The organism is Sphingobacterium tabacisoli (genome assembly GCF_017908035.1).
Taxonomy (GTDB): domain Bacteria; phylum Bacteroidota; class Bacteroidia; order Sphingobacteriales; family Sphingobacteriaceae; genus Sphingobacterium; species Sphingobacterium tabacisoli.
Map to the genome: position 1 here is coordinate 115,343 of NZ_JAEQMU010000002.1, position 57,671 is coordinate 173,013.

Consider the following 57,671-nt stretch of genomic DNA (forward strand, 5'->3'; position numbering starts at 1 on the left):
CCGTATGGCAGGCATTGTCAACGTCTGATGCTGCATTACAGAATCATACTGCGAAGTATTATTTTCAGGACCTTGATGGCCGTGGTGGTGTATCTGCGAGCTCACCTAATTATCCGATTACTGGATATATTATTAAAAAATGGGTTCACTCGTATGATGCAAAAACTGGTACAGGAGCTCGCACACTTCCGAAATTCTACCCTATTATCCGGTATGCGGAGATCTTATTGTCTTACGCTGAGGCATTGAACAATCTGAACGGTAGTCATACGGTCAAGATGGGAGAGAGAGATTATACGATGTCAAGAGATGTGGAAGAGATTAAGAAAGCATTCAATCAGGTGCGCTACCGTGCAGGTCTACCAGGATTGTCTCCAAATCAATTAACTTCGGCGGCGACTGTTCAAAAAGAGCTTGTACGTGAACGTATGGTGGAGTTTCTGTGGGAAAATAGACGTTTTTACGATGTACGTCGTTGGGGAATGTATGAGGAAACCGAGCGTGAACCTATTATGGGAATGAATCCAGATGGTGCGACTAAGGAAGCGTATTATAGACGTGTGATCCCTGGGACGTCATCTTTCTTGACAAGAGAAGTGAACAAGAGATTGAATTGGGTACCTATCCCGCGTGCCGAAATGAGAAGATTGCCTTCTGCGGATCAAAACCCAGGATATAATTAAAAAAGTAGTACCTGAAAACTAAAGAAATAACAGATGAAACGAAGATATATAACAGTTCTTGCACTCCTGTTGGGATTGGCTTCATGCAAGGATAATGAAGTGTTTGAGAAAGAAATGTATAAAAATGAGGTTTCCCTGATTAGTAGCGAAAATCACAATGTCTTTCAAGAGGTGGTGCATATGACAGGTGAAGAAATCATTGGCTTTGTAGCTGCTTCTGCTGGTGGTACATTGGCTCCAGCAAAAGATCTGATCGTGGGATTGGAAGAGGATGCCGAACCGCTAAAGGAATATAACTGGGCTAATTTTGATGCTGCTGAGGAGCTCTATGCTAGGCTGTTGCCTGAGGATAAGTACGAGATTATGGACGATAAAGTGGTGATCAAAGCTGGTGAGCGTACGGGAAGGACGATGATTAAATTGAGACCAGAAGGGCTGTCTCCAGATTCGACATACTTTATCGGATTGAAGGTTGTTGATAAGTCGGGTGTCGAGATCAATCCGAAGAAAAGTACGATGTTATATCAGGTGTCTTTTCAGAATGATTACGCCTCGCAAGTGAATAGTTCGATGTATATGATGACGGGGGTTAAGGATGACGTCATACCGGTTGCGGCCAATAAAAAGCTTTTTCCATTGACTCATAATAGTGTAAGGTTGACTGCAGGTAATGAATTGTTCGAACCAAAGCTTGCGAACATTGATAAAAACTCAATGATATTGGAAATTGATGAATCTAATCGGGTGACCATCAGGCCGTATAAGACTATACATGTTGTGCAATTGGATAACGATCCTAAATATCCGAATATATTTCAGGTCGAAGAGTCTTTTGGTAAGAAAACGAATGTATTCTTGCTCTCTTATCAGTATTCGGTTGATGGGGGGAAAACTTACAGTAAGATGAAAGAACGCGTGGAGATGCAGGTTAAATAATAAATGAAGGAATCCATGAAAACGACTAATTATCATAAAGTTAAGGTGATGGCAAGAGTAGTTTTTTCTTTTGTCCTATCCCTGACAATGTTATTGACGTCCTGTAAAGATGAAAATGAGGTGAAGGGCCGGTTTATGTTAAAGGACAATCCATCGAAGATGGAGGTGACTTCGCGGGGCTCTTCGGAGACCTATACCGTGCAATCTAGTGGTCACTGGAAGGTGGAACCACAGCGTAAAGAGAAGTGGCTAAAGATCGATCCAATGGAAGGTAATGGTGACGGTACATTTACAGTGACGGTGAATAAGAATATGGCTCAGGAAGCCCGTAATGTAACGCTCTTTTTTACAGTAGATGGTCAGCTTCATAATAGCGTGCTTAAGATAGAACAGGCAGCTGGGACAGGAGAAGGAGAAAATGAGGAGCCTTATATTTACCTTGATGGAAAGCCGACTAAACTGGAATCAGAGGAAGCTGGTGCTGTGACAAATTATGTCTTGCGTGCTAATGGAAAATGGCGCTTGGAGTTGGAAGATCAACCAGACTGGGTTAAAGTGGAGCCAATGGAAGGTCAAGGGGATACGCCAGTAAAAGTGACCATTGATAAAAATACTGACTTAGAACGTACAGCAAACATGTTGTTCTTTTTGGATGGTGTACAGCAGGAAAATGTGTTGAGTATCCATCAAAAAGGTCAGAAGCTACAGGTTTCAGGAGATTTGGTCTTGAAAGAGGACTTCAGTTGGTTGAACTATGGGAGCGAAATATTTAACGCGACTACAGGCGAGACAAGAATTGGCTCTTGGAAAGCAGAAGAGCTGGCTAAAGGCTGGACGAGTACAATAAATACGACTAAAGATGGTGGTGATTATGCTTCTATCTACGCACGTCCAGGGTTTGTAAAATTAGGACGTACCAATTATGGTGGAGATCTAATATCACCTAAGTTGGAAAATGTACAGCGTACCAAGGATCTAGTGGTGACTTTTAAAGCGGTACGATACGCTACAGGGGATCATTACCTGCTTACAGTGGGAGTTAATGGACCAGGAGCAGTCAGTGTAAAAGAGTTTGACGTTATGAATGTGGCTAGTCCGAATTCGAACCTAGAAGCATGCCGAGCAGCATGGCAAGCTCCAGAAGCGACATATTCTTTTGTCGTGACAGGTGCGACATCAGAGACTCAGATTTGGTTTTTGGGCGGAGCTTTTGACCAACGTGCCGGCAATTGGCCTAAAACGACAAATCGTATTTTTATAGATGATGTAGTCGTCACTGTTAAATAATTTATCACCTATAATTAACCCAGATCAAAGTCCGTGTAGAGTATTCCGCACGGGCTTTTTAATAACATTCAACGATGAGAAAGAAATTTCACTATAGCAGACGTTCGTTTATTCAAGCTTCTTTAGTGACGGGGTTAGGTTTGTCTTTAAATCTATACGGCTGTACAAAATCTGTAGCCGAACCAACAAAAGAACCTACTACCCCAGATTCTGGAGGAGGGGATGATGGTAAGTTCAGCATTACGGGGGTGCTTATTGCTGCATATATAGATGCGACCAAAGGTTCAGAATATAGTATTAGTGGAAAAGGATTTGCAGTCGGTGATCAGCTCTACTTTGAATCGCGGACTAATATGACAGCAACAGGAAAATACACCATAACGAGTAAAACTGTCACAGCAGATCAGATTAGTTTTGTATTCCCAATGGATATTCCTTCGGATAGCTATAGGATATCTGTAAAACGGGGATCACAGTCGTTGCTGTTGGGGACGACTATCCTTAATCTATATTTTAACGCTAATATACCGGATAGGGCGGGGATGACTATAAAAGGTGTGGTGTACGCTGCAGGTGCAGGATTGGCCAATGTGGTTGTATCAGATGGATTTGAAGTGACAACTACAGATGAAAATGGAATATACTACCTGCCATCTACCAAAAAGGGGAGGTATGTGTTTGTCTCTATTCCCGGAAACTACGAAGTGGCAACAACAATGAATGCGCCACAGTTTTTTCAACGCCTTAATCAACCTGTAGATGTTGTCGAAACCAAAGATTTCGAACTTAAACCGGTAAACAACGAGAAACATACGGTCATGATATTGGGCGATATGCACCTGGCCCGACGTACGGATGATCTCAATCAGTTTCAAAAAGGTTTTTTACCCGATGTTAATAAATCTATTCAGTCCTATAAGAACGCTGGTAATAAGGTGTACGCGCTGACACTCGGTGATATGACATGGGAAAGTTACTGGTATTCGAATAATTACGCTCTGCCACAATATTTAGCAGAGATGAATAAGATTGAGGCTATGGTATTCAATACGATGGGTAATCATGATAATGACCCTAAGGCAGTTGGCGATTGGGAATCCGAAAATACTTATAGATCGATTATTGGACCGACTTATTATTCCTTCAATCTGGGTAAGATCCATTATATTGTATTGGACAATATCGAGTACCTGAATGTAAATGATGCGAGAAATTACAATACGAAAATCGTAGAAAACCAGATCGAATGGTTGAAAAAGGATCTGGCAACGATTACTGATAAGAATACACCAATTGTAATAGCGATGCATGCACATTTGCATAGTAATCCTTCGTTGAGCGGTACGAATGAAACTACGGGATATAGAATTACCAATGCGGATGATTTTGTCAATGTGTTAAAAGCTTTCACGACGGTGCATGTGATTACTGGACATACACATATCAATTATAATGTGGAGCTAGCTACTGCACCGAATATTATGGAGCATAATACTGGAGCGGTGTGTGCGACCTGGTGGTGGACTGGCAATGTGGGCTATGCTGGAAATCATATCTGTAAAGATGGAGCTCCAGGCGGATACGGTATATGGGAGATGCAGGGAAGGGACTTGAAATGGAAGTACAAAGCTATCGGCGAGCAGGAAGACTATCAGTTTAGGGCCTATGACCTCAATCAGGTACATCTGACTAAAGATAAGTATGCTCCTGCGTATACAGGATCAGAATGGAATAAGTATGCGGCAGAGTACGCTAATCCGAATAAGAATAACGAAGTCCTGATTAATGTGTGGAATTTTGATAAGGGATGGAAAGTAGAGGTTACTGAAAACGGTACGTCCCTTAATGTGAATAGGGTACGGATGCGAGACCCGCTACATATTATTTCGTATTCGGCACAGCGACTGAACCGTAATGCCGTACCTACGGAAGATTTTGTGACCACTCTGACAGCACATATGTTTAAGGTCAAAGCTTCTTCGCCTACGAGTACATTGGAAATACGCGTGACTGATCGTTTTGGAAAAGTATATCGACAGACGATGGTTCGTCCAAAGGGATTAGATTATCAGATGAAATAATTAAGAAAAACGGCTATTCCAAAAGAACAGCTGTTTTTTTATTCTTAATATTTTGAATATTTTGAGGTTTTTCTTTATCTTAAAGGATTATAAATGAAATTATGAAATTTAGAAGTATTTTATGCTGTGCGCTATATCTCAGTATATCTTCATGGGTGCTGGGACAGGAAAGTGCACTCAGAATGAACTCGAAACGTAATGATGATAAATCTGTGGATTTGAGTTTTGAGAAAGATGATCCAGGAACGATGACGGTCAATTTAAAATTTAAATCGCTCGGTAATTCAAGTGTTCCAACGAACATCTATAGAGCAGAGGGGTACTCGGGGACGTTACTGACTTTAAGACCTATGAATAAAGATAATGGAATTGACTTTTCGTATAGTTACCGTTATATCAGAGGGCGTTTGATGCCTAAGATAGATCCAACATTTGTATATGGACTGCCTTTTAAGGCTGGGACGGAGCTGCATGCAGGTGAGGCAGGTTTTTTGAATGCAAGATATTTCGGTAATACAACACCCGATGATTGGAAAGTTTATCATTTTTATACCACCGATCAGCAGGAGGTTGTCGCTTCGCGCAAAGGAATTGTGGTAGAAATAAACGACCGACATGACGATGCAGTGCTAGAGGATAAGGAATATAGTTCGAGTACGAACAGTATCATGATAGAGCATAAAGATGGTTCATTGTTAAAATACGACGGGTTGAGCAATGGAAGTGTTCAGGTGGAGTTAGGGGCGACTGTATTTCCTGGGCAGGTAATTGGAAAGAACGTAAAGCGCGGTAAATACGGGTATTTCGTAAGTTTTATGTTGATGTATCTGAAGTCTGCGGATCTGGATGCAAATGAAGGAAAGAATATTACAAATTCGACTAGTTTCTATGGTTTTATCACACCGCTATTTGATGTGGGGACGGAAGCTGTTGTCTTGACGAAAGATGCGAAATATACAGCATCACTCAGTCCGAATCTTATCACCAAAGAAATGAGTAAGAAGGAGATAAAGAAGTATAACGGGAAATAATAATAAAAATAAAGAAGGAGCTTTTAAAGCTCCTTCTTTGTTTTTATTGATAACCTAAAAGTTTCATGACTTGTTTGGAGTTTTGCTCCTCACCGAATACTTCGTAGTTGAATGTCTCGTCTCTATTACGGCGGATGATCACATGCTTAGGTGATGGCAGTAAACAGTGGTGTATACCTCCATAACCGCTCAATACATCCTGATAAGCTCCTGTGTGGAAGAATCCTAGATACTGTACCTTGCGTGTCTTAGGCATGAATACGGAGTTCATATGTGCCTCTTGGTTGTAATAATCCTGTCCATCGCAAGTGATACCGCCCAGGTTGACGCGTTCGTACTCCGAATCCCAGTTGTTGATCGGTAATAGGATGTACTTTTGGTTCAGCGCCCACACATCCGGAAGGTTGGTGATGAATGAACCATCGATCATAAACCATTTTTCACGGTCATTCTGTAGCTTACGGCCCAATACTTTGTAAAGTATACCTGAAGCTTCAGCAACAGTATATTTTCCGAATTCGGTAATAATATCCGGTTCCATTACTTCGTGGTGTGCACAGATCTGTTTGATACGGTTCACGATCTCATTGACCATGTATTCGTAGTCGAAGTCATGTACCAACGAGTCTTTGAATGGCATACCGCCACCGATATCTAATGTGTCTAGATCTGGGTTTACTTTTTTGAACTTACAGTATAGCGTTACGTACTTCTCTAGTTCGTTCCAGTAGTACGGGGTATCCGAAATACCTGAGTTGATAAAGAAATGCAATAACTTAACCTTAAAGTTAGGGTTATCAGCGATCTTGTTGTTGTAGAAATCAATGACGTCTTCAATACGTATACCTAGACGGGAAGTATAAAACTGTGAGTCTGGCTGTTCCTCAGAAGCAATACGTATCCCTAGGGCACAAGGCTGATCTAGTTCTATCTCATCGTCATAGAGATTGAACTCTTCCTTGTTGTCCAATACCGGGATAATGTTGGTATAGCCATCATGGATCATGTCGATGATATATTGCTTGTATTGATAGGTCTTAAAACCATTACAGATTACGGTAATGTCTTTGGTGACCGTACCGGCACGTTCTAAAGAGTCGATCATAGGCATATCGAAAGCCGATGATGTCTCCAAGTGGATGTCATTTTTTAAAGCTTCCTCTACGATATGTTTAAAGTGGGAAGACTTGGTACAATAACAGTACTTGTACGACCCTCTATAATCGTGTTTAAGGATAGCGGTTTGAAAAAGAATCTTCGCCTGTTGAATTTTTTTGCTGATAATAGGTAAATAAGTAAAACGTAACGGCGTGCCATACGTCTCTATCATTTCCATCAAATTCAAATCGTGGAAGTACAATTCGTCGTCGATTATTTCGAATCCGTCTTGCGGAAAACCAACACTTAAGTCAAGAAATTCCTGATAGCTCTGCATTTTTTATTATTTTTGGCAAAGATATGCTTTCGGAATGAATACCTAAACACTTCTGGTGTTATTTTTATGGCTCATTATCAGAAGGATACAAATATTACACAATATTTACATGGCTAACTCTATACAACTTACGCTCGTCCAAGAGACTGTAGCGGCGGTAAAGTCACTTTATGACGCCGATATTCCAGAATCTCAGATCACTTTGCAGGAAACACGCAAAGAGTTTGAGGGACAAATAACGATTGTCACATTTCCAGTTACACGACTTTCGAAGAAGTCGCCGGAGCAGACAGGAATGGAAATCGGTGCCTACCTGCAGCAGCATATCGATGTCATATCGGGATATAATGTCATTAAAGGATTTCTGAATATTAGCTTGTCTGACGCCTACTGGATAGCGACGCTCAACGAGACGATATTGGAGGAAGGGTTTGGTCAGTTTGCGAAGAATGGAAAGAAACTGATGGTGGAGTACTCGTCACCAAATACGAATAAGCCATTGCATCTAGGCCATATCCGTAACAACCTGTTAGGCTACTCGGTCGCAGAAATATTGAAGGCTTATGGCTATGAGGTGGTAAAGGCGAATCTGGTAAATGATAGAGGGATCCACATCTGTAAGTCTATGCTGGCATGGCAACTGTTTGGCAATGGCGAGACGCCAGAGTCTACAGCGATGAAGGGTGACCATCTGGTGGGTAAATATTATGTGGTATTTGATAAAGCCTATAAACAAGAGATAGAAGCCTTAAAGGTAGAAGGACAGTCGGAAGATGAAGCGAAGAAGAATGCTCCATTGATGAAAGCGGCCCAGACTATGTTGCAACAGTGGGAAGCAGGAGACGAGGAGGTCATCTCGCTTTGGAAAACGATGAACGGTTGGGTGTATGATGGCTTTGCAACGACCTACAAACAGTTGGGCGTTGATTTTGATAAATACTATTACGAATCGGACACTTACCTGTTGGGTAAGGATATTATCCAAGAAGGTCTGGAAAAAGGAGTGTTCTTCAAGAAGGAAGATAATTCGGTCTGGATAGATCTGACGGACGAAGGTCTGGATCAGAAATTGGTGCTCCGCGGTGATGGTACTTCGGTATACATGACGCAGGACCTGGGTACAGCACAGCTCAAATATGATGAGTTCCACATGGATGAATCGATGTATGTGGTGGGGAATGAGCAGGACTACCACTTTAAGGTGCTGTTCACAATCCTGAAAAAACTAGGTAAGACTTGGGCTGATGGTTTGTTCCATCTTTCATATGGGATGGTAGATTTGCCATCGGGTAAGATGAAGTCCCGAGAAGGTACGGTTGTGGATGCGGATGAACTGATGGCCGAAATGGTGGATACAGCTAAAGAGCGTACGGAAGAACTGGGCAAGACGGAGAGTTTTGATGAAGAAGAGAAAGCGTCGCTCTATAATAGTATCGGAATGGGTGCGCTGAAGTATTTCTTGCTTAAAGTGGATCCTAAGAAGAGACTGTTGTTTGATCCAAAGGAGTCTGTGGATTTTCAGGGACATACGGGGCCGTTTATTCAATATACGTATGCGCGGATCAAATCGGTGCTACGTAAAGCAGACTTTGATAGCGCTACTCCTAAGATTGTACCGGCATCATTCTCTCCATACGAACGGGATATGATCCAGGCATTGGCCAACTATCCGACGATAATCGAGATGGCAGCAAAAGAGTTCAGCCCTGCGCAACTGGCAAACTATGCCTACGAATTGGCTAAACTGTACAATAAATTCTATCACGAAGAGAGTATCCTTAAAGCAGAACAGGAAGATGTGAAGACATTCCGTCTCCATTTATCAGTTGCATCGGCCCGTATTATTGCCGAAAGTATGCGCATGCTGGGAATTGAAGTTCCGGAGAGGATGTAGTTTAGAAAGTTATCGAGTTAACAAGTGATGAAGTTAACAAGTTATCGAGTTAACATGATAACTGGATAACATGATCACTGAATAAGAAGATAATCCCGATTGGATCGGGACAGGCAGGATAACTGGATAACATGATAACTGGATAACAACATTAAAGAGTTAGAGAAATGAAAAAGTTTAAAGTTGGGTTAATAGGATTTTCGATAGGAGGACATGTGTTTCATGCACCTTTTATCGCGAGTAATCCAAATCTGGAATTATACAAAGTAACTGCTCGAAAAGAAGAGCAACAGAAAATGTTAGCTGAACGTTATCCGGATGCAATAGGGGTATTGTCTGCGGAAGATATTATCCAGGATCCTGAGGTGGATATGGTGGTGGTAGCGACTTCCAATGACGTGCACTATAGTCTTACCAAAGCTGCTCTAGAAGCGGGCAAACATGTAGTGGTCGAGAAACCATTTACCAACACGACAGCTGAGGCGGATGAATTGATCGCCTTAGCGAAAGAGAAGGGTTTACTGTTGTCGGTACATCATAACGCTCGTTTTCATTCGGATTTCAAAACGGTGCAAAAGGTGTTGGCGTCGGGTAGATTGGGACGAGTGGTACACTATGAAGCTCGTTTTGACCGTTTCCGTAATTTCCTACGGGAAGGAGCTTGGCGTGAAGCTGCGCTTCCTGGTTCGGGCATACATTATGATCTCGGTGCACACCTGATCGACCAATCTCTACAGCTTTTTGGATTTCCTGATGCGGTGTTTGCAGATCTACGGGCGCAGCGTGATGGTGCGAGCGCAGTAGATGATTTTGAAATTATATTGTCTTACCCAAGTCTCAAAGTCTCGCTCAAGGGACAAATGTTAGCAAAAGAGCCTACACCAAGGTTTGCTATCTACGGGATGAACGGCTGTTTTGTAAAGCGCGGAGTAGATCCTCAGGAAAACCTGCTACGTGCCGGTGCACGCCCGGAGGCGGATCCGAGTTGGGGAGTAGAGCCTGCTGATATACAGGGTAAACTCTCGCTACTGGAAAACGGTCAGGATGTAGAGGAATATGTACTCAGCGAAATCGGAACAGGACAGGATTTCTATAAAAATATCGTAGCAACATTATTAGGCGACGAGGAGCTTCTTGTCAAGCCGGAGCAAGCACGTGATGTAATCCGTATCTTGGAACTGGCCGAGCAGTCTTGGGCAGAACAAAGAACAATGAAGACCGAAGGGGAGTTGATATCATAGGGTGAATAGGTTATCGAGTTATCGAGTGAACAAGTTATCGAGTTATGAAGTTAACAAGATAACATGATAACAAGTTAACAGGATAACAAACTCCAAACAAATAAAAAAATTGAACAACTACGACGCTATTATAATAGGTGGAGGGGCCTGTGGACTGATGTGTGCGGTACAGGCAGGCTTACTGGGCAAGAAGACTTTGATCCTGGAACGTAATGATAAACCGGGAGCTAAAATTCTGATTTCGGGAGGAGGACGCTGCAACTACACGAATTTATATACGTCTACAGATAATTTTGTATCGGAAAATCCGAAATTCCTGAATGCGGTATTTGCGCAATGGACGGTAGAAGATACGGTGTCTTTTTTTGAAAACTTTGGTAAGATCAAAGGGCAGGAAAAAACACTGGGGCAGCTTTTCCCAATTTCAAATAAGGCAAAGGATATTGTAGCGACATTTACTCAATTGATGTACGATACAGGGCAGGATATCTGGTTGAATACGTTGGTGAAGGAATTGAAGCAGGAGGCTGTAGGGTATACGCTGACGATCGAAAGAAACGGTAGAATCGAACATATCACGACTCCAAAAGTGGTATTCGCATCGGGAGGGCTTCCTGTGGTAAAGTTGGGGGCTTCCGACTTTGCGCTACGTACCGCCCGCGGATTGGGATTGGAAGTGATCCCTACAGCGCCGGGACTGGTACCGCTTACTATAACGGGTAAAGAGGCGGATTGGTACGCTTCGCTTTCCGGCAATTCGGTATATGCGAGGGTATACAATGATAAAATCTCTTTTGAGGAAAATATTCTATTTACACATTGGGGGCTGAGTGGCCCCGCAATCTTACAGATCTCCTCTTACTGGCGCGCCGGAGAATCTTTTACCATCGATCTATTGCCCAAGTTTAAACTTCGTGAGCTGATTGCTACAGAGCGGAATGCAGGCGGAAAACGTACAGTGGGACAATTATTACAGGGGTACTTTACAAAGAAGATGGTGGAGGCATTGGCCCGCTTCTTGCCGATAGAGGTGAAAATAGCCTCGCTGAGCAAGGCGGATGCCAATCTGGTAGTCGATACTATCCATCAGTTTAAAGTCAAGCCTGCGGGCGATAAAGGCTACGATAAAGCGGAAGTGATGCGGGGTGGAGTATCTACAGCAGAGCTGAACCCAAAGACGCTGGAAGCTAAAAAATATCCGGGGCTGTACTTTGGCGGGGAAGCTGTCGATATCACAGGATGGCTCGGAGGGTATAACTTCCAATGGGCATGGGCCGCTGGCTATGCGATAGCGCAGGATATATAATTTGTTGCTTGAGCCGCTGGGCTCTTCATTTTTTCCTTGATGAAAAAACGAAGCAAAAAAATCAAGACTTGGACATTGTTACGCTAAAAGTATTTCAAATTCCTAAATTGATTTGAGACGTTCCGCTTTGCTTCACTTTGTAAATCAATTTTTTACGGAATTTAAATCACTTTCTTAACGCTACAAAGTCCTAAGTCGAATGAAAGTAGCTGTACATTAAATATTGCATATACTGTTCATATACGACAATTGTCGCCTGAGAAGCTTTTGGAAATTGTAGAAGGAGGCATAGTCTATGTCCAAAAGGTTCAAGCGACACGCTTTTGTATACTTTTGGCAAGACAAAAGTATAGGCATGTCACGGCCTGAGTGACAATAACAATTAGCTATATTAATAAAAGAGCGCTAGAATCAATATCTAGCGCTCCTTTAATTTAAGCGTTTCTCCTCTTATAAATACGATCTACAATTACGGCTATAGCCCCATCTCCGGTTACATTACAGGCTGTTCCGAAGCTATCCATCGCAATATATAAGGAAATCATTAATGCTTGGTTCTGTAGGTCAAAGCCCAACATAGAGGCGATAACCCCAATCGCAGCCATAATGGCTCCGCCAGGTACGCCCGGAGCAGCGATCATGGTAACTCCCAGCATACATATAAAACCGGACATCTGTAGGGTGTCAATAGGCATTCCCTGCATCAACATGAGTGCTACAACGCAGGCTACAATCTTGAGCATGCTCCCGGCAAGATGTATGGTGGCACACAAAGGAACGGTGAAGTTGGCGATATCTTCGCTGACGCCCGCTTTTTTGGCCTGTGCCAATGTCACGGGGATAGTTGCCGCAGAAGATTGCGTACCCAAAGCTGTAAAATAGGCAGGCATCATGGTGACTAATAAACGAAAAGGATTCTTTTTTCCAATAAAACCGGCTATCGCAAACTGTATTACCAAAAGAAGTATATGCATAGCGAAGATAACGCCGATAATCTTGATGAAGACATCCAATATCATTCCTACCTTGCCGGAATAGGTCATATCTAGGAAGATGCCAAAGATAAATACTGGTAGAATAGGGATAATAAGTTTTTCGATCAGGAAAGAGATTATTTTTTCGAAATCAATGGCTACTTTCTCCAGCGTGGAATTTTCCAAACGGGCCAATCCAATACCAATAAGAAAGGCAAATACCAGTGCACTCATGACATCAAAGATGGGTGGGAAGCTGAGCGTAAAGTATGGCGCCAATGCTTTGCTGGATTCTTCAATCGTGGCTGTGGCCTGCCCCTCGATAAGGGAGGGAAATAGCGCCATACTGCCAAAGTAGGAAGAAAAACCTGCAAATAGGGTAGAACCGTAGGCTATTCCGACGGTGATGAGCAATAGGCTACCTGCGGTCTTACCGAGTTTGGCAATCGCAGGAATAATCAGGCCTACGATAATCAGTGGTATCAAAAACTTGAGCAGCTGATCAAATAAGGAATTGAAGGTCGCAAAAATACGACCTATAGATTCCGGAATAATATAGCCTATACCAATACCGAGTGCAATTCCTACGATGACTCGGAAGAGAAGGTTGTTGGTGATTTGTTTCATCCTTATCGTTTGTTATTTCAATAAACCGGCGCGTTTTAATAGGGGCTCGACCTGAGGTTCCTGCCCTCTAAAACGAAGGTATAGCGCCATCGGATGTTCGGTGCCTCCTTTGGAAAGTACGGATTCCTTGAATTTTGTAGCGATCTCTCTGTTGAAGATGCCGTTTTCCTGGAAGTAGGCGAATGCATCGGCGTCCAGTACTTCGGCCCACTTGTAGCTGTAGTATCCTGACGAATAACCGCCATTGAAGATATGCGAAAAGCTCGGACTCATGGCGTTCTCTGCGACATCAGGATAGAGCTTGGTAGAAGCAAATTGTCGGTTTTCAAAATCTTTGACCGAATGTATGCTGCGAGGATCTGTCCCATGCCAGCCCATATCCAGCAGACCAAAGCTGATCTGTCTTAAGGTAGCCATTCCTTCTAGGAAGGATGCAGATTCTTTGATCTTCTCGACGAGTTCCATAGGGATATTTTCGCCCGTCTGGTAATGTTTGGCAAAGAGAGCGAGAGCCTCCTCTTCGTAGCACCAGTTTTCCATAATCTGACTCGGTAGCTCGACAAAATCCCAGTATACCGACGTGCCCGAAAGCCCCGGGTAGGTGGTGTCTGCCAGCATGCCGTGTAGGGCATGGCCAAATTCATGGAATAAGGTGGTGACCTCCTGAAACGTCAATAGGGAAGGTTTGGAGGCTGTAGGAGGTGTGAAATTACATACGATAGAAACGTGAGGCCGTTCTTCCACTCCTTGGTAACGGTACTGTGGCTTGAAGGAAGTCATCCAGGCGCCGTTGCGCTTGCCCTTACGAGGGAAGAAGTCAGTATAAAAGATTGCAACTAATTCGCCGGCATCATTGCTCACCTCAAAAGTCTGTACCTCGGAGTGGTATTTGTCGATGTTGTGGACTTCTTTGAAGTGCAAGCCATAAAGTAGTCTAGCTGTCTCATAGGCTCCAGCCAGTACTTTTTCGAGCTGAAAGTAAGGTTTTAGTTTCTCATCATCGAGATTGAAGCGTTCTTGTTTTAGTTTCTCTGTGTAGTATGCGCCATCCCACTTCTCGAGCTGGGTGATCCCATCCAACTTTTTTGCAAACTCGGAAAGCTCGTGGAACTCCCGTTCGGCAGCAGGTTTGGCCTTCTCTAATAGGTCATCCAAAAATGCTTTTACTTTTTCGGGCGACTGTGCCATGCGTTCGGCCAATACAAAGTGGGCGTGGGTATCATAACCTAATAATTGTGCTCTTTGGAAACGAAGCTGTGCAATTTTCAGAACATGCTGTTCATTGTTATAGGCATTGTCCTGAAACGCCTTGCGGCCAGCGGCCAGGGCCAGCTCACGGCGTAGCTCTCTGTTGTCTGCATAGGTCACGAATGGAATATAGCTCGGGTAATCCAGGGTGAATAACCAGCCTTTTTTATCCTGACTTTCGGCCAGTGCGGCAGCGGCTTCTACGAGGCCATCAGGTAGTCCTGCTAGGTCAGCCTCATCTTCTATCAACAATTGATAAGCATTGGTCTCGGCCAGTACGTTCTCGCCAAATTTTAGTTTTAACACCGCAAGTTCGGTGTCGATTTTACGAAGTTCTTCTTTGGCTTCGCTCTGTAGCAGCGCTCCATTGCGGGCAAAATCCTTGTAAGATTTTTCTAATAGTGTCCGCTGTTCGGTACTGAGGTCAAGGTCTGCACGCTGCTCATATACTTGCTGTATGCGTTTGAATAAGTCAAAATTGAGGGTGATGTCATTGCTCAGCTCGGAAAGCTTTGGAGCCACCTCCTGTGCGATTTTCTCGAGTTCGTCGTTGGTCTCGGCCGAATGGAGATTGAAGAAAATACTAGAAAGACGGTCTAAGGTCATTCCAGAGAAAGCCATGGCTTCTACAGTATTTTCAAAAGTCGGTGGAGCAGGATTATTGACGATAGCGTCTACTTCGTCCTTTGTTTTTTGGATAGCTTCTTCGAAAGCCGGAATATAATCTTCGTTCTTTATCTGCGAAAATGGCGCTGTATTGTGTAGCGTATTGAATGTGTTCGTTAGTATTGCCATGGGTGTAAAGTTAACAAATATTTGTGCGGATTGTAGCCGCACAAATATCTGTTAGAACTATTACATCTCGCGCTCGACGTCTTTGTCTCCTCTACCGGATACATTGACGATGGCCAATTCGTTTTTACCTTTGAGTAACTTGATGGCTAAAGCTACAGCGTGGGCACTTTCGATAGCAGTGGTGATGCCCTCTAGACGGGACAATAATTTGTATGCTTCGATTGCTTCCTGATCGGTAACCGGGTAGTATTGTGCACGGTTGGTGTCTTTTAGATAGGCGTGTTGCGGTGATATCCCTGGGTAGTCCAAACCTGCAGCAATAGATTTGGAAGCTATAGGCTCGCCATTGTCATCGACAAGACAGTAAGAACGTGTGCCTTGAAATACGGTCGGTTTGCCAAATGATAAGGTCGCCGCCGTGTTTGGATAGGTACCATCGCCACCACCTTCGGCACCATGGATAGATACTTCTTTGTCTTCTAAGAAGCCGGAGAACAATCCTATCGCGTTGGAACCACCGCCTACAGAAGCAAAAATGCTATCCGGTAAGCGTCTTTCGAATGCAAGGATCTGCTGACGGGCTTCCTGACCGATTACGGACTGGAAGTAGCCGACCATCTTAGGGTAAGGATGTGGTCCTACATGCGACCCCAATAGGTAGAAGGATGTTGGATTTTCGATATAGTAACCCAAAGCAGCATCGACAGCGTCTTTAAGGGTTTTACTACCGAGTTCTGTCGCGATTACTTCTGCACCCAGTAGACGCATACGTCTTACGTTGAGGGCTTGGCGCTCGACATCGATAGCGCCCATAAATACCTTACAAGGGATGCCTAACAATGCGGATGCTGTAGCGGCAGCAACACCATGCTGACCTGCCCCGGTTTCGGCAATAATCTCTTTGGCACCCATTCTCTTGGCAAGCAAGATCTGACCGATACAATTGTTGATCTTGTGCGATCCGGTATGGTTGAGGTCTTCGCGTTTTAAGTATATTTTAGAGCCTACATACTCACTTAGATTTTTAGCGTGAAATAGAGCGGAAGGTCTTCCAACGTAGTTTTTCAGCAGTTGAATGAATTCTTCGTTGAACTCTTCTTTTTGTGTTTCGTTGTCAAAAAAATCAGCGAGCTGTTGTAATTGTTTCTCTAATACGGGTGGAATATACGCTCCCCCATACTCGCCATAGCTGCCTTGGTGAGCAAGCATGGAAGGATTCGGTTTGACTTCTATCATTGTAGTTTAATGTTATAATTATTGAGCGTTAAACTTAGATAAATTCTCGATAATAAACAAGGTGAAAGTCAGATAATAAGGGAAGGAAAATGTGCTGTATCCGTTGTAAACGATTATTTGCGGAGTAAAGGGCTTCTAAAAGACAGCTTCCTCGGTGAGCGTAGGTACAGCCTGATAGAAACCCTTCTATAGTTAGTGGTTTGGTACAAAAATATAATGGTGACCTGTTAGTTCAATTGAAGGGATGCAGGTCCGAATTCTTCAAAATGTATGGTTTCGACAGGTACTCCATTGGCAATCAGGAATTCGTAATGCTTGCTGATGAATGGAGCTGGCCCACAAATATAGTAATCGGTCTCCGGTTTTAATATTTCATTTTTTAATATTTCGAGTTCGACACGTCCTTGGTAGTGGTTTTTTGCCGGAGATTGTTCGTTCTCGTAAAAGATGTGTTGATCCAGCTGTTTGTAGCTTGTACAGATCTCTGCAATTTTGTCCTTGAAAGCATGTACCTGCTCACTACGGCATCCATGGATCCAGGTTACGGGCGGAACGCCTTGTGTATCTGGTTTGGCGACGATATCTTCCAGCATGGATAGTAGGGGAGTTTGTCCTACACCACCACTGATGAAGACCTTGCGTGATGGGGTCTGTTTGTTTAGTACGAAGGAACCCGCCGGAGCAGTCAGTTCGACGATATCTCCCGCGTAGATATGGTCATGAAGACGATTGCTGATCATACCATCGGGGTGCTTGCTGCCTGCCTCCCGTTTTACAGAAATCCGATAGTATTTTCCATTGGGAGAGCAGGAGATACTGTATTGGCGTGGCTGTAGGAGATTGAGCTCAGGAAGGAACAAACGAAGACTGATATACTGTCCGGGTAGGTAGTCGGCTACGTCACCACCATCGGAAGGATACAGGTAGAAAGAGGTAATCTCGTTGGATTCTTTGACCCGTTCGCATACGACAAATGGCCGCCATCCTGTCCATCCGCCCTTTTTTGCGGTCTGCTGGCTATAGATCTTTTGTTCGTGGCCACTCATAATGGCGGCGAGCTGTTGGTAAGCTAGCGTCCATGCCTCGAGCAATTCCGGACTAGCAGCATCTCCTAGTACCTCGGAAATCGAAGCAATCAGATGCTGTCCGACGATAGCATAATGCTCTGGACGGATATCGAGACTCGTATGCTTATGACCGATATGGTCTACAGCAGGCATCAGTACGGCAGGATTCTCAATGTGTTCGGCATAAGCAAGTACCGCCATAGCAAGAGCTGTCTGCTGTTTACTGTTCTGCTGATTGCCCATGTTGAAGACATGTTTTAGCTCGGGGTTATGCACGAACATGCGTTTGTAAAAATGGCTGGTCAGTAGTACACCGTGTTCCTTTAGTATGGGTACCGTGCTTTTTACGAGTTGTATTTGATCTGTTGTCATGATATATTAAATTATTAAAAGATATTTTTGTCTTCTATTTTGGTACGCGATATCCAAAAGTTATTTCTCGCTGATTTAATAGTGGATATTTTTATCCTTTATTAGGGTTTAAAAAAAGCTATTTGTTGAGCGTAAGGGCTCCTGTCAAAAGCTCGCTGTTAAACTCTCCGATACTGGTCTTATAAAGCATGTGGGTGAGCTGGTTTCTGACTTTCTTAAATTCATTATGGAGAGGGCAGGGATTGCTTTCTGAGCAGTAACTGAGTCCCATGCCACAACCCGTGAATATTTCGTCTCCTTCTAGGCAGGTGATGATATCTGCTAAGGGACGCTTCAATCCATTGGGCTCAATGTAAAAACCGCCATTGGGACCTTTGATGGAGGATATAATTCCTCCTTTACTGAGTTTTTGCAGTATTTTAGCCAAAAAATGTTCAGGAGAGTTGATGTTTTCGGCAATCTCTTTAATTCCGGGACGGCTCCCATCAGCGGAGTGGCTGGCAATATAAAAAACCGCCCGCATCGCATATTCACATGTTTTGGAAAAAAGCCCCATCGATTACTGTCCTTCTACCGCTTGTTGTACCCGCTCTATCTGGTCGCCTTTGTAAAGGGAAAGACGTACGATACTGTCCGCTGTAGCTCGAAGGTCGTGTACGATATTGCCCTCAAGACTGATGAGCGAGCCTTTAGGTAAAGGATAGCGTTCTGCACCGACACCAAAATCGATAAAACCTTCGACAACCTCTACGATAATAGGGTAGGGAGCCTTGTGGGCTTTCATTTCCTGTCCTTCGCGAAAGGTGATACGGATTTCCTTGCTGTAAGCATTATTGATCAGAACCTGGGCAGAAGGATGATTTTCTGCATAGCTGATATTTTCTAGAAGAGATATTATTTCCATGTTACTGTTATTGATCTCTGTGATAATTGACGAATCAAATATAGGTATTCTTCGAATAAAAGACAAAAATATCTTTTATTCAAAAACGATCCCGCAAAGATAATCGAAAACCGAGTCGTGATGTGTGCCCAAAAATCCGTATACTAGTATGTATAGAAAAAGATATGAATATGGAAAATATAGGATTTATAGGTCTGGGCAATATGGGATATCCTATGGCCAAGAATTTGGAAAAAGCGGGGTTCCCACTTACGGTATATAACAGGACAGCGGAGAAGGCTGCGGGTTTTGCCTCGCAATCGGTGGTGGCGCCTGATATGGAGAGCCTGGTGGCATCTAATACTATTATATTTACCATGTTGACCAATGATGTAGCGGTATCTGCGGTATATGAGATCATTACAAAGCAGGATATCAAAGGAAAGCTTTTTGTGGATATGAGTACTATTTCCCAAAGGCTGAGCCAGGAGCTGGCTGCAAGGATACGGGAGCAGGGAGCTTCGTTTGTGGATGCACCTGTCGCGGGCAGTACAATGCCAGCTACGGAGGGCACGCTGATCATTATGGCTGGCGGTGACAGTTCTGACATCGCACGCGCCATGCCTTATTTTGAAAAAATGGGCAAGCTGACCAAGCATGTCGGAACAAACGGACAGGGAATAGCCGCAAAGTTGGCTATCAATTACTTCTTGTCAACGCTATATCAAGGGTTGGCCGAAACGGTTCTTTTCTCTGGTAGCCTGGGGGTATCCCGGGCGGATATGTTGGAAATCATCAATGAAAGTGCAAGTGGCAGTGGTGCTACAAAGGTGAAGACACCGCTACTATTGAAAGATGATTACAGCCCGGCATTTGCACTGGACCTGATGCTGAAGGATGTATTGTTGGCACAAGAGGCAGGGGCAGATTATCCGCTGACCAAACCATTGATCGATACGTATAGTGCCGCTCAACGAGAGGGATTGGGAGGAAAGGATGTAATGGCGGTGATTGATTATTTAAAAAAATAGAAGTAATGTACGCAAGAAATTTTATGGGTTGCGCTTTATTGATATTATCACTAGGGGCATGCAACTCGGGAACGAAGGAAAGTCAGGAGAGTAATGCGACTGTTGAAACGCTGGATACGAGCTATTCGATCGTAAGTGAGGGGTTTAAGGTGAAGTATAATCCTGGGGATACGCTGTCTTTGACAGTGAAGGGGCCGGAAGGGACAAAAATCGATTCTGTTCTGTATGCTATCGATGGTGATGTGATAGGGCGGGTAGATGGCAATGAGGAGTTAAACTACGATTTTGGCAAAAGCAAATTTGGTATTAAAGTCGTGAAAGCAACAATTTATGTAAATACGGGTACGGAAGAGGCAAATGTGCGAGTCGATTATCTACCTACTACGGAACCAAAACTGCGTAATTATGAACTGGTAAATACCTATCCCCACGATATCGAAGCTTACACGCAGGGGCTTGAGTTTTATGGAGACAAACTTTTGGAAGGTACTGGTAATGGGGAAGGGCGAAGTGGCAAAAAAGGAAAATCCAGTATTCGAATTGTAGATCCGAAAACCGGAAAGGTAGAGCGCATGATAACTTTAGATGATAATATCTTTGGGGAGGGCACCACAATTTTGAATAAAGAGCTTTATCAATTGACCTATAAGAATAATGAAGCGTATGTCTATGATATATCAAGCCTGGAGAAAAAGAAAACACTCCCTTATTTTAAGCCCATGGAGGGGTGGGGGCTTACCAATAACGGGAAAGACCTGTTCATGAGCGATGGTTCTGAAAAGATATACCTGTTGAATGCAGGTGATTTTAAGCCCAAAGATATCATACAGGTGGTCACCAGTGAAGGGCCTGTGCCGACCATCAACGAGCTGGAATGGGTAAAAGATAAAATCTTTGCTAATTTTTATCAGGAGGACTTGATCGGTATTATTGATCCGGTTACAGGTGTGGTAGAAGGGTTGATAGATTTATCAAAATTAAAGACGATGGTTACACAGCATGTTGATTTGGACGTGCTGAACGGTATAGCTTATAATGAGCGAACAAATACCTTTTTTGTAACCGGAAAAAATTGGGATAAAATGTTTGAGATTAAAATAGATTAGTTATGGCAAAGATCTTTACGGCGCAACAGATGGCTTGGGTGGATGGGGAGACGGCTAAACAGCAGTGTATTTCCAGTTTTCAGCTGATGGAGCGTGCGGCAGGCGCACTCTTGTCGGCATTGGAAAGCAGGTATGTTTTGTCGAAGGAGCGTTTTGTGGTTGTTTGCGGAAAAGGGAACAATGGCGGAGATGGGCTGGTGCTGGCGCAATATCTGCGGCAGCGACAGGCAAAGGTGAGCGTGTATCTCCTGGACGCTCTATCCTATTCGCAAGATAATAAAGATGGCCAAAAGCGAAATCCTGTTTCATTGATACAAAAGTTTGCGCCTGAAGATCGTCTGGACATACCAGACGATGCCATAATTCTGGACTGTCTATTTGGTTATGGAATGCAGCGTGGACTGGATAATTCCTGGCGACATATTGTCGAACAAATAAATACCTCGGGCTGTAAGGTCATCGCGGTAGATATGCCGTCTGGACTGTTGTCCGACAGTCCTACACCGATAGGTTGCCCGGTGGTGTATGCGCATGAAGTATTGACTTTTCAGAGTCCAAAGCTGGCGCTGTTGATGCCGGATAACCAATCTTTTTTTGAGGGATTTGAAGTGTTGGATATAGGTCTGACCGAAGAGGCAATGGCTCGCGTGACATCGGATAGTATCTATGTGACGAAGGAGGATGTACAGCCATTCTATAAAAGACGTAAGAAATTTGGGCATAAAGGGGTGTTCGGGCATGTGCTGCTGATGGGGGGGAGTTATGGCAAGATCGGGGCTGTACAGCTGGCTTCGAAGGCAGCCTTACGCTCGGGCTGTGGTTTATTGTCCTTGTATGTGCCACGCTGTGGGTACAATATACTGCAGACGGCTGTGCCGGAGGCCATGTTGATTACGGATGAGCAGGAGAACCTGATTTCTTCTTTTCCCGATATTGCTCCTTACCAAGCTATGGGACTGGGGGTAGGTATGGGGACAGGGGAAAAGACAAAAGTGGCTTTTCGTGAATTTCTGTCTGCCGCCCCGTCGATTCCATTGGTACTGGATGCTGATGCGTTGAATGTATTGGCACAAGAACCTGACCTGTTGGCATTGATTCCCCCAAGGAGTATTCTGACACCGCACCCTAAGGAGCTGCAACGTATCATCGGCGCATGGGATAATGACTGGGAGAAGATCGAAAAAACGAAGCAATTGGCTACCCGATATCAGCTATGCATCTTGATCAAGGGGGCTAATACGGCAATTGTGCTGGCGGATGAACGGGTTTACTTTAATAGCACAGGGAATGTCGGAATGGCGACGGGAGGAAGTGGCGATGCATTGACGGGCGTCTTGACAGCTTTGCTTGGGCAGGGGTATTCGACGGAGGAAGCTGCGGTCATGGGGGTGTACCTACATGGAAGAGCCGCTGATATAGCAGTAGTAGGGATAGGTACCTATAGTCTTTTACCCACAGATACGATTCAATTTCTACCACAGGCATTTTTGGAATTGGAAAAAACAACCTAGATTATTCCATAAATTCTTTTGGATAGATGACCTGACCGCTGTGTCCCCTCAGTGCATCTTCCTGTAGCTCGATGATCATACAATTCTCTTCGGGGACATCAAATGGGAAGCGGATACCATAGTCTTTTGCCATTTTGTAGCCCAGTCTGGGGTAATAATCCTCATGTCCCAATACCACTACAGAACCGAATCCCAGGTCCCGGGCTCTATCGTGGGCATACTGTATCAGACGGCTACCAATTCCTCTTTGCTGATAGGAGGGGCTCACAGCGACGGGGGCCAATGCCAAGGAGGTGACCTCTCCGGATAAAGGGCTCGCAATATGAATTCGGGTTAAAAGAATATAACCGATAATCTGGTGATCCTGTTTGGCAACTAAGGAAAGCTCCGGGATAAATGCAGCTGAACGATGGAGTCTATCCACCAGCAGATGCTCCTTGTGGTCACTGTGTACTTCTTCTTTAAAGGCATCCTGTAGCAGAACCGATATCGCCTGATGGTCGTTTTTATTTGCCTGTCTGATATGCATAGTACGAAGGTAAAAGATAATCTTTGGAGATGGTCAAAAAAGTACTGTGTTTGTAATAATCAAAATTAATTGCACATAATTCTCCGAATGTAAAGCATTTTTTTTAAGTTTGGTATATCGTAATCTCAACCTAATCAAAACGATAAACCATTCATGAAGTATTATTGCTCTCTTTTTTGCTGTCTTTTCTATTCTTTGTTTGGCTATGGTCAGAATGAGCGAAAAGAGGTAGTCTCTTTTGAAGACGCTTACAAACGAACTTATAATATCACGAAGCTGTCTGGCGAACGTCCGCGTATCGATGGCAAGCTGGATGAAAGTATCTGGCAGGAGAAAGGGGAGTGGTCGGAGAAGTTTTCGCAGGTTATTCCTTTCGAAAGAGCTTATACTGCTTCTTGGACTAGGGTGAAGTTGTTTTACGATGATGTGAACATCTATATAGGGCTATACTGTAAGGACGCACATCCAGAAACGATGAACGCTTTTATCGGTAACAGAGATGACAATAGTAACGGTGATCTGGTTAGTATTGCCTTTGATACCTATCACGATTACCGTGTCGCATCGGAATTTAATATTAATCTCGGTGGCAATAAAACAGACCTAACGGTCACGGATAAGCTGTCTGTAAATCTGAGCTGGAATGCCGTATGGGAAGGGCAGACACATATCAATAAGACGGACTCCTGCTGGACTGCGGAGTTGCGTATTCCATTCAGCCAACTGCGCTATAACCAGGATAACGGGGACGGTAAATGGGGGCTGCACGTGCGTCGCATCATCCGCCGCAACAATGAAGTGCAGAATTGGAGTTTGATACCGATAAAAAATAATGGGCATGTCTTTTCGTTTGGAGAGATGCATGGGATGACAGATCTACCAAAGCCCAAAGGTATTGAGTTCTTGCCCTATGCGATGGCCAAATTCACAAAGGAGCCTAAAATACCGAATAGCCCTTTTCAAAAGGGGAGTCGATGGGGCCGTAATGTCGGAATGGACGCCAAGTTTGCACTGAATGATTTTACAATGGACCTGACGGTGAATCCGGACTATGGACAGGTCGAGTTGGACCCTTCGGTAATGAACCTTTCTGCTTATGAAATCTTCTATGACGAAAAGCGTCCTTTTTTCCTGGAGGGGAAACATATCTTGGAGTTTGATAATAACGAGGGGGGGATGATGTTTTACTCGAGACGTGTCGGTGCCATGCCTTCGTATCAGCCCAAGGGAATCGATAATGTCGATAACTATGCGAGTACAGCGAGCCCCATACCGATTCTAGGGGCGTTAAAGTTGACGGGAACGACTAAAAGTGGGGTGACTGTAGGGCTATTGGAAAGTATCACGGCACAGACCTCTTCGCGGGTGATGCGTAGTGGTATCGAAGATCGGGAGATTACAGAACCATTGACAAACTATACGGTGGCACGTGTGCAGAAAAATTGGGCAGGAAATACGCTACTGGGGGGAATGCTGACGTCGGTGAATAGAAATCTTCGAGCGGATCATCTGAAAGATGCCTTGATTGAAAATGCTTTTGCGGCAGGTGTTGATTTTACACAATACTTTGCTAACCGGCTTTATTATATCGATGCAAAGGGAATGTTCAGTACGTTGCATGGTTCTGCATCGGCTGTTTTGAATACAAAGCAGAATGCGGCTCATTATTATCAACGGGAGTCAGGAAGCTCTTACCTGGACCTGCGTCCGGAACAAACTGCCCTGCAGGGAAGTAGTGGTTATGTGAAAGCAGGTAAAAAAGGAAATGCTCAATGGAATTTTTCCCAGACTTTTAGCTGGGCTTCGCCGGGCTTTGATCTGAATGATGTGGGCTATATGAAGCAGGCGGATTACAAATCGAATGAATCGGAGGTGGTATTCCGTAAGACGGACCCCTGGGGGCCTTTTCGGTTTGCGGGAATCAACCTGACCCAAAAAAATATATGGAATTACGGAGGGAAGGCGGTCAATAATGACTTTGCTGTTCGGTGGCGCAGTCTGAGTATCAAGCGCCGTATCGAGATGGATATCAAAGAGATTTTTAACTGGAATACAGTTGATAGCCGGCGATTGCGCGGTGGGCCAGATATGCGCTATAATGCCAACTTTGAAACCAATGCAATGATCAGTACGGACCGGGCAAAACCAGTGATGTTCAAAATGGAATATAACGGCCGTCATTACCTGGATGAAAAGACTGCCTATAATGCAATCCATCCGAGCATGGTAATTCGCATGGGTAACCATCTGCGTGTGGCAGGACAGTTTAACTATGCCTGGAATAAGGATGATCTGCAGTATGTGGGGACAGTGAAGCCTACGGGAGCAACAGCTAGCCCGAATGCCTATATATTGGGTCATATGGACCAAAAGACGTATGGAGTGACCTTGAACCTACAGGTGAATGTGACACCGGATATCTCGATCCAATACTATGGATCGCCATTTACTTCGACCGCGGTCTACGATAGGTTTAAGCTAGCGAAAAATATGGATGCTAAAGCGTATAGCGATCGGTTTACGGCATTTGCGGAGGAGAAGGTGCAGGCTACGGATGGTAGTTATACCGCCCAGGAGGGGAATGCCAGTTATTCTTTCAAAAACCCAAATTTTAGCTTTAATGAATTCCGCTCCAATTTAGTAGCACGGTGGGAGTACTTGCCTGGTTCTACAATCTATGTAGTATGGGAGCATAATCAGTCGCGCAATGATATGGTGTACCAACCGGGCTGGGGTAATAATCTGGACCGTATGTTCGGACTGCCAGCGAGCAATACCTTTATGATGAAGGTCAACTACTGGTTTGCGCTGTAATAGATAGTAGAGAAGGGGATTACCCTTTCTCTACTTGATGATTGCCGATAGTTTTTCTGTAAACTGCTTTAAGACATCGATCTGTACGTGATCCATCACGACGATTTTATACCATTGGGAACTGTCGCCATGCGAGTCGGGCACAAGACCAAACTCCTGTACCAGACTACTCGGTATATCTGATGCACGGATGGTAATGATATTCATCTGTGGATTTCGGTAATACCGTATACCTAGTTGGTCTAGATCGGTACAGCATACTGTGGTTCTATAGAGCAGGGTGTTTAATTTTTCAAGCCAGCCATGTGGACCGTAGGTCTGTAGTATCATCCATACGGCGATCGCATTGGCTCCGGATCTACTGCCACTCAGGGTGATGTCCATACCATTGACATACTTGGCCTCTTTGGTGAGGACATGCTGGATCAATCCTTTGCGGGATAGAAACACGCCCGTACCGTAGGGTGCCTGAAGCATTTTATGGGCATCCAGTGTGACAGAGGACACGTGAGGATTGTCAAAGCCGATATTGTTGTCGCGCTGTACGATAGGGTAAATGAATCCACCAAAGGCGGCATCCATATGTATCTTGAACAGGAATCCATGCTTTGCTAAAACTGCAGCGTACTCATCTGGATTGTCTACACTGCCAAACATGGTGGTACCTACATTGGAGATGACGATAGCATATTTCTTTCCGTTTTGTTTGGCCTGCGCAATGAGGTTGTCCAGTTCGCTAGCGATAATCGTTCTGTTTTCCATCTGAACAGGAATGGATAGGAAGTCTATCTGCAGTAAATTGGAGGCCTTGTGTACGGAGTAATGGGTATCCTCGGAAGCAATGAGTACTATCTCGTCGAGACGGGCATTGTATTCGTGTGTAAAGAGATTGCGGTACATCCAACAGGCTTGTATATTGGCTTCGGTACCTCCTGTAGCGATATAGCCGTCGCAACTGTTGCTTTCAGCTTTTAATATATCCTCGCTTAATATTTTGATGACTTCACGCTCGATCTCCTGTGTGCCTGCAAAATAGGGTTCGGAGTCGCCGAGGGTATGGCAACCAATATGATTGGGGTTTTGGACAATGGATTGCAGAAAAGGAGCTTCTTTTAGGAAGGTCGCCTGATCATAAAATACCTGACCATCTAATTTGGAGCCGGGTACACCGAGTGTTATTATTTTCTGATAGTCAATGTTCTTGGAGAGCGCATCGGCGATCTGCTGTCTTTGCTCGTCAAAATTAATCTTTTTCCAGTATTGCATGTTGTTGTTTAGCTTTATCTTCCTACCCAATGCGATGAATTGTAAGCAGTGGGAAGTGTATGGTTAGGACGTGGCCCTATGGACAAAAATAAGTTATCTCGGCGATTTATAGGCTGCCGGCTATTGTTTCCGAATATTTTGTAGAAAAATCGGTGTTATAGCGCCATCTTCTGATATTATTTCGGTGTAACGATTCAAAGACTTGTTTTTTCTTTTCTACCATAAAGCAATTGAAAGCTGGTGCTCTACGGGGATTTTCGTACTTTTGGGCAGATTAGAGTGATTTTTGGATTATTAATTAGGAACAGCCAAGTGAAAATATTACGCGCATATACGGATTCTTTCAAAGGATTATCTCAGGAAGCATGGATGCTTTCCATTGTTATGTTGATCAACCGGACGGGGTCTATGGTCATTCCTTTTTTGGGTGTGTATATGTCGGGACATCTGAATTTCGATATTACGCACACGGGGATTGTACTAAGTTTTTACGGTATAGGTTCTGTAATAGGCTCATGGTTAGGAGGTTTTTTTACGGATCGGTTTGGAGAATATCGCGTGCAGAGTCTCAGTCTGTTTCTTAGTGCACCTCTGTTTATTATGATTCCGCTGTTTCCGACAGTGGAAGGGATGGCCTGTATTATCTTGTTACAGAGTATTATCAGTGAGACGTTCCGGCCAGCCAACTCGGTAGCGATTACAAAGTATGCTAAACCGCAAAATCTAACGCGGGCGTTTTCTTTGAATAGGATGGCAGTAAATCTTGGCTTCTCTATTGGGCCTGCCTTGGGGGGGATCTTGTCGGCCATTTCGTATGAGTTCCTGTTTGCTATCAATACCGCTGGAGCCTTGATCGCGGGGATTGTATATGTGAAATTCTTTAGAAAAAGACATAAGGTATTTCAGGCGAAGGTGCAGGAACGTCAAAAACATATCGATGAACTGCCGGTAAAAGCGGAGGATAAAAGTAAGTCGCCTTATAAAGATGTGCCTTTTATTATCTTCTGTTTCTTCTGTACGATATTCTCGATCTGTTTCTTTCAGTTCTTCAATACTATACCGATTTTCTATAAAGAGGTAGCGAAGATGGATCAGGCCACTATAGGGTATGTACTGGGCTATAGTGGATTTATAATCGTACTATTGGAGATGCTGGTGGTTAATTTTGCAGACAAATATCTGTCGATAGCAAAGACAATCCTATACGGAGCGTTATTGTGTGCTGTGGCTTACGCTATATTGGCGTTTGATCACCATTTCTCTATTTTGATACTGTCGATTACCTTGTTGAGCGTTAGTGAGATATTGGTCCTGCCGTTTATGTCTACGATTACGGCGCTGCGTTCGGGAAAGAAAAATCAAGGTGCCTACATGGGGATGAACGGAATGAGCTTTTCGTTCTCATTTATCATCACCCCTCTATTAGGGACACAGATTGTGCATAAGCTGGGCTTCGATACGTTATGGTTGGGAACAGGTGCGATACTTGCTTTCTCGGCGGTAGCCTTGTATTTTGTGATACGATGGATGTTACCTCAGGATAAACATACCCAAGCGGAAGGGTTAGGTGGACACTAGGGCTATCCTGATTCCAATGGAATCGCCCGCAGTGATGATAGTTCTCCATAAAAAAAAGGTTGCTCGTTTATATCGGGCAACCTCTCAGAATATTATAAGTAAACTATAAGCAAGATTACATCAGCTCTACTTCAGAAATCTGATTGCCTTGTTTAGTTCTTGTATATTTGTATTTGACTTTCTGATTTAAGGTCAATACCATTCCTGCTAACTTATCGTTGAAATATACAGTCTCTCGAGTTTCATTATCTCTGATAAAACCATAGTTTCCAGTTTCATTGTAGTAGGAGACTTTACCAAAGAGGAATTCGTCTTCACTTTCAACAGGGCGGTGCAAATCTTCTTCTTTGAACTTATATACCTGTGTTGGAGGTGTATCCGATATGTTTCCGAATTCATCTACATAAGCAAACATTTCTTCCAGCGACTTTCCTTTGTTGTTGTTGGACTTGTTTACTTCGCGTCTTTCTAGCTTTTCTTTTTTCTTCTGTTGTTTCTTCTTTGCTCGTTCTTTTTTGTTGAATGTAAGTTGACTTTTAGCCATTAAATAGAATTAAAGATTAAAATATAATAAATGAAAGGTGTATGTCTTAAATTAGCGGACTGGCTCAAGGATAAGATATAGGGGCCTTTTGTGATGACGCAAATGTACGAAATTTTTTTGAGAAAAACTAATATACATTTCTTCCCGAATTAGCTGGGGATAATATGGTTATAGGCTTTGAGACAGCAGTCTATCTAAGGTGAAACGGAGTTCGCCCTTGTTAAAAAGACGTGTAACCTATTAAAGTTGTTATAAATAAGCATAGTGGTGTAAAGACAGAAAATAATTAAATTTAGAAAAATATTTAAAGGGCTATAAACTTTAACTTATGAATGTTAGAATTGTTTTTTTCTTGAACTGCTGTCTGCTGTTCTTGGTAATACCCCAGCTGAATGCACAGCGGGCTCTGGACTACTGCAACGATAGAATCCGGACGGGTGCGGAGCAGACGGAACGCTATGTACCGTATCTGAAAGGGAAACGAGTAGCGATATTAGGTAATCCTTCTACAGTTATCAAGGATAAACATCTTGTGGATAGCTTATTGACTCTAGGGGTTAATATTGTTAAGGTTTTCGGACCTGAGCATGGTTTTAGGGGCAATGCAAGCAATGGGACCGAAGTGGGGGATGAGGTGGATCCACAAACCAATATCCCGATTATCTCGCTGTATGGTAGCAAGAGAAAGCCTTCAGGAAAAGATCTGGCGAATGTGGATGTCTTTATTTTTGACGTGCAGGATATGGGGGTTCGCTTTTACACGAATATCAATACACTGCGGGATATTATGGAGGCCTGTGCCGAGCATGATAAAGAGATGTTGATTCTTGACCGACCTAATCCGAATGCATACCTGATCGATGGCCCAATACTGGATGAAAAGCATAAATCAGGTATAGGGCAGTTTCCGGTACCTATAGCACACGGTATGACGACGGCTGAGTTTGCACAGATGATCAATGGGGAGGGGTGGATGGAATCTGCGAAAAAATGTAGATTGAAAATTATCCCAATAGCAAACTATGCACACCATATGCTCTATAAGTTGCCGGTAAATCCCTCACCCAATCTGAATACGGAGCAAAGTATTCTCTTATATCCAAGTACCTGTCTCTTTGAAGGGGTGAAGGTCAATCATGGTCGCGGTACGGATTACCCATTTACTGTTATCGGTAGCCCTGCCTATAAGGGGATTTATAGTTTCTCGTTTACACCGGTCAGTAAGAAGGGGATGAGTGAACGTCCTCTTTTCATGAATGAAACCTGTTACGGATTGGATTTGCGGTCGTATGATGTGCAAAAATTGGTGGATAGCAAGAAATTGAATCTCTCGTGGATTATGGAGCTGTATCAAAAATCGCCTGAGAAGAGTAAGTTTTTTGACAATAGTTTTTCGGACCAGATAGGAAGGTTCGAGAATCTATCGGGGGTTGATGACCTGCGCCAGCAGATTGAAAGAGGTGCCAGTGAAAAGGAAATCCGTGCGAGTTGGGCACCGGGGTTGGCCGCATACAAAAAGATGCGCGCAAAATATGTGATTTATAAGGATTAATGTGTTGGAACAAGGGGGGCAAAATTTTAAAATGACGAAGGAAAAACGAAGTGTGTTTTGGTTCCGTAGGGACTTGAGATTGGAAGATAACCATGGTCTATGCCGTGCGTTGGCTAAAGGAAGTAATGTACGGCCCATATTTATTTTTGATACGACTATCTTATCGAAATTGCCCTCTACGTATGATAGACGGGTGGATTATATACATCAAGCATTGCAACTGTTGCAACAAAAGCTGAACGTGTTCGGTACGGACATACGGGTATATATCGGTAGCCCACTTGATATCTTTAAGGATTTAAATCGAGAGGGAGCAATCGGTTCCATTTTTTGTAACGGAGATTACGAGCCCGATGCGATACGCAGGGACCAGCTGATTGAGAACTGGGCAGCAGGGGAGGGAATTGATTTTGTATCCTGTAAGGACCAGGTGATCTTTGAGAAATCGGAGGTTATGAAGAAGGATGGCACACCGTATACCGTATTTACGCCTTACAGCCGTGTTTGGAAATCCAAGCTATCGCCTCAGGCTTTGCACCCGTTTGAAATCGAGTATGGTGGATTCGAGAAATTGGATTTTAAAGAATTGCCAGCCTTGGATGCTATCGGTTTCCAAAAAACGGACATCCAATTTGTAGAATCTGAGGTAGAAGCTTCTGCTATCAAGGACTACGATAAGAGTAGGGATTTTCCAGGCATGGATACGACCACTAGGCTAGGGGTTGCATTACGTTTTGGAACGATCTCTATCCGTCGCTGTGTTTTGCTGGCTAGCGAGAACAATGAGACCTGGTTGAACGAACTGATCTGGCGTGAGTTTTTTATGCAGATTCTCTTTCATTTTCCGGAGTCGGCCAAGTTATGTTTTAAGCCGGCTTATGAAGCGATAGCCTGGCGTAATAATGAAGGTGAATTTGAAGCCTGGTGCAATGGAGAGACAGGCTACCCCTTGGTGGATGCAGGAATGCGTGAATTGAATGAAACGGGATTTATGCATAATAGGGTACGGATGGTGGTTGCTAGCTTTTTGACGAAACACCTATTAATCGATTGGCGTTGGGGAGAAGCTTATTTTGCTGGTAAGTTGCTGGATTATGATGCAAGTGCCAATGTGGGCAACTGGCAGTGGGCAGCAGGCTGTGGCTGTGATGCAGCACCCTATTTTAGGATATTCAATCCCGAAGAGCAACTCCGCAAGTTTGATAAGGACCTGATTTACGTGAAACGCTGGAATCCGGATTTCGAATCCAAAGCGATTCACAAAATCGTAGAGCATGCCTTTGCAAGAGATCGGGCCTTGAGTACGTATAAGATCGGATTAGGTAAGTAAAAAATGGTGTTGAAAAAGAAGGGTTTAGGTAAAAAGAAAAAGGTTTTCAAACGGGGAGAATGAAAACCTTTTATAACCAATTATAAACCTAAATTATGATACCACAAAGGTAGTGTATGATTTACACATTTGCAAATTTATTTTGAAATAACGTTTTAGCAACTATTTAATCTTGCTCTGATGAGGGGGTGAAATCGTCTTAAAAATAGCTTAAAAGGCAAACTATTTGGCCATAAGCATTGTTGTAAGCAAAGAGAAGGTATTGGAAAATTGGTTGAAAACAAAATTGGAGACAGACAAAGTAAAGGTCGCACGAATCAGTAAATAAGGAACCATAAACTGAAAAAGGGGATTTTCTATGCATAGAAAATCCCCTTTTTGGACTGTAAATATTCTGTCTTAATTGGAGTAAGTTTTATTGGAACGTAGTGCCATATACCCCACAATCCCTGCCAAAAGCGAAGTAATTAGAATGGATAGTTTTGCTTCTGATACATGGAGCGGATTGCCGAAAGAAAGAATGGCGATAAATATAGACATGGTAAAACCAATACCTGCCAAGAGTCCTACACCCAGTATATGGCGCCAGCTACTGCCCTCGGGTAGGCTGCTTATTTTTAATTTGGTACAAAGATAAGAGGTCAATAGGATACCGAAGGGTTTGCCTAATAAAAGTCCCAATGAAATGCCTAGTCCCAAAGAAGAGGTGAGCCCTGCGACCATCTCGCTTTCGAGGGTGATGTTGGTATTGGCAAAGGCAAATAGAGGGATAATCAAAAAGTTGACAGGCTTTGTCAGCGCATGCTCCAGGCGTTCTAATGGAGACTCTACGTCAGTATCATTTGTAGGAATAGTCATCGCTACTAATACCCCTGCAATCGTCGCGTGTATACCTGAATGATGCACAAAGTACCAAATAAATATGCCCGGGATAAGGTATAGGTAGGGATTGAGGATATTCATCCTGTTCATGACAATCAGTACAACCAGGCCTATACCTGCATATAGTAGGTAGGTCATTTCGATCCCCGATGAGTAGAAAAATGCAATAACAAGAATCGCTATGAGGTCGTCGACAATGGCGAGAGCCGCAAGGAAAATCTTAAGGCTACTCGGTATACGATTGCCCAATAAGCTGATGACTGCCAGGGCAAAAGCGATATCTGTCGCCATCGGTATACCCCAACCTGATGCGGTCTCCTGTCCGGCATTAAAGCTAAGATAAATAAGTGCAGGTACAATCGCACCGCCTATCGCACATAAGATGGGAAGGGATGCTTTTTGTGGTGAGGATAATTCTCCTTCTACAATCTCCCGTTTGATCTCTAAACCTACCAAAAGAAAGAAAATAGCCATTAAGCCATCGTTGATCCAAAGCAAAACGGGGTAACGTAAATGGATACTGTCGTTTTCAAACCCAAGGGGATGGTCTAGGATATGTTGCAAAGGGACCGCAAAATCGGTGTTTGCCAAGACCATGGATAAGATAACACAGATAAATAAGAGAATTCCTCCTGCATTACTTGATTGGAAAAAGTCCTTGAAAACGTTTAAATTGATAAGTTTTGTCATCGCTTACTATAAAGTTAAAATATGAATCCCTTGCGGGGCTTTTAAATTATGTGTGGCAATGGCATATTTTTATACACGTATCTAATCTACACTTTAAAATAGCCGTTGAAAAACGCTATCCATTTTTTAAGAAGGCCGATGCCGTCTCGGATACGACAAGACGATAAAGAGTCCTGCATTGGAGGATAAGCTCCGCTAAAATAGGGAAAAGGGAAAGGCAGGTATCGAATTATTGCATAGATTATATCTATTGATTGCTCTGTGTGTTATAATATGTTTTGTTTTTTGTGGTTTTAACTATGCTTAGAGGTAGTTAATAGGCGCTGCGCAGCGTCTGAAGCAACCAGCAGACCGGCTGTCAGCATGATGATGTCTTTGAGGACTAATCGGCCTGCGCCAGATAGATAAGGAAACCCATATTGAGGGCTAGGAAAGTCTCCACCAAGGTTGGGAACATACACTTCGGGAGTGGTAATCAAAAAGGATAAGGTAACCAAGGACATGCCGAAGGTCAGTAGACCACCGATAAGCCCCAGTTTTGCAGACCAGATTCCGGCAAGGGTGAGTATTCCGATGATAACAATGACAGTACCTAACCCATAAGAAAATACATAGGTGCCATTGGACTCGTGCCAACTGATATTTTTGGCTACGGTCTTGCCTTCTGGATTCTTGTAGTCCTGATATTCGGGAGAGGGATGGGTATAAAAGAAACTCATAAATGGACTGTTCGCTACAAATGGTACGATACCATCGGCTTCATATTGAAATGCTTTGAGTCCACCGATCCAGGCCATCACGATAAAAATACTGATACGGATTAGGTGAATAAAATAAGTCTGTGATTTTGCTAAATGCTGTAAAAGAGTATGCATGTCCGTTTGAATAGTTGTTCTCTACAAAGGTAAAAGAGAGCAAGATGTGAGGGAATGGACAAAAACGGTTATGACATAGATTATTTTGCCACGATGGATATGCCGACTTGTTCGCGGTACTGAGATGGCGATACACCTACATTTTTTTTGAAGTACCGGCTAAAATAGTGTTCGTCGTTAAAATGAAGATCATCCGCGATCTCTTTGATCGATAGATGGGTGAGATGTAGTAGTTTTTTTGCCTCCAAGGTCATGCGCTCTTGGATCAGGGTCGAGGGAGATTTGCCCAATTGTAATTTTATTTTTTTACTGAAGCGGTCGGTACTCAATCCTGCATGGTCAGCGTAGTACAGAACGCTCTTCTGTAAGCGGAATACCCGTTCGAGTTCCTGTTGAAATTGATATCCTACGGTATTGTCCTGCAACGATAAAGGAACAAAATCTTTCATGATCTGTTTCTTTTCCTTGCTGCAGAGTGCGAGTATAAGCTGTAAGTAGGCTTTGATGATGGCATCTGAATGATGGGGGATTTCGTCCTGTATTTTCTGATAGATGTTTTCTATTTCATTAAAAAGAGCAGGGGGGACCGTAACATAAGGTTGTACATAGATGTTATTGAAGAGTATGCCGTTGCAGGCCACTTCTTTTTTATGGTATTCGATGCAATAATAGTCACCGTGAAAGGAAAGCTGTCTAAATGTTGTTTCTGTGCTGGTACTAGTGCTGAGGTGTTGATAAGGAGAGAGGAAGAGGATAGAATAAGATGGAATAGTGTGCTCGGCCAAATCGATCCGTAGGGGAGCGGTCTTATCTAATAATAGAATCTGATACAAGGCAATCTGATAATCATCTCGTAGGTTCTCCGAATGTAGAACCTGTACGGCTATTGTTTTTTGTTGCGGATTTATAGCTTGCTGTGACATGAAGAGATTCTGTTATAAAGCTGAAAAATAAGAATAATCCTGGAATATCGCACCGTGTTTATAGTGGATGCCTATCGATAGTTGGATTGTATTGTGCTATGGAGATTCGCTACTTGAGATAGGGCGTGAAGATAGAAAGTACATCTTGCCTATAAACCGCCAATGCTTCGTCTCCACGGAGTTGCTCTCTAAGTTCGTTGGACGAAATCCAAAAATCCGAAATCAGGAACAGATGACGTAAGATGCCCTTTTGTACCGCAGGAGGGATGTCGGCACGAAATACACCATCATCAACCATATCGGTAAACATCCTTAAAAACTCCTGCTCCCGTCGGGCTACCAGGTTTTGGTAACTCGCCCGTATACTGGGAATCCAACTGCCAAGCTCAACAAAATTTATAAATATGAAGCGATACTGTTCTATGAGGCGAAAAGAAGAGTCGATGCACTGCTTTAGGTCTTCCATGTTCAATGCTGTATGGATAGCCATATCTTGGACAATCTGGTCGTAAGCTACGACCAATTGCTCGAATAAAGCAAGGATGATATCTTCAGTATGTTTGAAATGATAATGCAGGTTGCCTGCACTGATTCCCATGACGGCCGCAATATGGCGGGTTGTCACACTCCGGATACCCTCTTGGTTGTAAAGCGCCAAGGCTGCCTGTAAAATTTTATCTTTCGTATTCATTATTCAAATTTAGAACAATTGTTCTAAAATATAAAACTTTATTTATCTTTGTAGAAATAAATGTAAAGCTATGAGTGGTAAAAAAGAAGGCTTGATTAAGTCAACTTACCAGGAAATAAAACAAACGATAATGGATATCAAACCGGATGATTCTCCGACAAAAAAGTTTGGTAAGCGTTTGGGATTTGTAATGTTTATGACGTTAATGGTATGCGGAGCTATCGCTATGTTGATCGCCATCTCTTTTGCACATTAGTGCGGGAGCTGGCCGACCCACTTTATATTTTCTATTGGGGGTGTTGGTTTTTAATTCGGTTCTCAAGGCAGGCGGGAACTCCTATTCCCTTGGTCAATGGCTGGTTGACTGATTTTGTTTTTGTTCCTGTGGTTGTACATTTTGCATTGGTGCTGGGCTGTACCGTTTTCAATCAGGGTAGACCCTTTGCATTTCCTTTGTTCCATATTCTTTTTTACGCTTTGTTGACCTCAATTGTGTTTGAGGGTATAATGCCGCATCTTACAGATTACAATACGGCCGATTGGGGTGATGTACTCGCTTATTTTGCGGGAGGGCTATTCTATTACTTTGTGCACCAACGTTGGTATGTACAGCGAAATCTTTAAGTGGCTTATTGTTGGAGTAATGGGAATTTTATAGCTTCGTGTATATACAACTAAAACAAACAAGGTGAATAGGGTACTGATAATCGATGATGAAGATAAGTTAAGGCAATTGATGGCTAAGATCATCGGTCTCGAAGGCTTTGAGGTCTTTCAGGCAGATGATATCAAAACAGGATTAAAACGCCTGGAATCAACAGATATTGATGTGGTGATATGCGATGTGAAACTCCCGGATGGTAGTGGTGTCGATACGGTAAAACATATCAAGGAAAAACACCCTAATGTGGAAGTTATTTTGCTAACCGCCTATGGGAATATCCCTGATGGTGTACAGGCTATAAAAAATGGAGCATTCGACTATATTACCAAAGGAGATGACAACAATAAGATAATACCACTGCTCTATAAAGCATACGACAAGGCTTCTCTTGCCAAGAAAGTCCATCAGTTGGAAAATAGATTGGGCAAGAAATATGCTTTCGATAGTATTGTGGGACGGTCTAAAATCCTACAACAGACGATTGAGCTGGCAAAAAAAGTTGCAACAACGGATACGACAGTGTTGCTGACTGGAGAGACGGGGACAGGTAAAGAAGTCTTTGCACAATCTATACATCAGGAGAGTAACCGTTCTAAATTTAGTTTTGTAGCGATCAACTGTTCTGCATTCAGTAAGGAACTATTGGAAAATGAGCTTTTTGGACATCGGGCAGGAGCATTTACAGGAGCGAATAAGGATCAGAAGGGATTGTTTGAAGAAGCCCATCGCGGTACTATTTTCCTTGATGAAATAGGGGAGATGGCACTCGAATTACAGGCCAAAATACTACGGGTATTGGAAACCGGAGAGTTTTTGAAAGTTGGAGATTCGAAGCCGACCAAAGTGGATGTCCGCATTATCGCCGCGACCAACAGGAATCTCGAAGAGGAGATAGCGAAAGAGAGTTTTCGCAGTGACCTTTTTTATCGACTTTCTGTATTCGCTATACATCTACCGGCATTGAGAGAACGCAAGGAGGATATCAAAGAACTGGCGCTATTCTATGCCCAGGAATTTTCGCTCAAAGCTGGAAGAAAACCGCTTGCAGTGTGCCCAGAATACCTGGGTGCGTTGGAGAAAAACCAATGGAAAGGAAATATCCGGGAATTGAAGAATGTAATCGAACGTAGTGTTATTCTGGCAGATACGGATACCCTGGATATAGGGACCTTGCCGTTAGATATGCAGGGAGAGGGTACGAGGGCGTCTGCTACTTCTTCGTTGGCGCTTTCCGAAATCGAACGAATACATATTCTGAAGGTGCTGCAGCATACCGGCGGAAATAAAGCAGAAGCAGCACGCCTCCTTGAGATAGGCGTAGCGACACTGTATCGAAAAATAGACGAGTATAGCTTATAATTCTGATTTAATAATCTACTCATATTGAGAAAGAGCCTATCATTTTGATAGGCTTTTTTTATGCCCTTTTCTTTTTTAAATATTGTTTTTAGCTGTATGACAGTGTGTTGTGGTATTTTTGGTTGCCTTGGAACAACCTTTGGCATTAGGAGTAGAAAGAAATAGAAAACATGATGTCAATTATTTTATTAATCCTCGGATTTGGCTGTTTTGGACTATTGTTCAAGGCGGTGTCTTTTTTCGAAAACATCTAATGCTTGTAATGCTGAACATGGAAACGAAAATCAAAAGCACATTACAACAATGGATTCCAGGAATCCAAAATAGTGCAACGGTAGCATCCGACTATGAGCTTTTGCGGCAGATAGCCTGTTCCTGCGTCGATAGAATCCATCATGGGAGCGATGAAGACCTGATATGGGTGCAGGATGTGGCCAAAGTTATCAATCTGCTCTATCAGGGAGGTAATAGGTATACTAAAAATGCGATTGAGAATGAGTTCCTCTGTGAGCTCGTGCAGGAAGAATGTCCAGCAAGCCTCAAACAGCATATGAACCTGCTGCCTAAAGAGCTCCGAAAAGAATACCTGAAAGTTATTTTAGAAAACTAACGAACATGAAGAAGGTCAACGAAGAAAATATTGCAGACTACCTAGCAGACGACTGTAAGGAGATTGAAGAGCAGATCGTACAGCTATCGCGAAAGCGGAATATTGCTGGTGTATTACAGGCTGTAGTCAATTTTTTAAGAACGCTATTGCATGGTAACCGATTGAGCGATGTGTCTGCCCACCTTCAGTTTCTGGCCAGATTGCACCGTAGTGGAAATCGATATGTACGTTATCTGATTGAGAATCTTGTGGTGCGTTCATTTGAAGGACTCAAAAGGCAGTGTGGACAAGGACAATGGGATATCCTCTACGCAGGAATTCCGAGACGTTTGCAGCATGTTTACCAAAGGCAGACCGCCGAAAATTTAATCCAAAAATCAAAACTATGACCCTACTATTTATTCTTGCCATAGCAGTGTTTGCCTATATCGCTTATGTACTGCTCAACCCGGAGAAATTCTAATTAAATAACGCTCATAGCACATAATCCGTAAGGGGATAGGTCAGAGAGCATAATAAAAAAACGATACGCATTGCAGCGGATCACGAAACGATTTATATATGAACACAGAGATTTTAAGTGTCATTATCCTTTTTCTATTGACTGTAATACTAGCTATTCCCCTGGGGAAATATATAGCCCGGGTATACAGTGGGGAGAGGACTTTATTGGACCCGGTATTGGGACCTCTAGAAAAGTTTTTTTTTAAATTTAGCGGTGTAAACCCACAGCAAGAGATGGGATGGAAACAGCATATGATCGCCATGTTGAGTATTAATATGCTTTGGTTTATCATCGGTATGTTGCTGTTGATGACACAGGGAGTACTTCCGCTCAATCCAGATGGCAACCCCAGTATGTCTGCAGATTTAGCCTTTAATACGACGATATCTTTTGTGGTCAACTGTAATCTGCAGCATTATTCCGGAGAGACTGGGGTGAGTTACCTGGCGCAGCTGTGGCTCATGTTTTTACAGTTTGTCAGCGCAGGAACCGGAATGGCAGCTGCGGTTACTGTATTTAGGGCATTCCGAGATAAGACCGCAAATACATTGGGCAATTTCTATAATTATCTCCTGCTGTCCTGTACGCGGATTTTGTTGCCCATATCTCTTTTTGTCGCTATACTACTTATCTTTCAGGGGACACCGATGACCTTCGAGGGCAAGGATAGTATGCAGACGCTGGAAGGGCAGACTGTGGAGGTTTCCCGTGGACCAGTGGCTGGATTCGTGGCCATTAAACATGTCGGTACCAATGGGGGCGGTTTCTTTGGAACTAATGGAGCGCACCCATTCGAAAATCCGACCTACCTGACGAATATGCTGGAGATGATGGCGCAGATGATTATCCCCTTAGCCATGCTGTTTGCCTTTGGATATTTTACCAAAAGGATGCGCTTTTCCTGGATGATGTTTTCGGTGATGACCTTCGGTTTTCTCTTGTTGGTCGTGCCCAATGTCTATATGGAGATGAAAGGAAACCCCGCGATAACAGCGATGGGCGTAAATAATGATCTCGGTGCTATGGAAGGTAAGGAGATGCGTATCGGTGCGGCGGCTTCTGGATTTTGGAGTATCGCTACCACGGTGATATCCACAGGTTCGGTCAATAGCATGCACGATAGTACGATGCCACTGTCGGGGATGAACGAATTATTGGCTATGATGATTAATAGCTTTTATGGAGGGGTCGGTGTAGGGATTCTCAATTTCTTCGTCTTTGTGATTTTAGCGGTATTTATCAGCGGTTTGATGGTGGGACGTACACCGGAACTCTTCGGTAAGAAGGTCGAAGCGCGGGAAATGAAAATAGCGATGATCATCGCATTGATACATCCTTTTCTTATTCTGGTCGGTACGGCGATATCGACAGCTTTTCCGCAACTTATCGACGGAACTTTGAATAATGCAGGATTCCACGGCTTTAGTGAAATATTGTATGAATACACTTCGGCATCGGCTAATAATGGAAGTGGTTTTGAAGGGCTGGGTGATAATACCCCTTGGTGGAATATCAGTACAGGAATTGTCTTGATTCTAAGTCGATTCTTACCCATTATAGGACCAGTGGCCATTGCCGGACTGATGGCATCGAAGAAGTTTATTCCTGAGGGTGAGGGAACGCTAAAAACAGATACAGCGACATTTGGGATGATGATTTTTACGGTTATTATGATTGTAGCCGCCTTAGCTTTCTTCCCGGTACTAACATTGGGACCGCTGGCCGAATATTTCTCTATGCGCTAATGGGATTGTCCCCAACAAAATATACTATATAATACTATTCTAATGGAAAATAATAAATCCTTATTTCAAGGAGATATACTAAAAGATGCGCTAAAGCAATCCTTTGTAAAACTGCATCCAGCACATATGTACCGCAATCCGATTATGTTTACGGTCGAATTGGGAACAGTGGTAATGCTGTTGGTCTGTATCTGGATTGCATTGGGCGAACAGGGACAGGGAAGTTTTCTGTACAATTTTGTCGTATTCATTGTACTCTTGTTGACTTTGCTGTTTGCAAACTTTGCCGAAGCAATAGCAGAGGCTCGGGGTAAAGCCCAGGCTGATAGCCTGCGGAAGACGCGGGAGGATACTCCTGCAAAGTTAATGGACGACCGTATTGTTTCTTCTTCCCTGTTACAACAGGGCGATTTGTTCTACTGTGTGGCTGGAGACGTCATTCCTTCGGATGGAGAGATTGTCGAAGGCTTGGCGACTATCGATGAAAGTGCAATTACGGGCGAATCAGCTCCGGTCATTCGAGAGGCCGGTGGTGATAAGAGTTCAGTGACAGGAGGTACTAAAGTGCTTTCTGACCGTATCGTGGTGAAGGTTACAGCACAGCCTGGAGAGAGTTTTCTGGATAAAATGATTGCCCTGGTCGAAGGGGCCAGCCGGCAAAAGACACCCAATGAAATCGCGCTAACGATTCTATTGGCGGGATTTACACTGGTGTTTATTTTGGTCACGGTAACGTTAAAACCTTTTGCGGATTACGCTAATGTGCCTATTACGATTGCTTCATTTATCGCTTTGTTTGTCTGTCTTATTCCTACCACTATCGGAGGGCTACTTTCGGCAATAGGGATAGCGGGAATGGATCGGGCGCTGAAGGCGAATGTCATTACGAAAAGTGGTAAAGCGGTAGAGACAGCAGGGGATATCGATGTGCTCCTGCTGGACAAGACCGGAACGATTACGATCGGAAACAGAAAGGCTACAAACTTCTACACAGCGGAAGGTAAAGATAGAACTGCGCTAATAGAAGCGGCATTACTGAGCTCAGTGGTAGATGAAACACCAGAGGGAAAATCTATTGTCGAATTGGCTGGCGCTACTGAAAATGCAAAGCTGGTCATGGATAAGGAGCGGATGGCCTATTGGAGAGAAGGCGTACCAGCATTTGAGTATAGACTGTCCGATTTGGATTTTATCCGTTTTACAGCAGAAACCCGTAGCTCGGGAGTCGATATAGCCAATCGGAAAATAAGGAAAGGTGCTACAGATGCGATGCGTGCTCAGGTGGAGCAGGCAGGAAATATATTCCCTCAGGATATCTTGGCATGTGTGAAGACGATTGCCGAAAATGGAGGTACACCGCTGGTGGTGACCGAAAATAATGAGGCTCTTGGCGTCATTGAGTTGCAGGATATTATCAAGACCGGTATACAGGAACGTTTCGAAAGATTGCGTAAAATGGGAATAAAGACCGTGATGGTCACGGGGGATAATCCATTGACAGCACGCTATATTGCCGAAAAGGCCGGAGTCGACGATTTTATAGCCGAAGCAAAGCCTGAAGATAAGATGAACTATATCAAGAACGAGCAGATGGCAGGTCGGTTGGTCGCGATGATGGGGGATGGAACCAATGATGCCCCCGCTTTGGCACAGGCGGATGTCGGTGTTGCGATGAATAGCGGTACTCAGGCTGCTAAGGAAGCTGGTAATATGGTGGATCTGGATAACGACCCGACTAAACTAATCGAAGTGGTCGAAATCGGGAAGCAACTTCTGATGACGCGGGGTACACTGACCACCTTTAGTATTGCTAATGACGTGGCTAAGTATTTTGCTATTATTCCAGCCTTGTTTGTAGCCGCTATTCCTGCTCTACAGGGACTTAATATCATGCGCCTCCATAGCCCGGAAAGTGCCATACTTGCCGCCGTTATCTTTAACGCTATCGTGATTCCGGTGTTGATTCCGCTGGCGCTCAAAGGGGTAGCATACAAACCTATCGGAGCCAGTGCGCTATTGCGTCGAAATCTATTGATATATGGTTTGGGAGGAGTTATAGTGCCTTTTATAGGGATCAAACTGATTGATATGGCGATTTCATTTTTCTTCTAATTATTGAACGCTACAAAGAATTTCATAGGATAAATAAAAAACTAAAAACATATGAACACACATATATTACCTGCTATAAAATTGACGCTTGCAATGCTCATTTTGTTCGTCGTAGCCTATCCCGCACTATTGTGGGGGATAGGCCAACTCTCCGATGGTAAGGGGAAAGGGATGGTCATCCAGCAGGATGGTAAGACCTATTATAAAAATATTGGACAGTCATTTCAAGAAGCGAAATACTTTTGGTCTCGCCCTTCGGCGGTGGACTATAATGCGGCGGGGTCAGGCGCCAGTAATAAAGGTCCGAATGAAAAAGAATACCTCGCTACGGTACAGCAACGGATCAGTCATTTTTTGCAGCATAATCCGGGAGTCAGTAAAGCGGATATTCCAGTGGATCTATTGACTGCCAGTGGCAGTGGGTTGGATCCTCATATCTCGGTAGTCGCAGCACGAGTGCAGATCAAACGAATAGCGCAAGAGCGTAGCCTGACCGAAGTGCAGCTTCATAGGTTGATTGACAGTTGTCAAGAACGCCCGCTTTTGGGATTATTAGGGCCGGAAAAAGTAAATGTATTAATGCTTAACCTCGCGTTGGACCGTTTGGGCAAGTAAGACCTTCTCACTATGAATATGAAATATAACGCTACTTTGGCAGGACTGATGGTCTGCTGTGGTTTTTGGGTACAGGCTCAGGATAATAAGGGGGTACATATCAGCGGTTATGCCGAGGTGTATTACCAGCATGATTTTGGTGCTGCCAAATCAAATCAAAGACCTAACTTTATATATAGCCATAACAGGAATAATGAGGTCAGTCTGAATCTGGGAATGATAAAGGCCTCCTATGTAACAGAACGCATGCGTACAAATTTGGGAATAGGTGTCGGCTCCTATATGAACGCCAGTTATGGTGGGGAACCGGATGTCTTGAAAAATATATACGAAGCCAATATCGGGGTTCGTCTTTCTCCATCGCGGGACCTGTGGTTGGATGTCGGTGTATTGCCCTCGCATATCGGTTTTGAAAGTGCTTTAGGAATGGATTGTCCAACGCTGACCAGGAGTATAATGGCCGAAAATTCTCCCTATTTTGAAACAGGTGCGAAGCTGTCCTATCAGACAGAGAATAAAAAATGGCAGCTTGCTTTGTTGGTGCTGAATGGCTGGCAACGTATACAGCGGGTAGAGGGGAATACGACTCCCGCATTTGGACACCAATTGACATTTCGCCCATCCGAACGATGGACACTCAATAGCAGTTCTTTTGTCGGAAGTGATAAGCCGGACAGTACGCGGCAGATGCGGTATTTTCATAACCTGTATGCGCAGTATCAATGGAGTGAAAAAATTAACTTTACAGCAGGGTTTGATATCGGTGCCGAGCAACAGGAAAAAGGAGCTGATAAATATAGACATTGGTATACTGCCGTATGGATTATGCAGTATAGATTGAATACCAAACTGGCCCTTGCTGGACGGATGGAATATTTTAAAGACCGTAACGGGGTGATTATTGCTGTTGAAGACGAAAGGGGGATGCGGGCGTTGGGGGCATCGGCAAATGTTGATTATCACATCTTGCCCAATTTGGTGTGGCGTACGGAACTAAAGAATTTGGCACTACGGGATCGTTCGCATTGGAGCGCGACAACGGCATTGGCCGTTAAGTTTTAAGTTGTCCTAGCAGAACAAAGCGATATGGAAGAAAACAAACGGGCGGAACATTTTCTAGAGCTGATAAAAAAGTCGAGAAGGGGTAAGTTTAAACTCTATATCGGCATGAGTGCAGGGGTCGGAAAAACCTACAGGATGTTGCAGGAGGCCCATGCTATGCTCAAAAATGGAATCGATGTTAAGATTGGTTATATCGAGACACACCGGCGTAAAGAAACTCATGAGCTTCTGGAGGGACTTCCCATTATTCCGCGCAAGTGCATGTTTTATAAAGGCAAGGAACTGGAGGAAATGGACCTTCAGGGAATCTTAGCAGTTCGGCCAGAGGTGGTCATTGTCGACGAATTGGCACATACCAATATGGAAGGTAGCGCCAATGAAAAGAGATGGCAGGATGTTATGGATATCCTCAAGGCAGGAATCAATGTGATCAGTGCGGTAAATATCCAACATATCGAAAGCCTCAATGATGAGGTGCGCGATATCACAGGTGTAGAGGTTCGCGAGCGTATCCCCGATAGTGTAGTGGCCTTGGCGGATGAGGTCGTCAATATAGACCTTACTGCCGAAGAGTTAATCGATAGGCTGAAAGCAGGGAAGATTTATGAACAGAGTAAAGTGGATACAGCACTGATCAACTTTTTTAAAAGCGAGCATATATTACAATTGCGGGAGCTGGCGCTTAAGGAGGTGGCCTCGCAGGTACAGCGAAAAGTAGAATCGGAAGTGGCTCCGCTACGGGCGGTGAAAAAGGAGCGCCTCCTGGCCTGTATCAGTTCAAACGAAAAAACAGCACGGACGATAATCCGTAAGACGGCGCGCCTGGCTAACTATTATAATGCGGTATGGTATGTGCTTTATGTGCAGACGGCAAAAGAGAGCGTGGATAAGATTGCGTTGGACAAACAACGGCATCTGATCAATAACTTTAAACTGGCAACCGAGTTAGGAGCAGAGATTGTGAAGGTGAAGGGCAAAGGGATTACGCAGTCTATTCTCGCCCAGTGTGAAGAACGTAAGATTACAACAGTATGTATAGGTAAGCCCCATATGACATTGTTTCGGGTGATCTTGGCAACAGATACGTTTAATACGCTATTAAATAAATTGTCCAGAGAAAATATAGATTTGGTTATCTTGAGCTGATAGTTCTAAGATGATACAAGAACATAGGATATGAAGATGAACATAAAGACAAAAATTACCTTTGGGGTAGGCATGTTATTCTTCTTGATTGTATTGTTGGCCACAGTCAGTGGTTGGTATGTCAATCAGTTGAAAAAGGATACAAACAATATTCTTGTAGCCAACTACAACACTTTGCTGTACGCGAACAATATGTTGACGGTACTCGATGAGTTGGATACCGACCCTGTAGCGGTCAAACTTTTTAAAGAGAACCTCGACAAACAGAGCCGTAATATGACAGAAGTCGGAGAGCGGGATGCGACACAGTTGATTCTTGAACATCTCCAGGCACTCGAACGTAAGCCCGACGATCCAGTCTTGATAGCAGCGATCCGTACGGATATTACGGAACTGATGCGGCTTAATATGGAAGCTATCGAACGGAAAAGTGATATCGCGGGTAATACAGCTCATCGTGCGATTGTGATCATCTCCATCACAGGAGCGCTGTGTTTTTTGATTGCCTTTGTGTTATTGGTTAATCTACCTTCGTCTATCGCCAATCCGATTACCGAACTTTCTGATAGCATTAAACAGATCGCTAATCAAAATTATAAGAAGCGGGTGTTCTTTTCTGGACACCGGGAATTTGGTGAACTGGCAGATTCCTTTAATACGATGGCGGAGAAGCTAGAGGAATATGCGGATAGTAAGTTGGATAAACTGTTGAAAAGCAAGAAGCGGATTGATACACTTATCGAAAGGATGCACGATCCTGTTATAGGTACGGATGAGGGAGAGATTATTCTATTTGCCAACGAACAGGCTTGCAAGGTGACGGGAATGAAAAATGAAGAGTTGGTCGGCAGGTCGATTCGAGATCTAGCGGTACAGAATGATTTGCTGCGGGACGTGTATCGCGATCAAGGACAGAGGACTGGATACGAAGGAAAGACGCTTCAGATTTATGCCGATGGCAAGGAAAGCTATTTCGAGAAGGAATTGGTCAATATTACGATTGTACCTACCGGGGAAAGCGAAGAACAGTTTATCGGACGGGTTATTCTGTTGAAAAATGTTACCGCCTTTAAAGAAATGGATCTAGCAAAAACCAATTTTATCGGAACGGTATCACATGAGTTTAAGACACCGATAGCTTCTATAAAGCTAGGGATACAACTGCTAGAAAATAAGCAGGTCGGGGAGTTGAATGAAGAACAAGCTGGTCTGGTGACAGGAATTAAAGATGACCTACAGCGCCTGTTGGATATCACAGGCGAATTGCTGAATATGGCACAGGTGGAAAGCGGGGCTATTCAGATGACAATTACTGCTACCGAGGTGCAGCCTATAGTCGACTATGCGATAGAAGCGAACCGGGCTGCGATAGAGCAGCGCCATATACAGGTGCTTGTTGATATCGATGAGCCTGTGCGTAAGGTGCAGGCCGATTCCGAGAAAACAGCGTGGGTATTGACCAATTTGCTTTCCAACGCATTGCGTTATTCTCACGACGAGTCTATGGTATATATTCAGGTGTATGTTAAAGAAGATAAAGTCTGGTTTTCTGTACGGGACACGGGGCAGGGCATTCTTCCAGAGTATATGGATAAGATCTTTCATCGCTATTTTAGAGTGCCCGGATCTAAGAAAGAAGGAACAGGACTCGGCCTTAGTATTAGTAAGGAATTTATCGAGGCCCAGGGCGGACTCATTACCGTAGAAAGTGAGTACGGTGTAGGCAGTGTTTTCTCTTTTTGCCTCAAAATCGGTTAATCATTTATTCCTCATTTTAATACCAACCTCAGTAAAAGTCTGAGGTTTTTTTGTTTGTTGTGCAAATCTAAAATATTGTATCGACAACCAATTTTCTTGTATCACTCGGTTTTTTGTAGCTGTAAATTTACAAAACGAAACTAAAAGATTCCTTTCGGTTAAATTAATAACACGTATCACTAAAAAAAGTGATATATGTCACTTTTTTAGTGATACGTGTTAACTGTTCCGTGAAAGTATTTAATGACTTCATGTTTTTTTAATCGTTTCGGGAAAATTTATCGGGATAGTAAAGACAAGCTGTTCTCTTGCCTATATTTTTAGTATGATTTATTATTGTTTTAATTAATAAAAATTCATAAAATAAACTTAAAATTTTCGTTTGAATAATTTTTTTTAATAAAAAGTAACATTTAGTTTTGTAATGTATTTATCATGTTACATATGATAGATGCTACCTAGTTGAAATTGTAATGATGTATTTGAGTGCGCGGATTCGCGGGCTCAGAGTCCATACCAAGTTGTTGATATATATGAAAAATGCAAGTCAAGCCCCTGGATTATTGCGGAGCCGTTCGTTAAGCTTCCTTTTTATGCTGGTTACTTATTGTAGTTTGTTGCTGATGCCCGGATGGGCCAGGGGGCAGACGACCTATGCTTCCGTTGATCCGAGTTCTGATATTGAGGACAAGGGGTTGCTTGGTGCGACTGGCGGAGCAAAGGTTGAAAATCTTCCAAATGCTAAAGATCCTTCAAATAGCAATTGGGCAACGATGGTTGCGGCTAAAACTTTGGGTCTTAATTTGGGATCAATACCGATTACTGTCGCAGGAGGGAATCCATGGGTACAAGTTAAGTATCCGAGTCCACAAGATGCAAAAGCAATTACAGTGGTTAAAATCTCTAAATTTGTAACTGGTGGGCTTAGTCTTGACGTAGGTGCACTTTTGGGGTTGGCTAATGAAATATTTGAAGTAAATCTATACCAAGGTGCTTCAGCTAGCAGTAATGGGACTCGGATTAATACAAATGTTTTAAGATCCGTAGTTGTCGATAAGAACGGAGATTATAATTTGATTATCCAAGCTCCAACAAATACAACTAATTACAATAGTGTTAGGATTAAGTTAAATTATCCACCTTCAGTAGTGCTTGGGCTAAATGTAGGTGCAACTTTGGAGACAAGGGTGTATAATGCGTTTATTTTGAATGGGGCAGTATGTGATGGTCCGCTTTATTCTTCAGTAGGAGAGAGCTCTGGCATTGCTTTAAATTTAACAGACGTCGTAAAAAACCCACAATTTGCAATTGACGAAAATACATCCAATTACTCCGAAATATCAACTGCAACAGTTGGTGTAGGGAACATAGTATCTCAGAACATATTTTTCCCTAAGCTTTCAGAATCTAATTCAAAACTGAAGATTCGATTTGGTATTTCGGCATCTACGTTAAACCTCAATTTGATTGGCTCGTATAGAATAAAAGCTTTTAGTGGAAGTAGTACTACGCCAGTCTTAAATGAGACACTAAGCGGTGGACTTTTAGGCTTAGACCTTTTGGGGTTGTTGAAAGACGGAAATAGTATTACCGCTTCATTCAACGTTACGCAGCCTTTTGACCGCATTGAGATAAGTACTGATGGGGTATTGAGTGTTAATTTGGGTGCTTCTTTGAGGTTATATGGTGTGTCTCGTACAAGCGCTGCTTGTCCTGAGCCTCCACCGGCACCAAGTCCGTTGATTAACCCAATGTGTGCAAATACTAATATCGTTTCAGCGGAATACGTAGATGATGCCACTTTTGCTACAGATGGTGATTTTGATAGTTATGCTAGTATTCGTTCGGGCACAGGGATTTTGTTAGGACTTGGTAATCATTCTGGTCATCTTGAAGTAAACTTCCCACTTGCCGGAGTTCCAGCTAACAAAACCACTTACATTCGAATTGACTACGATACAAAAGTGCTTAATACACTATTAGCTGGCTCTTTGGGAAATACAGTTGCTGGTTTGGTGAATGGATTGTTACTTGGAGAACACTATTTTGATATCCAACTTAAGAATGGAGCTAATGAAGTGTTGCAGACCTCTAGTATTAATAATTTTAATACTGCTAATGGACAAGTTCGTATTGTACAAGATAAAGCAGGAAGATATTATATTGCTATAAAATCGACTAATCCTTTTACCAATATTCGTATAACAGATAACACAAGTGCGGTAGTCGGACTTCTCGCTCCTAATCAATTCTTGAATGTATATAGCATCTGTTATGAAGCGAGTGACGCTATTTGTGACCCTGCTTTCTCTACATCGTATGATGGAACTGGTATTACTCTAGATTTATTGGGATTAGGTAATAATGGAGTCATCAATGCGCAAAATGCTATTGATGATAATAACGGAACTTTTTCTGAAATTAATTTAGGGTTGTTGAGTGTTGCAGGCTCTATGTCACAATATATCAACTTTAATTCGCTAAGTGATCCTAATTCTGTATTTAAGATAAAATTAGCTTTAGCTGCTTCCAAGACACTTAATGTAGATCTGCTGGGGGCGTATGAAGTTTTGGCTTACAATGGAAATACCGAAGTATATCGTAGGACGCTAAGTTCTGGATTATTGAATGGTACAGATCTCTTAGGTCTTTTAGGCGGACAGGAAAAAACAATTACGTTTGCACCAGGAAAGGCATTTGATCGTATTGAGATTCGAGTTAATGGATTGGTAGGTGTCAGTGCCTTTGAATCAGCAGTGAAGGTGTATGATGTAAAACGTTTTGGCCCCACAGGTTCTGGATGTGAAGATCCGGACTTTGAATTACCTGACGCTACCGATGATCCATTCGAAGTACCTGCTTGTGATGCTAAGGTTATAGATTCACAACATGCGGATTATCCTTGGCTAGCTGCGGATGGTAATAATGAATCTTATGCAACCTTAACAGCGGGCAGTGGATCCCTATTGGGAATTGGTGCGTATTCTGGATTCTTAGAATATGAAATAGCTGGTGGAGTCACTGCTAATAAAACTACTTATGTGCGTATAGACATGGAAGATAATATCTTGGATCGTCTGTTGAGCGGTACATTAGGTAATTTAGTAGGAGCCGTTGGTGGTCTAGTGCTGGGTGATCATTATTTTACAGTAGAGGCTAAAACAGAAACAGGAGGAACTACGGTGCTAACTGGCTCAAGTGCAAATGCTTTTGTTGGAACCACAGGTGGTGACTTACGCATTGTCCAGGACAATATTGGACGTTATTATATAGCCATCACACCTAATCAGGCTTATAAGAATATTAAAATCACAGAGCACTTCCCGGCATTAGTCGGAACTACGAAAGATGGTGCGACAATGAAAATCTTTGAGGCTTGTAGAGAAATTGGAACAGACAATTGTCTGCCAGCTCAATTTACTTCTTTTGATGTTACTGGGGTGAATTTAGGATTGTTGGAAGCTGCTGGTGTGAAAGATGCAGATCATGCAATCAGCGGTAACTCATCTGATTATTCAGAAATTAGTACCGGTACTGTAGCTGTCGCAGCGGAGGTTGCACAACGTATCTATTTCAACAAGCTTTCTACAGCTGGAGATCAACTGAAAGTACGTCTACAGATGGATCCAGCTAGTTTAGTAGCAATAGATTTGGCAGGGCGTTACAAAATTGTTACTTACAACGGAAGTGCAGTTGCCGAGACATTTATCTTAGAGCAAGGACTGATTAATAACCTGAATTTATTAAATTTATTCAGATCTGGTGGTGTGCAGACCCTGACCTTTGAAACGAACGTGCCATATGATCGTGTGGATGTGGTTGCAGTTTCACTGTTAAACGTAGCGTTGACTCCTTCAATTCGCCTTTACGAGGTGAAACGTATAGGTGCCGGATGCCCTGAAACCACCACACCTTCTCCTTTCGAGAACCCAGTTTGTGTAACATCAATTGTAGATGCTTCTAATGCGGAAGATATTAATAATTTGTTTGATAATGATTTTGATAGCTATGCAACGTTAAAATCCGGGGCAGGACTATTGTTAGGTTTGGGTAATAAGTATGAAGGCTTTGTAGAGCTTGGTTTTGGTGAAGTTATACCTGCAAATAAGACAGCATACATTCGTGTCGATTTTGACAATGGTTTGTTGAATCACTTATTGGGTGGTAGTATAGGTGGTGCATTGGCCGAGGTTGTTAATAACCTAGTATTGGGCAATCATTACTTCTCGGTACAGGCCAAAGATGCTTCTGGTATAGTTCTTCAAGGAGCAAGTAACAATAACTTTGGCTCTAATAATGATAGGATACGGATTGTTCAGGACGCTCTTGGACGTTATTATATAGCGATAACTCCAGACAAACCATACAATTCTCTTCGTATTACAGATCATACAAATGCTGCGTTAGGTTTGTTAGCTAAACCTAATTCTATGAATGTATATGGTGCATGTGTAGACAATCCGTTGACAGACTGTCAACCGGTATTCACCACTTCATATGATGCTAAAGGCCTTTCCTTAGATGCAGCTGGTTTAGCAGGTAGTGGAGTCACGAATGCTAATCATGCAATAGATGCCAATACGACCAATTACTCCGAGATTAGTTTAGGAACTGTTGCGGTGGGTACGTCAGTAAAACAGATTTTTGACTTCCGTAAAACAGCATTGGCTAATGAAGTTGTTAATATTAAATTACAATATGGATCAGGAGCTTTAGATGCCAACCTCATAGGTGGATTGGAAATCATTGCCTATAAAGGTGTTACTCCTGTGAAAACATTGGATGTTCAAAGTGCGTTGATCAATGGATTGAACGTGTTAGATATACTAAATAATGGTGCAAAGGACGTTATTCCTTTTGCACCGGGTGTTGAGTTCGATCGTATCACTGTAGGATTGAGAGCTGTTGTAGGTGTGTCTGCACTTCCAACATTACATGTGTATTCAATCGAGAAAGATTGTAAGGCACCTATGTTTACCGCCTGGAAGTCATTTGCGGTAAATGGTAATGCAAATATCAAGACTGTAAAAGGTGGTGAAGAAGTAGAATATACTATCCATGTACGCAATACAGGTTCTGTGGCACTGAACGATTATATCGTTACAGATGCTATTCCTGCCAATACTACTTATGTAGCAGGATCGGGAGGTACGTTTGCAAATGGTGCCGTGACTTTTACCGGTATTGATGTAGCCGCAGGTGCTACTGCGACTGTGAGTTTCAAAGTTACTGTAAATCCAGATCTAACGGGTGTTACTAAAATTAGCAACGTTGCATTGGTTAAGAAAGATGCTACGGATCCAGGTACAGAAACATTCCCTCCATCGCCAACCAATCCAAATGAGCCGAAAACAGATGGAGACAAAGGAACGGATATACCAGTAGAACAAATTTCATCTATATCGACGTGGAAAGCAGCTGTAGCAAAATCAGCTGGCGCTACCGTAACTTCTGTTTCGGGCGGTGAGACTATAGATTATACAATATATATAAAAAATACAGGTAACCAAGCTTTAACTGAGGTTAAGGTTACAGAAGCAGTCCCAGCAGGGACAACCCTAGCTGCAGGAAGTTCTGTAAACTTCCCTGCATTAGATATTGCAGTAGGAGCAACAGAGTCTGTTACTTTCCAAGTAACGGTCAAAAGTGATTTGACGGGAATTACATCTATTAGCAATGTAGCTACAGTTACAACAACTGGAGGAACGCCTATAGAGACTACACCGGCTGATCCAACGAATCCTACTGTTGGTCCTGATCCAACTAAAGATCCGGGTGATCCGACGGAGATTCCGGTAGGTGATGAATTTGCTTTAGTATCTTGGAAAACAGCGATAGTAAATGGTGATGCTGCTATCACTTCGGTGAAAGGTGGAGAAACAATCGAGTATACGATTTATGTACGCAATACAGGTAATAAGGATTTGACCAATGTGGTTATTAACGATCCTTTGCCAGCAGGTACGACTTTGGTTTCTGGTAGTTTGCCATTCACCATTACGACATTGAAGGTGGGAGCCACATCTATAGGTTATACCTTTAAAGTCAAGGTGAATCAAAATCTTACAAATGTTAGCGAAATTAAAAATATTGCGAAAGTAACTAGTACGGAGATTACGACTGAGCAGGAAAGTTATCCTTCTCAAGTAGGTAATCCGAACGAACCGGATGTGACTAAACCAGCGGGTACTGTGACTTCGGTAACTCCGGTAAATAATATTGATTTAACATTAGCAGGTGTTAGCAACGGAGCTGTTTCTAGCATGGCTGCTAGTGATGATCAAATAACTTATACAGTTACCGTAACAAATACTGGCAATCAGGATTTAGTGGCTCTAGATTTGGCAACCACTATTCCAGCAAATACAACTTCTGTAAATAATGGTGTTTTCACTGCTAATGGAACAAATTTAACTTTTACCATACCGACTTTGGAGGTTGGTCAGACAGAGACTTATAGTTTTGTTGTCAAAGTGGGCACGATAGATAACGTTACAGTACCTTCTATTGATAATACTGTTACAGCTAGCAATGCACTTGTCACTGACACGAAGACGCATACAATGTTAACGGATTGTACACCAGTTGTAGCAGGGAATTTGATATTGATATCTTCTGCACCAAGTGTATGTATTGGGGGGGCAATTACCTTAGAAGGTGCCATAACTGGTGTTGCGAACGTAGCCCCAAGTATGATCAAATGGTACCGTGATTATAATGAAACTACAGGAGTCGTAAGTGGTTCTTTAGGAGCTGGGGCATCTGTGGTGATTACTCCTACTACAGTTGGCGATATTACATATTATGCTGTTGTTGAAGGAGCAGGGTTCTGTTTCGACAACCCACCTGCAAAGATATCGATTATCGTGAATGCTTTACCGGCTACGCCAACGATTACACCGAGTTCAGCCACTGTTTGTGAAGGTGAACAAGTAACATTGACAGCTACAGGTGGTGTGACTTATGTCTGGTCGAAAGTTGGAGAGGAAGATCCTCTAGTCGAGACAACTGGTACATTGACTCTTCTTGGAGCATTATCAGATGCCGGAAAATATACAGTTAGGGCTGTAAATGGAGATGGCTGTACAAGCGACGCTTCGACAGCAGTGGAAGTTGTAGTCAACCGGAAGCCTGTTGCATTAATAAGCCCATCTTCTTCGTCAATTTGTGCGGGAGAAAATATTATTCTGACTTCTAATAGCGCTACTAATAACAAGTGGTATAGAGATGGAGTACTGTTGTTGGATGAGGCCGGTAATACTTTGACAGCAGAGACAATTACGGTTAATCAATCTGGAAGCTATACCTTGGTGATAGTTGATGCAGTAACAGGTTGCGAAAGTTTACCTTCTGTACCTACGGTCATCACAGTTAACCCACTTCCGGTAATTACATTGAATGGAGAGACTCAAATGACAGTAGCCTTGGGTAGCTCTGTTGCATTGCCTACAATTTCGAATCCCGATGCCGATGTCACCTATACCTGGTATGATGAAAAAGGAACGGTGATTGATCCACTTTTGCCGGTTACCTTTAACTTGGCAGGTGTATATACATATACAATCGTTGCCAATAATAATGTGAGCGGATGTATGGCGTCAACAACGGTAATTATTACAGTTTTTGACAGTAATGGCTGTCCTCCAATCTATAAAAGACATTATGCTTCTTCACAGAAATGGGTGAGCACACTACCTGGATTGAATGGAGTTACTGATGCTGGCAATGCAGTTGATGGCAATCCGAGAACATATTCTAAATTATATGTTACAGCTGTGGCATTGGGGCTGGGTACAACATATCAAGATTTGAAATTTGATGCTAAAGTTGATAAAGGTACTCCTGTAACCATTAAGGTTGGTCCAGGTGGCGGATTATTAGGATTGGGAGATGGGCTATCCATTGTTGGTAGACGGAATGGAAGTGATATTGGTGTCATTCAGCCTGTGGGTGGTAAGCTATTGAGTTTGATCGATGGTGAAAGTTCTTACGAGTACACATTTGTGCCAGCAAACTCCAGTGGGCCTCAGGATTATGATGAGGTACGTATTATTTATGGTGCGTTATTGTCCGCTGCAAAAACCTTCAATATTTATGGAGCCTATATTAATGAATCAGTTTCTCAGTTAGATTGTAACCAACCGGAGATTATAGACGTTTTATCCGGCACACATGATTTGGGTTTAGCAGCGCTTACTGCCACAGTAGGAGTAAGGGATGCTTGGAATGTCGTTGACTCAGATCCAACTAATTATGCCCAATTATATAGTGGGGTAGGTGTTTTAGCTGAAGCTCAATTGACTGCAGCCTTTAGATCTGTCAGTCTTCCAGGAGATAAGCTGGAAATTAGAGTGTCGAATCCGAATCAGATACTACAGTTGAGTTTGTTGAGCGGGATGACGGTGCAACGTTATCACGGTACTACACCTGTAGGTTCAGCATTGAGTTCTAATGGAAACTTGCTGAAATTGGTATTACTTTCAGGAAACAATGACGGAAGGATTATAGTAGATCCTCAAGATGATTTACCATACGATCGAGTGAAAATTTCTTTACGGGGGCTCGTGAATGCACTTGAATTCTTGAATGTATATTATATTAAGCGCACACCAAAGATTGAAATTGCTAATCCCGTGGTAGACGGTAAAATTGAGTTATGTCCTAGTGAGTCGTTGAACTTAACTATACCGCAATCCTGCGTTACTTACGAGGTGTCTTACAATGGTCAGCTGTTGGATCCTGTCCAAGGAACCTCAGGAGGATTTAAATTACCTAGCGGGTTGACAGCAGGTGAGTATACTTTATTGGTACAACAAAAACGCTACGGTTGTAACTTTGGCGAAGCCCAAGAAGTCTTATTGACTTTGTTACCATCACCAGTTTCGACTGTCAAGCTCAATGATCTGGAACAAACTGCAATTACATTGGCCCCATATGACAAATTGAAGGTAGAGGTTGCAACAGATGCGACTACAACTATAGCAAAATGGGAAATTAATGAAAATGGTACGTGGGATGATTACACTGTAGCTAGTACAGCGAAAACATTTACATACGATGTACCATTAAAACCGGCTGGTTCTCAAGTCAAATTCAGAGCTTTATTAACTTCTGATAAAGGATGTGATGCCTATACAGGTGAAATTGTATTAAATATCAAAGCCCAAGAGGTTGATTATGATAATTCGAAACTTGTAGTTAAAAAAGGTACAGCCGTTGCAAATGGTTCGGATATGAATACGGTCGAAGCACAGATACGCGATAAGTTTGATATGCCTATTGCGGGTATCACGGTAGCATATACTGTAGCAGGTTTGCCAGAGGCTCAGCCATCCGCATTGACGGGCACTTCGGATGCAAATGGTCAGTTCGAATTGACATTGACCAGTGAGAAAATCGGTACGGCAAGTATCACGGCTACGGCTAATGGTACTGCGATCACCGTGGGAAGTCCGGCATTAGTTACATTCGTGGCAGGAGCTATCAACTTCAATAAATCAAATATCCAGGTTGTAGATAACAATGCTACAGCGGATGGTATATCTAAGAATAAAGTTGTCGTCAACTTAATGGATGCGTTCAGTAATCCGGTTGCTAACGCCGCAGTAGCATATACTGTCGCAGGCTTGCCAGAGGCTCAGCCATCCGCGTTGACGGGCACTTCAGATGCTAACGGT

Annotated in this window: 42 protein-coding genes (2 of these 42 running past the window's edge); 28 read left to right on the forward strand and 14 right to left on the reverse strand. The window is 43.1% G+C overall.

Annotation, left to right across the window (positions count from 1 at the left end; all coding sequences use genetic code 11):
• From JKG64_RS11455 to JKG64_RS11475, 5 genes are all read left to right on the forward strand, one after another.
• Positions 1-683, forward strand: the 3' end of a protein-coding gene (locus JKG64_RS11455) for a RagB/SusD family nutrient uptake outer membrane protein (protein ID WP_210354450.1). Its footprint begins 1,372 nt before the window's first position; 683 of the gene's 2,055 nt are visible here — the last part of the coding sequence; the start codon falls outside the window, past its left edge; it ends in the stop codon at positions 681-683.
• 33 nt (positions 684-716) lie between these two features.
• The gene (locus JKG64_RS11460) at positions 717-1,619 is read left to right on the forward strand and encodes a BT_3044 domain-containing protein (RefSeq protein WP_210354451.1); all 903 of its coding nucleotides are present in this window, start codon (positions 717-719) and stop codon (positions 1,617-1,619) included.
• A gap of 15 nt (positions 1,620-1,634) precedes the next feature.
• On the forward strand, positions 1,635-2,906 hold the full coding sequence (locus JKG64_RS11465; RefSeq protein ID WP_246512571.1) for a BACON domain-containing protein: 1,272 nt from the start codon (positions 1,635-1,637) through the stop codon (positions 2,904-2,906).
• 74 nt (positions 2,907-2,980) lie between these two features.
• Complete coding sequence (locus JKG64_RS11470; RefSeq protein ID WP_210354453.1) at positions 2,981-4,987, forward strand: calcineurin-like phosphoesterase C-terminal domain-containing protein; 2,007 nt, start codon at positions 2,981-2,983, stop codon at positions 4,985-4,987.
• A gap of 101 nt (positions 4,988-5,088) precedes the next feature.
• Positions 5,089-6,018, forward strand: coding sequence for a M23 family metallopeptidase (locus JKG64_RS11475; protein ID WP_210354454.1), 930 nt, complete (start codon positions 5,089-5,091; stop codon positions 6,016-6,018).
• A gap of 43 nt (positions 6,019-6,061) precedes the next feature.
• Here JKG64_RS11475 and JKG64_RS11480 read toward each other — a convergent pair whose 3' ends face one another.
• Complete coding sequence (locus tag JKG64_RS11480) at positions 6,062-7,453, reverse strand: arginine decarboxylase (RefSeq protein WP_021070919.1); 1,392 nt, start codon at positions 7,451-7,453, stop codon at positions 6,062-6,064.
• A 109-nt stretch (positions 7,454-7,562) separates the two neighbouring features.
• Between JKG64_RS11480 and argS the strand changes: the two genes are divergently transcribed.
• From argS to JKG64_RS11495, 3 genes are all read left to right on the forward strand, one after another.
• Complete coding sequence (gene argS / locus JKG64_RS11485; protein WP_210354455.1) at positions 7,563-9,347, forward strand: arginine--tRNA ligase; 1,785 nt, start codon at positions 7,563-7,565, stop codon at positions 9,345-9,347.
• A gap of 167 nt (positions 9,348-9,514) precedes the next feature.
• Entirely contained in the window at positions 9,515-10,588 is a 1,074-nt protein-coding gene (locus tag JKG64_RS11490) for a Gfo/Idh/MocA family oxidoreductase (protein WP_210354456.1), read from the forward strand.
• Positions 10,589-10,697: 109 nt separating this feature from the next.
• On the forward strand, positions 10,698-11,894 hold the full coding sequence (locus tag JKG64_RS11495; RefSeq protein ID WP_262897767.1) for a BaiN/RdsA family NAD(P)/FAD-dependent oxidoreductase: 1,197 nt from the start codon (positions 10,698-10,700) through the stop codon (positions 11,892-11,894).
• Positions 11,895-12,328: 434 nt separating this feature from the next.
• Here the strand turns inward: JKG64_RS11495 and JKG64_RS11500 are convergent, their stop codons facing one another.
• The 6 genes from JKG64_RS11500 to JKG64_RS11525 form a co-directional block, all read right to left on the reverse strand.
• Complete coding sequence (locus tag JKG64_RS11500; protein ID WP_210354457.1) at positions 12,329-13,495, reverse strand: dicarboxylate/amino acid:cation symporter; 1,167 nt, start codon at positions 13,493-13,495, stop codon at positions 12,329-12,331.
• Positions 13,496-13,507: 12 nt separating this feature from the next.
• Entirely contained in the window at positions 13,508-15,538 is a 2,031-nt protein-coding gene (locus JKG64_RS11505) for a M3 family metallopeptidase (RefSeq protein WP_210354458.1), read from the reverse strand.
• 60 nt (positions 15,539-15,598) lie between these two features.
• Positions 15,599-16,774, reverse strand: coding sequence for a tryptophan synthase subunit beta (trpB, locus tag JKG64_RS11510; RefSeq protein ID WP_246512572.1), 1,176 nt, complete (start codon positions 16,772-16,774; stop codon positions 15,599-15,601).
• 227 nt (positions 16,775-17,001) lie between these two features.
• Positions 17,002-18,213, reverse strand: a complete 1,212-nt coding sequence (hmpA, locus tag JKG64_RS11515) for an NO-inducible flavohemoprotein (RefSeq protein WP_210354459.1) — start codon at positions 18,211-18,213, stop codon at positions 17,002-17,004.
• Positions 18,214-18,331: 118 nt separating this feature from the next.
• Complete coding sequence (locus JKG64_RS11520) at positions 18,332-18,769, reverse strand: RrF2 family transcriptional regulator (RefSeq protein WP_210354460.1); 438 nt, start codon at positions 18,767-18,769, stop codon at positions 18,332-18,334.
• Positions 18,770-18,772: 3 nt separating this feature from the next.
• Positions 18,773-19,117, reverse strand: coding sequence for a cupin domain-containing protein (locus JKG64_RS11525; RefSeq protein ID WP_210354461.1), 345 nt, complete (start codon positions 19,115-19,117; stop codon positions 18,773-18,775).
• A gap of 170 nt (positions 19,118-19,287) precedes the next feature.
• Here JKG64_RS11525 and JKG64_RS11530 point away from each other — a divergent pair, with 170 nt between their 5' ends.
• From JKG64_RS11530 to JKG64_RS11540, 3 genes are read left to right on the forward strand one after another with little or no spacing between them, the layout of a single operon-like run.
• Positions 19,288-20,127 (forward strand): NAD(P)-dependent oxidoreductase, encoded by an 840-nt coding sequence (locus tag JKG64_RS11530; RefSeq protein ID WP_210354462.1) that lies wholly within the window; start codon positions 19,288-19,290, stop codon positions 20,125-20,127.
• A gap of 5 nt (positions 20,128-20,132) precedes the next feature.
• Entirely contained in the window at positions 20,133-21,233 is a 1,101-nt protein-coding gene (locus JKG64_RS11535; protein WP_210354463.1) for a glutaminyl-peptide cyclotransferase, read from the forward strand.
• 2 nt (positions 21,234-21,235) lie between these two features.
• A complete protein-coding gene (locus JKG64_RS11540; protein WP_210354464.1) occupies positions 21,236-22,744 on the forward strand; it encodes an NAD(P)H-hydrate dehydratase in 1,509 nt (502 codons plus the stop codon).
• A 1-nt stretch (position 22,745) separates the two neighbouring features.
• Here JKG64_RS11540 and JKG64_RS11545 read toward each other — a convergent pair whose 3' ends face one another.
• Positions 22,746-23,273: a GNAT family N-acetyltransferase gene (locus JKG64_RS11545; RefSeq protein WP_210354465.1), complete on the reverse strand. Its 528-nt coding sequence runs from the start codon at positions 23,271-23,273 to the stop codon at positions 22,746-22,748.
• Between the two features lie 153 nt (positions 23,274-23,426).
• On the opposite strand from JKG64_RS11545, the gene JKG64_RS11550 reads away from it, so the two are divergent.
• On the forward strand, positions 23,427-26,087 hold the full coding sequence (locus tag JKG64_RS11550; RefSeq protein WP_210354466.1) for a DUF5916 domain-containing protein: 2,661 nt from the start codon (positions 23,427-23,429) through the stop codon (positions 26,085-26,087).
• Positions 26,088-26,117: 30 nt separating this feature from the next.
• Here JKG64_RS11550 and JKG64_RS11555 read toward each other — a convergent pair whose 3' ends face one another.
• Complete coding sequence (locus JKG64_RS11555; protein WP_210354467.1) at positions 26,118-27,353, reverse strand: pyridoxal phosphate-dependent decarboxylase family protein; 1,236 nt, start codon at positions 27,351-27,353, stop codon at positions 26,118-26,120.
• 312 nt (positions 27,354-27,665) lie between these two features.
• Between JKG64_RS11555 and JKG64_RS11560 the strand changes: the two genes are divergently transcribed.
• Positions 27,666-28,931, forward strand: a complete 1,266-nt coding sequence (locus JKG64_RS11560) for an MFS transporter (RefSeq protein WP_317195843.1) — start codon at positions 27,666-27,668, stop codon at positions 28,929-28,931.
• Positions 28,932-29,046: 115 nt separating this feature from the next.
• Here JKG64_RS11560 and JKG64_RS11565 read toward each other — a convergent pair whose 3' ends face one another.
• The gene (locus tag JKG64_RS11565) at positions 29,047-29,475 is read right to left on the reverse strand and encodes a cold-shock protein (RefSeq protein WP_210354468.1); all 429 of its coding nucleotides are present in this window, start codon (positions 29,473-29,475) and stop codon (positions 29,047-29,049) included.
• A 328-nt stretch (positions 29,476-29,803) separates the two neighbouring features.
• Between JKG64_RS11565 and JKG64_RS11570 the strand changes: the two genes are divergently transcribed.
• Positions 29,804-31,027 carry an exo-beta-N-acetylmuramidase NamZ family protein gene (locus JKG64_RS11570; RefSeq protein ID WP_210354469.1) on the forward strand — a complete coding sequence of 408 codons (1,224 nt, stop codon included), beginning with the start codon at positions 29,804-29,806 and terminating at the stop codon, positions 31,025-31,027.
• A gap of 31 nt (positions 31,028-31,058) precedes the next feature.
• On the forward strand, positions 31,059-32,357 hold the full coding sequence (locus tag JKG64_RS11575; RefSeq protein WP_210354470.1) for a cryptochrome/photolyase family protein: 1,299 nt from the start codon (positions 31,059-31,061) through the stop codon (positions 32,355-32,357).
• Positions 32,358-32,756: 399 nt separating this feature from the next.
• Here JKG64_RS11575 and nhaA read toward each other — a convergent pair whose 3' ends face one another.
• The 4 genes from nhaA to JKG64_RS11595 form a co-directional block, all read right to left on the reverse strand.
• Positions 32,757-33,929, reverse strand: a complete 1,173-nt coding sequence (gene nhaA, locus JKG64_RS11580; RefSeq protein WP_210354471.1) for a Na+/H+ antiporter NhaA — start codon at positions 33,927-33,929, stop codon at positions 32,757-32,759.
• Positions 33,930-34,222: 293 nt separating this feature from the next.
• Complete coding sequence (rclC, locus tag JKG64_RS11585) at positions 34,223-34,804, reverse strand: reactive chlorine resistance membrane protein RclC (RefSeq protein WP_210354472.1); 582 nt, start codon at positions 34,802-34,804, stop codon at positions 34,223-34,225.
• Between the two features lie 80 nt (positions 34,805-34,884).
• Complete coding sequence (locus JKG64_RS11590; RefSeq protein ID WP_210354473.1) at positions 34,885-35,727, reverse strand: helix-turn-helix domain-containing protein; 843 nt, start codon at positions 35,725-35,727, stop codon at positions 34,885-34,887.
• Positions 35,728-35,836: 109 nt separating this feature from the next.
• A complete protein-coding gene (locus tag JKG64_RS11595) occupies positions 35,837-36,418 on the reverse strand; it encodes a TetR/AcrR family transcriptional regulator (RefSeq protein WP_210354474.1) in 582 nt (193 codons plus the stop codon).
• A gap of 70 nt (positions 36,419-36,488) precedes the next feature.
• On the opposite strand from JKG64_RS11595, the gene JKG64_RS11600 reads away from it, so the two are divergent.
• The 13 genes from JKG64_RS11600 to JKG64_RS11655 form a co-directional block, all read left to right on the forward strand.
• On the forward strand, positions 36,489-36,674 hold the full coding sequence (locus JKG64_RS11600) for a hypothetical protein (protein WP_210354475.1): 186 nt from the start codon (positions 36,489-36,491) through the stop codon (positions 36,672-36,674).
• Positions 36,629-37,042, forward strand: coding sequence for a hypothetical protein (locus tag JKG64_RS11605; protein WP_210354476.1), 414 nt, complete (start codon positions 36,629-36,631; stop codon positions 37,040-37,042). Before JKG64_RS11600 ends, JKG64_RS11605 begins: the two co-directional genes overlap by 46 nt.
• Before the next feature lie 64 nt (positions 37,043-37,106).
• Positions 37,107-38,441 carry a sigma-54-dependent transcriptional regulator gene (locus tag JKG64_RS11610; protein WP_210354477.1) on the forward strand — a complete coding sequence of 445 codons (1,335 nt, stop codon included), beginning with the start codon at positions 37,107-37,109 and terminating at the stop codon, positions 38,439-38,441.
• 271 nt (positions 38,442-38,712) lie between these two features.
• Complete coding sequence (locus tag JKG64_RS11615; RefSeq protein WP_210354478.1) at positions 38,713-39,051, forward strand: DUF7674 family protein; 339 nt, start codon at positions 38,713-38,715, stop codon at positions 39,049-39,051.
• A 5-nt stretch (positions 39,052-39,056) separates the two neighbouring features.
• Positions 39,057-39,440: a DUF7674 family protein gene (locus JKG64_RS23045; RefSeq protein WP_246512574.1), complete on the forward strand. Its 384-nt coding sequence runs from the start codon at positions 39,057-39,059 to the stop codon at positions 39,438-39,440.
• Positions 39,437-39,514: a potassium-transporting ATPase subunit F gene (locus tag JKG64_RS23340; protein ID WP_380893684.1), complete on the forward strand. Its 78-nt coding sequence runs from the start codon at positions 39,437-39,439 to the stop codon at positions 39,512-39,514. The genes JKG64_RS23045 and JKG64_RS23340 overlap by 4 nt, the downstream gene beginning before the upstream one ends.
• Positions 39,515-39,612: 98 nt before the next feature.
• Complete coding sequence (kdpA, locus tag JKG64_RS11625; protein WP_210354480.1) at positions 39,613-41,301, forward strand: potassium-transporting ATPase subunit KdpA; 1,689 nt, start codon at positions 39,613-39,615, stop codon at positions 41,299-41,301.
• Positions 41,302-41,343: 42 nt separating this feature from the next.
• Complete coding sequence (kdpB, locus tag JKG64_RS11630; protein WP_210354481.1) at positions 41,344-43,413, forward strand: potassium-transporting ATPase subunit KdpB; 2,070 nt, start codon at positions 41,344-41,346, stop codon at positions 43,411-43,413.
• A gap of 51 nt (positions 43,414-43,464) precedes the next feature.
• Positions 43,465-44,028 (forward strand): K(+)-transporting ATPase subunit C, encoded by a 564-nt coding sequence (kdpC, locus tag JKG64_RS11635; protein ID WP_210354482.1) that lies wholly within the window; start codon positions 43,465-43,467, stop codon positions 44,026-44,028.
• 12 nt (positions 44,029-44,040) lie between these two features.
• A complete protein-coding gene (locus tag JKG64_RS11640; protein ID WP_210354483.1) occupies positions 44,041-45,090 on the forward strand; it encodes a porin in 1,050 nt (349 codons plus the stop codon).
• A 24-nt stretch (positions 45,091-45,114) separates the two neighbouring features.
• Complete coding sequence (locus JKG64_RS11645) at positions 45,115-46,236, forward strand: sensor protein KdpD (protein ID WP_210354484.1); 1,122 nt, start codon at positions 45,115-45,117, stop codon at positions 46,234-46,236.
• A gap of 30 nt (positions 46,237-46,266) precedes the next feature.
• Positions 46,267-47,994 carry a sensor histidine kinase gene (locus JKG64_RS11650; RefSeq protein ID WP_246512575.1) on the forward strand — a complete coding sequence of 576 codons (1,728 nt, stop codon included), beginning with the start codon at positions 46,267-46,269 and terminating at the stop codon, positions 47,992-47,994.
• Between the two features lie 533 nt (positions 47,995-48,527).
• Positions 48,528-57,671: the 5' portion of an Ig-like domain-containing protein gene (locus JKG64_RS11655; RefSeq protein ID WP_210354485.1), read on the forward strand. It continues 3,384 nt past the right edge of the window; only the first 9,144 of its 12,528 coding nucleotides appear in the window; its start codon is at positions 48,528-48,530; its stop codon lies beyond the right edge, outside the window.

Excerpts from the sequence above, each read along its gene's own strand:
- JKG64_RS11460 (WP_210354451.1), top strand. The coding sequence starts at position 717 with ATGAAACGAAGATATATAACAGTTCTTGCACTCCTGTTGGGATTGGCT.
- JKG64_RS11465 (WP_246512571.1), top strand. The coding sequence starts at position 1,635 with ATGAAAACGACTAATTATCATAAAGTTAAGGTGATGGCAAGAGTAGTT.
- JKG64_RS11470 (WP_210354453.1), top strand. The coding sequence starts at position 2,981 with ATGAGAAAGAAATTTCACTATAGCAGACGTTCGTTTATTCAAGCTTCT.
- JKG64_RS11475 (WP_210354454.1), top strand. The coding sequence starts at position 5,089 with ATGAAATTTAGAAGTATTTTATGCTGTGCGCTATATCTCAGTATATCT.
- JKG64_RS11480 (WP_021070919.1), bottom strand. The coding sequence starts at position 7,453 with ATGCAGAGCTATCAGGAATTTCTTGACTTAAGTGTTGGTTTTCCGCAA.
- argS (WP_210354455.1), top strand. The coding sequence starts at position 7,563 with ATGGCTAACTCTATACAACTTACGCTCGTCCAAGAGACTGTAGCGGCG.
- JKG64_RS11490 (WP_210354456.1), top strand. The coding sequence starts at position 9,515 with ATGAAAAAGTTTAAAGTTGGGTTAATAGGATTTTCGATAGGAGGACAT.
- JKG64_RS11500 (WP_210354457.1), bottom strand. The coding sequence starts at position 13,495 with ATGAAACAAATCACCAACAACCTTCTCTTCCGAGTCATCGTAGGAATT.
- JKG64_RS11505 (WP_210354458.1), bottom strand. The coding sequence starts at position 15,538 with ATGGCAATACTAACGAACACATTCAATACGCTACACAATACAGCGCCA.
- trpB (WP_246512572.1), bottom strand. The coding sequence starts at position 16,774 with ATGATAGAAGTCAAACCGAATCCTTCCATGCTTGCTCACCAAGGCAGC.
- hmpA (WP_210354459.1), bottom strand. The coding sequence starts at position 18,213 with ATGACAACAGATCAAATACAACTCGTAAAAAGCACGGTACCCATACTA.
- JKG64_RS11520 (WP_210354460.1), bottom strand. The coding sequence starts at position 18,769 with ATGGGGCTTTTTTCCAAAACATGTGAATATGCGATGCGGGCGGTTTTT.
- JKG64_RS11525 (WP_210354461.1), bottom strand. The coding sequence starts at position 19,117 with ATGGAAATAATATCTCTTCTAGAAAATATCAGCTATGCAGAAAATCAT.
- JKG64_RS11530 (WP_210354462.1), top strand. The coding sequence starts at position 19,288 with ATGGAAAATATAGGATTTATAGGTCTGGGCAATATGGGATATCCTATG.
- JKG64_RS11535 (WP_210354463.1), top strand. The coding sequence starts at position 20,133 with ATGTACGCAAGAAATTTTATGGGTTGCGCTTTATTGATATTATCACTA.
- JKG64_RS11540 (WP_210354464.1), top strand. The coding sequence starts at position 21,236 with ATGGCAAAGATCTTTACGGCGCAACAGATGGCTTGGGTGGATGGGGAG.
- JKG64_RS11545 (WP_210354465.1), bottom strand. The coding sequence starts at position 23,273 with ATGCATATCAGACAGGCAAATAAAAACGACCATCAGGCGATATCGGTT.
- JKG64_RS11550 (WP_210354466.1), top strand. The coding sequence starts at position 23,427 with ATGAAGTATTATTGCTCTCTTTTTTGCTGTCTTTTCTATTCTTTGTTT.
- JKG64_RS11555 (WP_210354467.1), bottom strand. The coding sequence starts at position 27,353 with ATGCAATACTGGAAAAAGATTAATTTTGACGAGCAAAGACAGCAGATC.
- JKG64_RS11565 (WP_210354468.1), bottom strand. The coding sequence starts at position 29,475 with ATGGCTAAAAGTCAACTTACATTCAACAAAAAAGAACGAGCAAAGAAG.
- JKG64_RS11570 (WP_210354469.1), top strand. The coding sequence starts at position 29,804 with ATGAATGTTAGAATTGTTTTTTTCTTGAACTGCTGTCTGCTGTTCTTG.
- JKG64_RS11575 (WP_210354470.1), top strand. The coding sequence starts at position 31,059 with ATGACGAAGGAAAAACGAAGTGTGTTTTGGTTCCGTAGGGACTTGAGA.
- nhaA (WP_210354471.1), bottom strand. The coding sequence starts at position 33,929 with ATGACAAAACTTATCAATTTAAACGTTTTCAAGGACTTTTTCCAATCA.
- rclC (WP_210354472.1), bottom strand. The coding sequence starts at position 34,804 with ATGCATACTCTTTTACAGCATTTAGCAAAATCACAGACTTATTTTATT.
- JKG64_RS11590 (WP_210354473.1), bottom strand. The coding sequence starts at position 35,727 with ATGTCACAGCAAGCTATAAATCCGCAACAAAAAACAATAGCCGTACAG.
- JKG64_RS11595 (WP_210354474.1), bottom strand. The coding sequence starts at position 36,418 with ATGAATACGAAAGATAAAATTTTACAGGCAGCCTTGGCGCTTTACAAC.
- JKG64_RS11600 (WP_210354475.1), top strand. The coding sequence starts at position 36,489 with ATGAGTGGTAAAAAAGAAGGCTTGATTAAGTCAACTTACCAGGAAATA.
- JKG64_RS11605 (WP_210354476.1), top strand. The coding sequence starts at position 36,629 with ATGCGGAGCTATCGCTATGTTGATCGCCATCTCTTTTGCACATTAGTG.
- JKG64_RS11615 (WP_210354478.1), top strand. The coding sequence starts at position 38,713 with ATGGAAACGAAAATCAAAAGCACATTACAACAATGGATTCCAGGAATC.
- JKG64_RS23045 (WP_246512574.1), top strand. The coding sequence starts at position 39,057 with ATGAAGAAGGTCAACGAAGAAAATATTGCAGACTACCTAGCAGACGAC.
- JKG64_RS23340 (WP_380893684.1), top strand. The coding sequence starts at position 39,437 with ATGACCCTACTATTTATTCTTGCCATAGCAGTGTTTGCCTATATCGCT.
- kdpA (WP_210354480.1), top strand. The coding sequence starts at position 39,613 with ATGAACACAGAGATTTTAAGTGTCATTATCCTTTTTCTATTGACTGTA.
- kdpB (WP_210354481.1), top strand. The coding sequence starts at position 41,344 with ATGGAAAATAATAAATCCTTATTTCAAGGAGATATACTAAAAGATGCG.
- kdpC (WP_210354482.1), top strand. The coding sequence starts at position 43,465 with ATGAACACACATATATTACCTGCTATAAAATTGACGCTTGCAATGCTC.
- JKG64_RS11640 (WP_210354483.1), top strand. The coding sequence starts at position 44,041 with ATGAATATGAAATATAACGCTACTTTGGCAGGACTGATGGTCTGCTGT.
- JKG64_RS11645 (WP_210354484.1), top strand. The coding sequence starts at position 45,115 with ATGGAAGAAAACAAACGGGCGGAACATTTTCTAGAGCTGATAAAAAAG.
- JKG64_RS11650 (WP_246512575.1), top strand. The coding sequence starts at position 46,267 with ATGAAGATGAACATAAAGACAAAAATTACCTTTGGGGTAGGCATGTTA.